This is a genomic window from Shinella sp. R2-11, assembly GCF_055330205.1.
In genome coordinates this window covers 621,164-677,587 of record NZ_JBVAPC010000003.1, presented here as the reverse complement: position 1 = coordinate 677,587, position 56,424 = coordinate 621,164, and the positions used below count along the sequence as shown (strand labels likewise).

At 65.5% G+C, this 56,424-nt stretch carries 51 protein-coding genes (2 of these 51 only partly in view); 42 read left to right on the top strand and 9 right to left on the bottom strand.

Annotated elements, in window-relative coordinates; translation table 11 throughout:
• The 9 genes from ACZ1A1_RS11495 to ACZ1A1_RS11455 all read left to right on the top strand — a co-directional run.
• Positions 1-124, top strand: the 3' end of a protein-coding gene (locus ACZ1A1_RS11495; RefSeq protein ID WP_313192419.1) for an ABC transporter substrate-binding protein. 980 nt of this gene lie to the left of the window's left edge; 124 of the gene's 1,104 nt are visible here — the last part of the coding sequence; its start codon lies off the left edge, out of view; it ends in the stop codon at positions 122-124.
• A gap of 56 nt (positions 125-180) precedes the next feature.
• The gene (locus ACZ1A1_RS11490) at positions 181-1,245 is read left to right on the top strand and encodes an ABC transporter ATP-binding protein (protein ID WP_415214893.1); all 1,065 of its coding nucleotides are present in this window, start codon (positions 181-183) and stop codon (positions 1,243-1,245) included.
• 81 nt (positions 1,246-1,326) lie between these two features.
• Positions 1,327-2,868 (top strand): hydantoinase/oxoprolinase family protein, encoded by a 1,542-nt coding sequence (locus ACZ1A1_RS11485; RefSeq protein ID WP_313192421.1) that lies wholly within the window; start codon positions 1,327-1,329, stop codon positions 2,866-2,868.
• Between the two features lie 6 nt (positions 2,869-2,874).
• Complete coding sequence (locus ACZ1A1_RS11480) at positions 2,875-3,963, top strand: DUF917 domain-containing protein (protein WP_463620045.1); 1,089 nt, start codon at positions 2,875-2,877, stop codon at positions 3,961-3,963.
• Between the two features lie 4 nt (positions 3,964-3,967).
• The gene (locus tag ACZ1A1_RS11475) at positions 3,968-5,053 is read left to right on the top strand and encodes a DUF917 domain-containing protein (protein ID WP_463620044.1); all 1,086 of its coding nucleotides are present in this window, start codon (positions 3,968-3,970) and stop codon (positions 5,051-5,053) included.
• A gap of 98 nt (positions 5,054-5,151) precedes the next feature.
• The gene (locus ACZ1A1_RS11470) at positions 5,152-7,869 is read left to right on the top strand and encodes a LuxR C-terminal-related transcriptional regulator (protein ID WP_463620042.1); all 2,718 of its coding nucleotides are present in this window, start codon (positions 5,152-5,154) and stop codon (positions 7,867-7,869) included.
• A 170-nt stretch (positions 7,870-8,039) separates the two neighbouring features.
• Positions 8,040-9,356 (top strand): MFS transporter, encoded by a 1,317-nt coding sequence (locus tag ACZ1A1_RS11465; RefSeq protein WP_463620040.1) that lies wholly within the window; start codon positions 8,040-8,042, stop codon positions 9,354-9,356.
• Between the two features lie 261 nt (positions 9,357-9,617).
• On the top strand, positions 9,618-10,025 hold the full coding sequence (locus tag ACZ1A1_RS11460) for a response regulator transcription factor (RefSeq protein WP_463620039.1): 408 nt from the start codon (positions 9,618-9,620) through the stop codon (positions 10,023-10,025).
• A gap of 103 nt (positions 10,026-10,128) precedes the next feature.
• Complete coding sequence (locus ACZ1A1_RS11455) at positions 10,129-11,391, top strand: DUF763 domain-containing protein (protein WP_463620113.1); 1,263 nt, start codon at positions 10,129-10,131, stop codon at positions 11,389-11,391.
• A gap of 353 nt (positions 11,392-11,744) precedes the next feature.
• On the opposite strand, the gene ACZ1A1_RS11450 is transcribed toward ACZ1A1_RS11455, so the two are convergent.
• On the bottom strand, positions 11,745-12,581 hold the full coding sequence (locus tag ACZ1A1_RS11450) for a phytanoyl-CoA dioxygenase family protein (RefSeq protein WP_463620037.1): 837 nt from the start codon (positions 12,579-12,581) through the stop codon (positions 11,745-11,747).
• A 136-nt stretch (positions 12,582-12,717) separates the two neighbouring features.
• Between ACZ1A1_RS11450 and ACZ1A1_RS11445 the strand changes: the two genes are divergently transcribed.
• Both ACZ1A1_RS11445 and ACZ1A1_RS11440 read left to right on the top strand, forming a co-directional pair.
• Positions 12,718-13,752 carry a LacI family DNA-binding transcriptional regulator gene (locus tag ACZ1A1_RS11445; RefSeq protein WP_463620112.1) on the top strand — a complete coding sequence of 345 codons (1,035 nt, stop codon included), beginning with the start codon at positions 12,718-12,720 and terminating at the stop codon, positions 13,750-13,752.
• Between the two features lie 79 nt (positions 13,753-13,831).
• On the top strand, positions 13,832-14,686 hold the full coding sequence (locus ACZ1A1_RS11440; protein WP_463620035.1) for an alpha/beta hydrolase: 855 nt from the start codon (positions 13,832-13,834) through the stop codon (positions 14,684-14,686).
• 58 nt (positions 14,687-14,744) lie between these two features.
• On the opposite strand, the gene ACZ1A1_RS11435 is transcribed toward ACZ1A1_RS11440, so the two are convergent.
• On the bottom strand, positions 14,745-16,931 hold the full coding sequence (locus ACZ1A1_RS11435; protein ID WP_463620033.1) for a TonB-dependent siderophore receptor: 2,187 nt from the start codon (positions 16,929-16,931) through the stop codon (positions 14,745-14,747).
• A gap of 171 nt (positions 16,932-17,102) precedes the next feature.
• Between ACZ1A1_RS11435 and ACZ1A1_RS11430 the strand changes: the two genes are divergently transcribed.
• The 4 genes from ACZ1A1_RS11430 to ACZ1A1_RS11415 all read left to right on the top strand — a co-directional run bounded on the left by ACZ1A1_RS11430 (position 17,103) and on the right by ACZ1A1_RS11415 (position 21,334).
• Entirely contained in the window at positions 17,103-18,128 is a 1,026-nt protein-coding gene (locus ACZ1A1_RS11430; protein ID WP_313192432.1) for a helix-turn-helix transcriptional regulator, read from the top strand.
• Positions 18,129-18,276: 148 nt separating this feature from the next.
• Positions 18,277-19,227 carry a Fe2+-enterobactin ABC transporter substrate-binding protein gene (gene fepB, locus ACZ1A1_RS11425; protein WP_463620032.1) on the top strand — a complete coding sequence of 317 codons (951 nt, stop codon included), beginning with the start codon at positions 18,277-18,279 and terminating at the stop codon, positions 19,225-19,227.
• 35 nt (positions 19,228-19,262) lie between these two features.
• Entirely contained in the window at positions 19,263-20,291 is a 1,029-nt protein-coding gene (locus ACZ1A1_RS11420) for a FecCD family ABC transporter permease (RefSeq protein WP_463620031.1), read from the top strand.
• On the top strand, positions 20,288-21,334 hold the full coding sequence (locus ACZ1A1_RS11415) for a FecCD family ABC transporter permease (RefSeq protein WP_463620030.1): 1,047 nt from the start codon (positions 20,288-20,290) through the stop codon (positions 21,332-21,334). Before ACZ1A1_RS11420 ends, ACZ1A1_RS11415 begins: the two co-directional genes overlap by 4 nt.
• 59 nt (positions 21,335-21,393) lie before the next feature.
• Here the strand turns inward: ACZ1A1_RS11415 and ACZ1A1_RS11410 are convergent, their stop codons facing one another.
• A complete protein-coding gene (locus tag ACZ1A1_RS11410; RefSeq protein WP_463620029.1) occupies positions 21,394-22,236 on the bottom strand; it encodes an ABC transporter ATP-binding protein in 843 nt (280 codons plus the stop codon).
• A gap of 195 nt (positions 22,237-22,431) precedes the next feature.
• On the opposite strand from ACZ1A1_RS11410, the gene ACZ1A1_RS11405 reads away from it, so the two are divergent.
• Positions 22,432-22,989 carry a biliverdin-producing heme oxygenase gene (locus ACZ1A1_RS11405; protein ID WP_463620028.1) on the top strand — a complete coding sequence of 186 codons (558 nt, stop codon included), beginning with the start codon at positions 22,432-22,434 and terminating at the stop codon, positions 22,987-22,989.
• Between the two features lie 125 nt (positions 22,990-23,114).
• Here the strand turns inward: ACZ1A1_RS11405 and ACZ1A1_RS11400 are convergent, their stop codons facing one another.
• Positions 23,115-25,355: a histidine kinase dimerization/phosphoacceptor domain -containing protein gene (locus ACZ1A1_RS11400; protein WP_463620027.1), complete on the bottom strand. Its 2,241-nt coding sequence runs from the start codon at positions 25,353-25,355 to the stop codon at positions 23,115-23,117.
• A 182-nt stretch (positions 25,356-25,537) separates the two neighbouring features.
• Here ACZ1A1_RS11400 and ACZ1A1_RS11395 point away from each other — a divergent pair, with 182 nt between their 5' ends.
• The 22 genes from ACZ1A1_RS11395 (at position 25,538) to ACZ1A1_RS11290 (ending at position 46,021) form a co-directional block, all read left to right on the top strand.
• Positions 25,538-25,855, top strand: a complete 318-nt coding sequence (locus ACZ1A1_RS11395; RefSeq protein ID WP_415213080.1) for a PepSY domain-containing protein — start codon at positions 25,538-25,540, stop codon at positions 25,853-25,855.
• 23 nt (positions 25,856-25,878) lie between these two features.
• Positions 25,879-26,475, top strand: a complete 597-nt coding sequence (locus ACZ1A1_RS11390; RefSeq protein ID WP_313192440.1) for a general stress protein — start codon at positions 25,879-25,881, stop codon at positions 26,473-26,475.
• A gap of 427 nt (positions 26,476-26,902) precedes the next feature.
• Positions 26,903-27,703, top strand: coding sequence for an IclR family transcriptional regulator (locus tag ACZ1A1_RS11385; RefSeq protein ID WP_313192441.1), 801 nt, complete (start codon positions 26,903-26,905; stop codon positions 27,701-27,703).
• Positions 27,704-27,892: 189 nt separating this feature from the next.
• A complete protein-coding gene (locus ACZ1A1_RS11380; protein ID WP_313192442.1) occupies positions 27,893-29,101 on the top strand; it encodes an ABC transporter substrate-binding protein in 1,209 nt (402 codons plus the stop codon).
• A 132-nt stretch (positions 29,102-29,233) separates the two neighbouring features.
• Positions 29,234-30,094, top strand: coding sequence for a branched-chain amino acid ABC transporter permease (locus ACZ1A1_RS11375; protein WP_313192443.1), 861 nt, complete (start codon positions 29,234-29,236; stop codon positions 30,092-30,094).
• A gap of 60 nt (positions 30,095-30,154) precedes the next feature.
• Positions 30,155-31,126, top strand: coding sequence for a branched-chain amino acid ABC transporter permease (locus ACZ1A1_RS11370; RefSeq protein WP_463620026.1), 972 nt, complete (start codon positions 30,155-30,157; stop codon positions 31,124-31,126).
• Between the two features lie 4 nt (positions 31,127-31,130).
• Positions 31,131-31,910 (top strand): ABC transporter ATP-binding protein, encoded by a 780-nt coding sequence (locus ACZ1A1_RS11365; RefSeq protein ID WP_463620025.1) that lies wholly within the window; start codon positions 31,131-31,133, stop codon positions 31,908-31,910.
• A 3-nt stretch (positions 31,911-31,913) separates the two neighbouring features.
• The gene (locus tag ACZ1A1_RS11360) at positions 31,914-32,639 is read left to right on the top strand and encodes an ABC transporter ATP-binding protein (protein ID WP_463620024.1); all 726 of its coding nucleotides are present in this window, start codon (positions 31,914-31,916) and stop codon (positions 32,637-32,639) included.
• A gap of 28 nt (positions 32,640-32,667) precedes the next feature.
• Positions 32,668-33,582, top strand: coding sequence for an N-carbamoyl-D-amino-acid hydrolase (locus ACZ1A1_RS11355; RefSeq protein WP_463620023.1), 915 nt, complete (start codon positions 32,668-32,670; stop codon positions 33,580-33,582).
• Between the two features lie 111 nt (positions 33,583-33,693).
• Positions 33,694-34,698, top strand: coding sequence for a quinone oxidoreductase family protein (locus ACZ1A1_RS11350; protein ID WP_463620022.1), 1,005 nt, complete (start codon positions 33,694-33,696; stop codon positions 34,696-34,698).
• 4 nt (positions 34,699-34,702) lie between these two features.
• Positions 34,703-36,160, top strand: coding sequence for a dihydropyrimidinase (gene hydA, locus ACZ1A1_RS11345; protein ID WP_313192449.1), 1,458 nt, complete (start codon positions 34,703-34,705; stop codon positions 36,158-36,160).
• Between the two features lie 18 nt (positions 36,161-36,178).
• Complete coding sequence (locus tag ACZ1A1_RS11340; RefSeq protein ID WP_463620021.1) at positions 36,179-36,910, top strand: aspartate/glutamate racemase family protein; 732 nt, start codon at positions 36,179-36,181, stop codon at positions 36,908-36,910.
• 16 nt (positions 36,911-36,926) lie between these two features.
• A complete protein-coding gene (locus ACZ1A1_RS11335; RefSeq protein WP_463620020.1) occupies positions 36,927-38,255 on the top strand; it encodes an amino acid deaminase in 1,329 nt (442 codons plus the stop codon).
• 16 nt (positions 38,256-38,271) lie between these two features.
• Entirely contained in the window at positions 38,272-38,652 is a 381-nt protein-coding gene (locus ACZ1A1_RS11330; protein ID WP_463620019.1) for a RidA family protein, read from the top strand.
• Positions 38,653-38,661: 9 nt separating this feature from the next.
• Positions 38,662-39,657: an AraD1 family protein gene (gene araD1 / locus ACZ1A1_RS11325; RefSeq protein WP_463620018.1), complete on the top strand. Its 996-nt coding sequence runs from the start codon at positions 38,662-38,664 to the stop codon at positions 39,655-39,657.
• A gap of 410 nt (positions 39,658-40,067) precedes the next feature.
• Positions 40,068-41,027, top strand: a complete 960-nt coding sequence (locus ACZ1A1_RS11320) for an ABC transporter substrate-binding protein (protein ID WP_463620017.1) — start codon at positions 40,068-40,070, stop codon at positions 41,025-41,027.
• A gap of 45 nt (positions 41,028-41,072) precedes the next feature.
• On the top strand, positions 41,073-42,056 hold the full coding sequence (locus ACZ1A1_RS11315; RefSeq protein ID WP_463620016.1) for an ABC transporter permease: 984 nt from the start codon (positions 41,073-41,075) through the stop codon (positions 42,054-42,056).
• Complete coding sequence (locus tag ACZ1A1_RS11310; protein ID WP_463620014.1) at positions 42,056-42,823, top strand: ATP-binding cassette domain-containing protein; 768 nt, start codon at positions 42,056-42,058, stop codon at positions 42,821-42,823. Before ACZ1A1_RS11315 ends, ACZ1A1_RS11310 begins: the two co-directional genes overlap by 1 nt.
• A 4-nt stretch (positions 42,824-42,827) precedes the next feature.
• On the top strand, positions 42,828-43,487 hold the full coding sequence (locus ACZ1A1_RS11305) for an orotidine 5'-phosphate decarboxylase / HUMPS family protein (protein ID WP_463620012.1): 660 nt from the start codon (positions 42,828-42,830) through the stop codon (positions 43,485-43,487).
• Positions 43,472-43,978, top strand: a complete 507-nt coding sequence (locus ACZ1A1_RS11300; RefSeq protein ID WP_463620010.1) for an SIS domain-containing protein — start codon at positions 43,472-43,474, stop codon at positions 43,976-43,978. Before ACZ1A1_RS11305 ends, ACZ1A1_RS11300 begins: the two co-directional genes overlap by 16 nt.
• A gap of 7 nt (positions 43,979-43,985) precedes the next feature.
• Entirely contained in the window at positions 43,986-44,867 is an 882-nt protein-coding gene (locus ACZ1A1_RS11295) for a carbohydrate kinase family protein (protein ID WP_463620009.1), read from the top strand.
• Between the two features lie 86 nt (positions 44,868-44,953).
• Complete coding sequence (locus ACZ1A1_RS11290; RefSeq protein ID WP_463620007.1) at positions 44,954-46,021, top strand: LacI family DNA-binding transcriptional regulator; 1,068 nt, start codon at positions 44,954-44,956, stop codon at positions 46,019-46,021.
• A 42-nt stretch (positions 46,022-46,063) separates the two neighbouring features.
• Here the strand turns inward: ACZ1A1_RS11290 and ACZ1A1_RS11285 are convergent, their stop codons facing one another.
• From ACZ1A1_RS11285 to ACZ1A1_RS11270, 4 genes are read right to left on the bottom strand one after another with little or no spacing between them, the layout of a single operon-like run.
• Positions 46,064-49,306 (bottom strand): efflux RND transporter permease subunit, encoded by a 3,243-nt coding sequence (locus ACZ1A1_RS11285; protein ID WP_463620005.1) that lies wholly within the window; start codon positions 49,304-49,306, stop codon positions 46,064-46,066.
• On the bottom strand, positions 49,303-50,316 hold the full coding sequence (locus ACZ1A1_RS11280; RefSeq protein ID WP_463620003.1) for an efflux RND transporter periplasmic adaptor subunit: 1,014 nt from the start codon (positions 50,314-50,316) through the stop codon (positions 49,303-49,305). The genes ACZ1A1_RS11285 and ACZ1A1_RS11280 overlap by 4 nt, the downstream gene beginning before the upstream one ends.
• A 17-nt stretch (positions 50,317-50,333) precedes the next feature.
• The gene (locus tag ACZ1A1_RS11275; RefSeq protein ID WP_415214825.1) at positions 50,334-50,537 is read right to left on the bottom strand and encodes a YgaP family membrane protein; all 204 of its coding nucleotides are present in this window, start codon (positions 50,535-50,537) and stop codon (positions 50,334-50,336) included.
• 30 nt (positions 50,538-50,567) lie between these two features.
• The gene (locus tag ACZ1A1_RS11270) at positions 50,568-51,860 is read right to left on the bottom strand and encodes an NAD(P)/FAD-dependent oxidoreductase (protein WP_463620001.1); all 1,293 of its coding nucleotides are present in this window, start codon (positions 51,858-51,860) and stop codon (positions 50,568-50,570) included.
• 123 nt (positions 51,861-51,983) lie between these two features.
• On the opposite strand from ACZ1A1_RS11270, the gene ACZ1A1_RS11265 reads away from it, so the two are divergent.
• On the top strand, positions 51,984-52,298 hold the full coding sequence (locus ACZ1A1_RS11265; protein WP_313192465.1) for an ArsR/SmtB family transcription factor: 315 nt from the start codon (positions 51,984-51,986) through the stop codon (positions 52,296-52,298).
• 91 nt (positions 52,299-52,389) lie between these two features.
• Here ACZ1A1_RS11265 and ACZ1A1_RS11260 read toward each other — a convergent pair whose 3' ends face one another.
• Complete coding sequence (locus ACZ1A1_RS11260) at positions 52,390-53,457, bottom strand: LacI family DNA-binding transcriptional regulator (RefSeq protein WP_313192466.1); 1,068 nt, start codon at positions 53,455-53,457, stop codon at positions 52,390-52,392.
• Positions 53,458-53,642: 185 nt separating this feature from the next.
• Here ACZ1A1_RS11260 and ACZ1A1_RS11255 point away from each other — a divergent pair, with 185 nt between their 5' ends.
• The 3 genes in view from ACZ1A1_RS11255 to ACZ1A1_RS11245 are tightly spaced (at most 60 nt apart) and all read left to right on the top strand, a layout consistent with a single transcriptional unit that may run on beyond the window.
• On the top strand, positions 53,643-54,479 hold the full coding sequence (locus tag ACZ1A1_RS11255) for an ABC transporter substrate-binding protein (RefSeq protein WP_463619999.1): 837 nt from the start codon (positions 53,643-53,645) through the stop codon (positions 54,477-54,479).
• Between the two features lie 60 nt (positions 54,480-54,539).
• Complete coding sequence (locus tag ACZ1A1_RS11250) at positions 54,540-56,048, top strand: amino acid ABC transporter permease/ATP-binding protein (RefSeq protein WP_463619997.1); 1,509 nt, start codon at positions 54,540-54,542, stop codon at positions 56,046-56,048.
• A gap of 19 nt (positions 56,049-56,067) precedes the next feature.
• On the top strand, positions 56,068-56,424 hold the start of the coding sequence (locus ACZ1A1_RS11245) for a Gfo/Idh/MocA family protein (protein ID WP_463619995.1). The gene runs 651 nt beyond the window's last position; 357 of the gene's 1,008 nt are visible here — the first part of the coding sequence; its start codon is at positions 56,068-56,070; its stop codon lies beyond the right edge, outside the window.

Sequence of the window (56,424 nt, the reverse complement as noted above, 5' to 3'; positions counted from 1 at the left end):
GGCCAAGGCGGGGATCGTCAACACGGCGGACTCGATCAAGGACTACTGGACGCCCGACTGGAATGCCTACATCGAAAACGAGCAGGACATCGTGGAAACGGTGAACGGCATCTTCGCCGGCTGACGCAATCCGGCGGGCGGCGAAAATGCCGCCCGCCCCCCGGGAACGGAAGGCGATCCATGTCCGATATCCATCTGAAGAAACTGACCAAGTCCTACGGCAGCCACGCGGCTGTCGGCGGCATCGACCTGAAGATCGCGGAAGGAGAATTCTTCTCGCTCCTCGGGCCTTCGGGATGCGGCAAGTCGACCACCCTGCGCATGATCGCAGGTTTCGTGCAGCCGACGGGCGGGCAGATCCTGATCGGGTCCGACGATGTCACGACGCTTCCGCCCGAAAGGCGCGATATCGGCATCGTTTTCCAGAACTATGCGATCTTTCCGCATATGAATGTGGCCGACAATATCGGTTTCGGCCTCAAGCTGAGAAAGCGCCCGAGGGAGGAGATCCGCACCCGTGTGGCGGACGCGCTTCGGCAGGTGGGCCTTTCCGGTTACGAGGAGCGCTATCAGCGCCAGCTTTCGGGCGGCGAACAGCAGCGGGTGGCGCTAGCGCGCGTGCTGGTCACCGAGCCGCGGATCCTGCTTCTCGACGAGCCGCTTTCCGCCCTGGACAAGAGCCTGCGCGAGGAAATGAAATACTGGATCAAGGATCTCCAGAAGCGCCTCGGCATCACCACTGTCTACGTAACCCACGACCAGGACGAGGCGCTGACCATGTCCGACCGCATCGGCGTGATGCAGAAGGGGCGTATCGAGCAGGTCGGCACGCCGGAGGAGATCTACGAGCGGCCCCGGACGCTGTTCGTCACCACGTTCATCGGACATTCGAACGTCATCGACGTCACCGTCGACAAGGGCGGCGGGGCGGACATGACGGTCATGCTCGAAGGCTTTCCGCTTCCAACGCGCGGTCCGGAGAACCTGAATGCGGGACAGCCCGCCAAACTGGTGATCCGGCCGGAGAACATCGTCATCGATCCCGGTGCGGACGTGACGGTCCGTTTTCCGGCCACGGTGCTCGGGGAGAGCTACCAGGGCGCGTTGGTGCGCTACCGTCTGGCGGTCGGCGGCCAGGAAATCGTCGCGGAGCGCCAGAACAGCGTGGGAAATGCGAGATTCCTTCCCGGGGCCAGCGTGACGGTGGGGTGGGATCCCGGACGGTCGGAGGCGCTGGTCGCCTGACAGCGGCAGGATTGCGGAACGAACACAACGCCGGCGCAGCATGTGCCGGCGAACGGAGAATTGTACCTCGAGGAGGCAAGCATGCGTATTGGAATTGATGTGGGCGGCACCAACACGGACGCCGCCCTGATGGACGGCGCTGTCGTAAAGGCGGCCTGCAAGTCTCCCACCACGAGCGACGTGGGCCTCGGCATCGTCACCGTGCTCAGGAAGGTGCTGGAGATGAGCGGGGTACCCGCTTCGGCCATACGGGCCGTCATGATCGGCACGACGCATTTCACCAACGCGGTCGTGGAGCGCCGCCGCCTGCTGGAGGTCGCGGCCGTCCGGCTTGGCCTGCCCGCCACGAAAGCGCTGCCGCCCCTGACGGACTGGCCGAAAGACCTGGCCGATACGCTGGGACGGCACACCTTCATGGTACATGGCGGCAATGAATTCGACGGCCGCGCCATTGCGCCGCTGGACGAAGCCGAGCTCGTCCGCATCGGAGGGGAAATCAGGCGGCGGGGGCTGCGCGCCGCGTCCATTACGTCCGTTTTCTCGCCGGTGACGCCCGAAATGGAATTGCGGGCCGCCGAAATCCTGCGGAACGAGGCGCCGGATGTTGCCTTTTCGCTCAGCCACGAGATCGGGCGCGTCGGCTTTCTGGAGCGCGAGAACGCTTCCGTCATGAACGCCTCCCTCGCCGATCTTTCCCGCAAGGTGGTGTCGTCCTTCCGAAGCGCGCTCAAGGAAATGTCCATCGATGCGCCGTTCTTCATCAGCCAGAACGACGGCACGCTGATGGCGCCGGATTATGTCGAGCGCTACCCGGTGCTCACCTTCGCCTCCGGGCCGACCAACTCCATGCGCGGAGCGGCGATGCTGGCCGGTGAACCGGACGCGATGGTCATCGATATCGGTGGCACGACGTCCGATGTGGGAATGCTCATGCACGGCTTCCCCCGCGAATCGGCGGTGGCCGTCGATATCGGCGGCGTGCGCACGAATTTCCGGATGCCGGACGTCCTCGCCGTCGGGCTCGGCGGTGGCTCGATCGTCCGCGACGACGGCGCGCGCATAGGCCCGGATTCCGTCGGCTACGAGATAACCAGCCGCAGCCTCGTCTTCGGAGGCGACACGCTGACGACGACCGATATCGTCGTCGCCGCCGGTCTGGAGGACATTGGTGACAGGTCGCGTGTGGCGCATCTTCCCGCCCGCACGATCGAGACCGCGCTCGACACCATTCACAGGATCGCCGACGGCGCCGTCGACCGCATGAAGACGAGTGCGGATCCCATGCCCGTCATTCTCGTCGGTGGCGGATCGATCCTGATCTCCCGGGATCTGCCGTCTGCCTCGAAGGTCATCCGGCCGGAGAATGCGTCGGTCGCCAACGCCATCGGCGCGGCGATCGCGCAGGTCGGCGGTGAAATCGATCGCATCTTCTCGCTGGAAGGAACCTCGCGCGACATCGTGCTGGGCGGGGCCAAGGCGGAGGCGAGCGAGCGGGCGCTGGCGGCGGGCGCACGGGAGGGAACGGTGAAGGTGATCGACGTGGAGGAGGTGCCGCTCGCCTATCTTCCGGGCAGCGCCACGCGCATCCGCGTCAAGGCCGTCGGCGACCTGGCGGTGGAGTGAGCTATCATGAAACTGAACAGCGAGCAGTTGCGCGACCTTGCCGTCGGGGCGGCCTTCCTCGGCACTGGCGGCGGTGGAAATCCCTATGTCGGCCGGGTCATGGTCCAGCAATGCCTGGACGAGGGGCTCAGCGTGGAGATCGTCGATCCGAAGGATATCGATGACGACATGCTGGTCATTCCCACCGCGATGATGGGTGCGCCCACGGTCCTTGTGGAGAAGATTCCCAGCGGGCAGGAGGCGATCTTTTCCTTGCAGAGACTGGAGCGGCACCTCGGACGCAAGGCGGGCGCCACGATGCCCATCGAGATCGGCGGGATAAATTCCACCATCCCGCTTCTCGTCGGCGCCCGGCTCGGCCTGCCGATCGTCGACGCGGACGGCATGGGACGCGCATTCCCGTTCCTCGAAATGGAGACATTCGGGGTCTACGGCATTTCCGGCAGCCCGATGGCCATCAGTGACGAATATGGCGATTGCGCCTTGATCGAGGCGGTCGACAACCGGCAGATGGAATGGCTCGCGCGGGCGGTCGCCATCCGAATGGGCGGCTGCGCCTATATCGCCGAATACGCCATGTCCGGCGCGGACGTGAAGCGGACGGCCGTGCCCAACACGCTGACGCTCGCCATCCGCATCGGCGAAGTCCTGCGGCGGGCGCGCGTCGAGCATCGCAATCCCATCGATGCGCTGCTGGGCTTCCTGCCCTCCACGCTCTATCGCTACGGCCGGGTGATCTATGCCGGCAAGATGATAGACGTGCAGCGCGAGACGAAGGCCGGCTTTGCGATGGGGCGCGCGCGGATCGAGGGCCTTGCACCGTTTTCATCGGTCATGGAGATCGAGATCCAGAACGAGAACCTCGTCGCGCGCGTGGACGGTGCCGTCAAGGCCATCGTCCCGGACCTCATCTGCATCATGAACACGGAGACGGCGGAGCCGATCACCAGCGAGGACCTTCGCTACGGTCAACGCGTGACGGTTCTGGCGGTCTCGGTGCCGGAGATCATGCGCACGCCGGAAGCGCTCAAGGTTTTCGGCCCTTCCTGCTTCGGCCTGAAGGAACCGTTCACACCCATAGAAGAGATCGGCTGACACAATGCCTCATATCACGAACCAGGATATCGAAGATCTTTCCGTCGGGGCCGCCTTGCTCGGAACCGGCGGGGGAGGCGACCCGTATATCGGCAAGCTGATGGCACATGCGGCGATCGAGCGTTACGGTCCCGTCGATCTGCTGCCGCTCGACAGGGTGGGGGACGGGATGAACCTCGTCGCTTGCGGCGCGATGGGCGCGCCCACCATCCTCATCGAGAAAATGCCGAGCGGCGACGAGATCGGCCTTGCCTTGCGGGCATATGAACGGCGTGTGGGGAAGAGGATGGATGCCATCATCCCGTTCGAGGCGGGCGGGGTCAATTCGATGGTGCCCATCATCCTTGCCGCCGAGCGCCGGCTTCCCGTCGTCGACGGCGACGGCATGGGCCGCGCGTTTCCGCAGCTCGAAATGGAAACCTTCAATGTCTACGGCGTTCCGGCTTGCCCCGTCGCCGTCGCCGACGAGCAGGGCAATACGGTCATCGTGGAGACGGCGGATGCGGCAAAGGCGGAGTTCATCGCCCGTGGCGTGACGATCCGCATGGGCGGGCAATCCTACATCGTGAACTACGGCATGGACGGTGCGACGGCCCGGAGGGTATCCGTTCCCGGCACGATGTCGCTGGCGATCGGGATCGGCCGCACGATGCGCGAAGCGACGGCCGGACGGCGCGATCCGCTTCGGGCATTGATCGACTTCTTCGCGACCACCCACTACGAGACCGCGCAGGTCCTGACCTCCGGGAAGATCGTCGACGTGTCTCGCCGTGAGCGCAATGGCTGGTCCGTCGGTGTGGTGACGATCGAGCCCTTCGACCATCCCGAGCGTCCGGTCACGATCCAGATCCAGAACGAGAACCTGATCGCCGAGCAGGGAGAGCGTGTTCTCGCCGTCGTGCCCGACCTCATCTGTGTCCTCGAACTGGACACGGCGATGCCGATCACCACGGAGCGCCTGCGTTACGGCCAGCGCGTCAACGTGCTCGGCGTCAAGGTGCCGCCGATCATGCGGACGCCGGAGGCATTGGCCGTGTTCGGGCCGGCGGCCTTCGGGCTCAAGAGCGCCTATACGCCGCTCGGGGGATGAATTCCCGGGCCGGCGGACATTTGCAAACGGGGAAAGGTTGGATACGCTGATATCGAAGAGGTTTCCGGATGCCGCAGCAAGACCGACGCCGAGCCGATATGCCGATCCTCGAAAGCGGGGCGGACAAACCTGTCCAGCCCCGCTTTCGTCCTCCGCGAATGCTGTTCTCCGCGATAGACCGGCCACTCGTGCTCGCCGGCATACGGGAGGGTCTGGCACGCCAGGTCGCGAAGGTCCATTCCCCGCCCGGCTTCGGCAAGACGGCCGCCCTGAAGGCGTGTTACGAGGAGATATGCGCATCTGCGACCGGCGCTGCCGATATCTTCCCCGGCGGTGTCGATCATTGCGGCTGGCTTACGCTTCAGCGATCCTATTCAAATCCGGCCGAACTGTGCGCCGACCTGGCGGTGGCGCTCGGGATGAACCGCCCGTATGCGGATGCTTCGCTCAAGACGCTCCTGGCGCATGTCTGCGGCCGGGCGGGCTGCACGGTCCTTTTCCTCGACGAGGCGGACGGGCCGGAATCGCCGGAGGTGATGGACCTGCTGGCAGAGCTGTTTCTGACGGCACCGGACAATCTCAGGATCGCCGCCGCCTTCCGCCGGCAGACGCAGTTGCCGCTGGCGCGCCTCGGCGTCCGCGGCCTGGTGCGGGAGGTGACGGCAAAGGACTTGGCGTTCACCCGCTCCGAACTGCGCACGCTTTTCGCACGCACGCTCACGACAGCCGAGATCGATGACTTCGCCATCGCGACGGAGGGATGGCCGGCGCTCGCCCAGATCGCTCGCGACCTTGTTCCCAAGGTCCCCCTCGCGGAGGATCGCCGCGCAATTCTGGAAGGCCTGCATCCGGCGTTTCATGCTTATGTGATGGAGATTCTCGGGGCGTTCGTTTCTCCCTCGCTGCGCGGCACGCTGCGGGTCTGTGCGATCCTGGACGACGACTTCTCGCCGGAACTGGCCGAGCATCTTTCGGGCATGCGGATGTCAGCCGCAGACATTCGTCTTCTCGATGCTTCCTCGCCGCTGATCGAGAAGAGCGATGCCGGGGCGGGATGGTACCGCCTGCATCCGGTATTGCGGAAGAGCCTTGCCGCGGAGCTCGCTGCCGATCCGCAGTCCGTCGAAGCGCGGCTGCATAGCGAGGCGGCACACTGGTTCACCGAACGGGGCCTCATCGAGAAAGCGGTGTCCCATGCCGCCCGAGGGGGTAATTTCTCATTGGCTGCGCACACGATCCGCCAGGCGGGCGGCGTCGATCTCTTCATCCGCGCGGGGCATACGGTGCTTGAGGCGCTGATCGGCGACCTGCCTGCCAATGTCATCCATGAATCGCCGAGCCTGATGCTGTGCCATGTGCTGGTACTGGCCAAGAGCGGCAACGTCCAGGCCGCGCGGGAGCGACTGGATGCGTTGAAGTCGAGTGGCGTGATGGACGATCCCGAAGCGTTCAATATCGACCGCTTCGCTTTCGACCACATCGACGGAATGGTCGATATCTATGAAGACTTGCGGCTGGATGGAGAGGCGGTTCGCCGGCTGGAAGCCATGGCGGGCGCCTTGCCCCCGCAGGCGATATGGGATCTCGGCTGGATCAACAACCATCTGTGCATCGCCTATACCAGGATGGGCGAACTCGACCTCGCTCGGCGATGCGCTCTCAAGGGGCTTGCATGCTACCGCGAGGAAAAGACGGTCTATGCCGAGGTCTTCATGCTCGTCCACCTCGGATTGGTGAACACGCTCGCGGGCAATTTTTCCGCCGCGCTCTCCTTCTGCCGCGAGGCGCAGGAGCGGGCGCGGAGCGCGGAGTGGAAGGATTCCAATCTCGAGGCGATTTGCCGGGTCGCGGCGGCGGAAGTCCACTATCAGCACGGCGAGATCGGGCTGGTGGAAAAGAACCTTTCCGAAGCGATGGAATCGACCGTGCGGGGGGAAGGCTGGGTCGAGATTTTTTCCCGTCTGTTCTGGGGGCTGGCGCGCGGTCGTTTGCGGTTGAGCGGCCTGGACATGGCTGTGGCGGCTATCGACAAGGCGGAAGAGGTTTCCGTGGAACGCTCGCTGCCGCGCCTCAAGGTGGCGGCCGATATCATGCGGGTCGATGTCTTTGCCAGGAGCGGGCTCATCGAATCCGCGGCAGCAATCGCCGAGCGCCTCGTGGATGCGGGAAAGGCGCTGCCGCGGCCCGGATGGACATGGCGAGAGGAGAACGACTTCCATCTCGCCCGCGGTCGTCTTTACATGATGCAGGGACGATATACGGAAGCGATGGCCGACCTCGAGGCGGTGATGGCGCATAGCCGGCAGAACGGCGCGGGCTATTACCTCCTGGCCGCGGAGGTGCTGGCAACGAGGGTGGCCTGGAACGATGGCTGCTACAACCAGTCGCTCGAATATCTGCAGGCAGCGATCGCCAGAGCCCGCTCCCATGAGGTAACCCAGTTCTTTGTTGACGAGGGGCTGGAATTCGCCGCGATCCTGCGCGCTGTCGTGCGCCGCTTCGGGTTGAAGGTGTTCAGCGCGGATGGCGTTGATTTCATCAGCCGGGTCATCGGCCAGCGCGCCTTGCTGCCGGGGGAGCGGGCACCCGGCAAAGGCCGGGAAGAAATATCCTCCTGCGGCCAGGGACTGCTGAGCACGCGCGAGCAGGAAGCGCTGCTTCTCCTGAAGAAGGGCAAGAGCAACAAGGAGATCGCGCGCGATCTCGGCCTGTCGGAAGCGACCGTGAAGTTTCATATGAAGAACATATTCTCCAAGCTCGGCGTCAGCCGGCGCTCGATGGCGGTCGCCGTCTCGCAGCATCTGAATCTGGAATAGGCGGCCGGGCTTTCAGGGCGATGCCGCCCGCCCTTTATTTATCAGGCGGTCATCCAGCCCATCTCGTTGAGGACGAACGTGGAATTTTCTCGTTCGCTGATTTCGCCCATGCCGGCATGCGGTTAAGGTGCCCGCGGCATTGCGCAAGGTGACAAAGCGGAGACGGCTGGATGGCGACGACAATCACGGTGGACGACGTGCTCGACCGGGCAGGGGCCGGGACCTATCAGCGGCGGCTCCTCGCGATCTTCGGTCTGGTGTGGACCGCCGATGCGATGCAGGTGCTCGCCGTCGGCTTCACGGCCGCGTCGATCGCCGCGACGTTCGACCTCACGCTCGCGCAGGCCTTGCAGACCGGGACGCTCTTCTTCCTCGGCATGCTGGTCGGCGCGGCGGGCTTCGGCCGGCTTGCGGACCGGGTCGGCCGGCGGCGGGTGCTCATCGTCACGGTTGCGTGCGATGCCGTTTTCGGGGCGCTTTCCGTCTTCGCGCCGAACTTCACGATCCTGCTTGTCCTGAGGTTCCTCACCGGCATGGCCGTGGGCGGCACGCTGCCGGTCGACTATGCGATGATGGCCGAGTTCCTGCCGGCCCGCAACCGCGGCCGCTGGCTGGTCATGCTCGAAGGGTTCTGGGCCGTCGGCACGCTCATCGTCGCGCTCGCCGCCTGGGCCGTCAGCCTCGCGGGCCTTGCCGACGGCTGGCGCTACATCTTCGCGGTGACGGCGATCCCGGCGCTTCTCGGCGTCGGCCTGCGCTTCCTCGTGCCGGAATCGCCGCTCTACCTGCTGCGCCTCGGAAAGGCGGAGGAGGCCAAGGCCGTCCTCGATCGGATCCTTGCCGTCAACGGCAAGGCAGCGCTCGGAACGGACGTGTCGCTGGCACTGCCGGCAGCTTCCGGCGCGGCCGGCATCTTTTCGGCGCCGCTTCGCCAGCGCAGCCTGATGATCCTCGTGATCTGGTTCCTCGTCTCGGTCTCCTACTACGGTGTCTTCACCTGGCTGCCGCCGAAGCTCGCGGGCGACGGCTTCGGCTTCGTGCGGGGCTACGGCTTCCTCGTCTTCCTGGCGCTCGCGCAGATCCCCGGCTATGCGCTCGCCGCCTACGGAGTGGAGAAATGGGGGCGGCGTCCGACGCTCATCGGCTTCTGCCTGCTGTCTGGCCTCGGCTGCCTGCTGTTCGTCGTCGCGGGAACGGTGACGCTGATCGGCGCCTCGCTGCTGATCATGAGCTTCGCCCTGCTCGGCACGTGGGGCGCGCTCTATGCCTTCACGCCCGAACTCTACCCGACCGCGTCCCGTGCGACGGGCATGGGCATGGCGGGGGCCGTTGCCCGGCTCGGCGGCCTCCTCGCGCCCTCGCTCATGGCGCTCGTGGTGGAGCGCAGCTTCGGCCTCGCCATCGGCATCTTCGCCGGCCTTCTCGCCGTCGCCGCCGTCGCGGCCTTCCTCATCGATGCGGAGACGCGGCAGGCATCGCTCGCCTAACTCACCGCGCTGCTGCCACTGTGTGACAGGCCGCCCCCCTTTCACCTCTTACGGATCGAAAGGGGCTGCCTGAAAGCAACGAAAAGCGATCTTGAGAAGGCCGTTCCCGCGCGCTGCGGCATAGCCGTTTCGCCCTGAGGCGTGCCGCGCCGTTGGGCGATCGTTGGCATTTTATTAAGATTGTTTTCAATCGGCGGCCGTACCCTCGGGACAATCCGCCTGGTCGGGCGTTGGTCCTGCATCGATGATGGAGGTGATCACATGACGCGGGAAAAGCAATGCCTGCTCGTTGTAGAGGACGAGCTCCTGATCCGCATGGTGCTGGCGCAAACGCTGGAGGATGCGGGATATGACGTCATCGAGGCGGGCAACGGGCTGGAGGCGATCGCGGCGATTGCCGGCGACGCGCGGATCGACGCGATCATCACGGATGTCGACATGCCGGGCGGCATATCCGGCCTCGACATTGCGCGCATGGCGAAGCTGGCGGGCGGCATCGTCCCGGTCCTCGTCACGTCCGGACGCGAACACGACCTCTCGGCGGCCGGCATCGACGAGGCAGATTTCATCCTGAAGCCCTGCCGGACGGAGGATCTCCTGTCGCGCCTTGCCGACAGGCTGGAAGGCGTGGCGGCACGGGCGGGTGACCCTTCCAGAATGCGCGCCTGACGTTCCATCCCCGATGGCTGGCGGAACCGTGCGCGATATCCGCGATATTGCAAGCCGGACCGCCGCTATCTATCTGTCGTCAGGCATCACAAGGGTCACGATATTGGCGAAACGAGCAGGAAGTGCCGATCTTCCCTTGCATGGCGGCAAGGTTCCCAGATGGCTTGGGGATCGCATGACGCGGCTCGGCGCGGTGATCAGCGAGGCGATCGTTCATCACTATGGACGCGACGAGTATCTTCGCCGGCTGGCCAATCCGTTCTGGTTCCAGTCCTTTGGCGCGGTCATGGGAATGGATTGGCATTCCTCGGGCATCACGACCAGCGTGATCGGCGCCTTGAAGCGCGGCCTGGCGCCGCTTTCCGGCGAGCTGGGGCTTCATGTCTGTGGCGGGCGGGGCGCACAGTCGCGCAAGACACCCGGCGAATTGATGAGCATCGGCGACCGTGTCGGCCTCGACGGAGCGCGGCTGTCGACGACGAGCCGGCTGGTCGCGAAGGTCGACAGCGCCGCGGTGCAGGACGGCTTCGATCTCTATCTGCACGGCTTCGTCGTCGCCGATGACGGCAAGTGGGTCGTCGTGCAGCAGGGCATGAACGGCGACAAGCGACAGGCGCGGCGATATCACTGGCTGTCGGAGGGATTGACCGGCTTCCTCGATTCGCCGCACGCGGCCATAGAGGGCAGGGATCAGGGACGGATCGTCAATCTCGCGGACAGGCGCGCCAGGTCGTCGCGGGAAGGGCAGCTCGACCTCCTGGCGACGCTTGGGCCGGACCGAATCGTTCGCGAGCTTGCATTGCTCGAGAAAAGTCCCGCGGCCGGCGCGAAGGAGAGTGGCGCGCAACTCGCATTGCCGCATCTCGTCATGCCCGCGCATCACGATGTGCGTGAAAGCGACGTCAACATGCGGCGCCTGCACGGCAATCTCGCCGCGGCGGCTGAACGCGGTCCGGCCGACTTCGAGGACCTTCTCCTGACGCCCGGCGTGGGGGCGCGAACCGTACAGGCCCTTGCGATGGTCGCGGAGGTCGTGCACGGCGCACCCTGCCGGTTTTCCGATCCCGCCCGCTTCTCGCTCGCCCATGGCGGAAAGGATCGGCATCCCTTTCCCGTGCCGCTGAAAGTCTATGATGAAACGATCGGCGTGATGAAGTCCGCTGTCCAAAAGGCGAGACTCGGGCTGGACGAGGAATTGCAGGCGCTGAAGCGGCTCGACGAGCAGAGCCGCCGGCTCGAGCGCTATGTCACGGGGCCGGACCTGAAGGAGGTCGTCGCCGGCGAATTCCGCCGGTCGGCCGATTTCGGCGGGCGAAGCGTATTCGGCTGGGAACGCGATGTCACCCGCCCGCAATCGGACGACTAGCCTTCAGGCGCTGCGGCGGAAAGGCGTCGTCCGAAGCTTCAGGCGGACATCTGCATTTTCGTCTTGAGGGTGCAGTTGAGCGCCAGCGCGGTCAGGGTCACGTTCGCCTCGCTATTTTGGGGTCGGGTGTCGAACCGCTTCACCCGCCGATTGTTCCCGCATCCTGAAGGCCGCACGAGTGAGCCTGCTTCAATCCGAACTGCCAGACCGGGGCAAGCTGAAGGCGCCCTTCCTTCGGGCGTCTCCTGCGACCTTGAAATTATGGCGGAAGTCCGGCTCCCTTCCGGGCAATCATGGAAGTGAGATCGTATCGAACGGATGCGGCGTTGCCGCCCTATGGGCAACGGGCGCCGCTAGGCTGGATCGGCGCCCATCACCAGGCCTTCGATGTCGTGCTTCTGGGTAATCGGCACAAGTTCGTCGACGACGCGGCAGACGAGATGTTTCCTGGCGATTTCGGGGAGCGCGTCGTACCAGTCGCGCGTGACCATCATGTCGTGCAGTTCGGCATGTCCTGCGCCGGGCCGGTCCACGCCCAACACCATGACGGGCCGTGCGATGGGGGAGCGATGTTCGGTGCCGCGGTGGACCGTGAGGGCCGAGCGGCAGGAAATGTCGCCGCGCTGCGGATACTTGCGCGTCGCGCGGTCCTGAAAGCGGCCCCAGAGCGTCTTGTCCGGGAACATTTCATGTTTCCAGTCCCGGCCGTCGTCATATTGCGTTCCGGGTGCCACCTCGAATGGCCCCATGTCCTCCGTGACGTCGACGCCGGTCAGGTTGAAGGCGAGCGACGTGATCCGGCGATCGCGATAGGTATCGACGGGCGAGGGGAAGTCGCGGTGCCAGGGCTGGTATCTTGCGCCCTGGAAGGGGACGTCGAAGCCGATCTCCACGATCTGGTAGTCCGGGCCGAGGACATTGGTGCATACATCCACGACCCAGGGATGGGTAACGAGATCGACGAAGCCGCGAAATGCCTGCGGATGGATCTCGACATACCAGCGGCGCGGACCGCGACCGACCGCTCCGCCCGGCCTTTGAATGGCTGACCAGAAGGCCGTCATCATGTCCTCCCGCATCTCGTCGGCCCAGTCCGGGCTGAAGGCGCCCTTCAGTCCTATGATGCCGTCCGCGACGAGCTGCGCCGCCTGCGCGGTAATGTCGTATTCGAATGCCGGCTTCGTGTTCATCCTGTTTTCCTCCCGATCTTCGGCAAGGCTACCGCTGCTAATAATTATTAGTCAATGGCCGATTTTTATTAGGCGGTGTAGAAAGGGCATTACGAGGACAAGCATGAGCCGCCGACAGACGACAAAACGTGTGACAATGATGGATGTTGCCAGGGCGGCGGGATGTTCGCAGGCGACGGTTTCGGTCGTGCTCAACAACGTCACGGATATCAAGATTTCTCCCGATCTTCGCGCGCGGGTTCTGGAGGCCGCGCGGACGCTCGGCTACGGGCTTGCAAGCCCCATCCGCCGTGCGGGCCTCGAGGATTTCAGGGGAAGCTGCATCGGCTTTATCGTCGACCAGCTCGCGACGACCCCCGAGGCGGTCAACGCCATCGAGGGCGCACGGCACGCCTCGTGGGAAAACGACGTGACCATTCTCGTCGCGCAGACGCAGGGGCGCGCCGAGCATGAGCGCAAGGCGGTGGCGCACCTTCTCCAGGCCGGCGCGCAGGGCATCGTCTACATGTCGATCTTTACCCGCCGTGTATCGCTCGACGCGGTCTTCGAGAACCTTCCGGTGCCGCTGGTCCTCTTGAACTGCTATACCGGCGACAACCGCTTTCCCGCTGTCGTTCCGGACGAGGTGACCGGCGGACGGATGGCGACGGCCCATCTCCTCAGGAAGGGACATAGACGCATCGGCACGATCGTCGGCGAGAGCTTTATGGAAGCCGCGCAGGACCGGCTGGCCGGCTATCGCGAGGCGCTGGCGCAGGCGGGCCTCGCCTATGACGACCGTCTGGTGGTCGAGGGAAACTGGACGCCGACGTCCGGCTTCGAGGCTACCTGCAAGCTCCTGTCGCTTCGCGAGCCGCCGACGGCCATCTTCTGCCAGAACGACAAGATGGCGATGGGTTGTTTCAATGCGGTCGGCGAGGCGGGTCTGCGCATCCCCGGCGATATCTCGATCGTTGGCTACGATGACGACGAGCTGTCACGCCATCTGCGGCCGCAACTGACCACGCTGGAGCTTCCGCACCGCCCCATGGGAGCTTGGGCGATCGAACAGCTCGCAAGGAAGCCCCGGCCCGAGTCCCATGCCGTTCACAAGGTCGGATGCACGCTGGTAGCCAGAGGCTCCGTCGGCCGGATACCCGCCGACCATCAATCGGAGAAACCGTCGCCTTGACGTCTGCCCTTCGGATCGACTTGTTAAACGGGATCGCGCTGCCTATCGGTAGCGCGATGTCGGGGAGGATGGGAGCGTGATGAGTCGAGGCGCGGGGAATTGGCAGCCGGTGGTCATGCCGGGGGCGGAGACGTTCGAGATCGCTTCCGCCCGCACGGGTGAGACCTATCGCATCCTCGTCCGCGTGCCGGCGGAGCCGGCGCCCGCGCGCGGCTGGCCGGTCCTGTGGATGCTCGATGGCGACGCCAGCTTTCCGCTCGTCTTCACCCAGCCTGCCCATGGCCTGTTTCCGCCGGCGAGCGGCGTCTCGGGGGGAGCGGGGGTCGTGGTCGCCATCGGCTTTCCCGGCGGTGCGCCGTTCGATGCGCCGGCCCGCTCGCGCAACTATACGCCGACGCCCGACAGCGAGACGGGCGATAGCGTATCCAGCGAGTTCGGCGGCGCCTCGGATTTTCTGTACTTCCTGACGCAGGAGCTGCGGCCGGCGCTCGCCGCCCGCCTGCCGCTCGATCCCGGCCGCAACACGCTGTTCGGCTTTTCCTATGGCGGGCTCTTCACGCTCCATACGCTGATTGCCCATCCCGGCCAATTCCAGCGTTACTGGGCCGCAAGCCCGTCTCTCTGGTTCAGCAAGGGGTTGATGATGCGCCGCATGCGGGACACGCCTCCCGTCACCGACGCGCAGTGTCTGGTCGTCACCGTCGGGCGCGACGAACAGTTTCCCACCCGGCCGCTGCCGTCCGCAAGAATGGCGCATCTTGCCCGGCGCGCCATGGTGGACAACATCCGCGAGGTCGCCGGGCTGATCGCCCGCGCCAATCCGGGCTTGCGGGCGGAGCTGATCGTCGCGGCCGACCACGACCATTTCGACATGCTGATGCATGGGGCAAGGCGCGTGCAGGCCATGGCCTTCGGCGGCGACGAAGCGGAATGATCAAAGAAAAACGGCCCGGAGCGAACCCCGGGCCGTTTTCGTTTCGATGCTTCGGCGATCAGAATGTCGTGCCGAGCTTGAAGACGATGCTGCGCGGCTCGCCGTAGAAGTTAAAGACGGAAGTGCCGCCAACGCGCTCGTAGTACTTCTTGTCGAACAGGTTATTGACCGTCAGGCTCGCCGTCACGTTCTCGTTGAACTTGTAGCCGGCCTGCAGGTCGACCACGGCATAGCCGGGCGCATTGATGGTGGTCGCTCCGCCCGCCGCCGTGCGCGAGATGTTCTTGAACGAACTGAACACTTTGACGCCGCCGCCGACGAAGAGCCCGTCGGTCCAGTCGCCGCGCCCGTCGAAGGTGTATTTGGTGAAGAGCTGCACCATGTGCTCCGGCGTATAGAATTCCGAGCCGGCCGCGCGGGTCGTGTTCTTGAACTCCGTATCCGTATAGGTGTAGCCGAGCATTGCTTCCCAGTTTGGCAGGATCTCTCCGTTGATCTCGAATTCGATGCCCCGCATGTGGGCCTCGCCGAGCGCCAGATAGGAGCCTGTATTGCCGGGATCAGAGACCGCGCGGTTCTTGTCCTTGAGGTCGAACCAGGCGAGCGAGGCGTTGATGCTGTCGCTCAGCTCGGCCTTCAGGCCGATCTCGTACTGCTCGCCGGTTCGCGGATCGAGGAGGTTGCCGCTGGCATCCAGCACGCTTTGCGGCTGGAAGATCTGCGTGTAGCTGGCATAGGCCGACAGCCAGTCCGTCAGGTCGTAGACCGCGCCGGCATAGGGCGTGAACTCGCCGTTGATGTCCACCGTGCTCGTGCCCGACTTGCCCTCGTACCAGCTGAAGCGGCCGCCGGCGATGAGCGTCAGCGGATCGAACGGTTTGATGCGCCACTGGCCGTAGATGCCGTACTGGTCCGATTCGGTCTTGGTGGGGCTGCCGTAGGACACGACCGGCATCGGGATGGCGGAGTTCCAGTTGTGGATGTTCTGCGTGCCCGGAATAATATCCGTCGCGGTAAACATGGTATCATTACTGCCGCGATAGTCGGCGCCGGCAATGATATTGTTTTCAAGGCCGAACAAGTCGAATGGACGGCTTATATGGGCGTCGAGGGATATCGAATCTTGTTCGTAATCCCGTGCAAGCCATCGCGTGCCGCCGGTGTTGCCGCTCGTTCTGTCCGTTGCACTGATCGATCCGTCCGCAGCAGCATAGTTGGACGCATAGGCATAGAGGAAATTGACGTCCACATGCGAATAGAGCGCCGAGACCTTGGCATGGCCGCCGTCGTCGAACTTGTGCTCAATCTCGGCGATGTACTGCGTCACGCTGTTTTCGAACCTGTTCCAGTCGGCGCCGGTATAGGTCGAGCGGTCGAGGTCGAGGAGCGTGCCGTCCTGAAGCGTCGGCAGGCCGTTGAACGGCGTGATGTCGCGCTCTGTGTGGTTGATGCTGAGCCGCGCCGTGGTGTTCTCGGTGATGTCGGCCTCGACCGTGCCGTAGAGCACGGCCACCTTGTTGTCGACCGTGTCCACCCAGCTATCCTTGGTGGAAAGCACGCCGACGAGGCGGCCGCGAACGCGGCCGGACTTGACGAGCGGTCCGGTGACGTCCCCTTCGATCCGCTTGCCGTCCCAGGAGCCGATGGTGGTGTTGACGCTCGCCTTGTATTCGTCGGAAGGCTGCTTGAGGCGCATGTTGACGGCGCCCGCCGGCTCGCCCGCGCCGCCGAACAGGCCGGAAGGGCCGCGCAGGATTTCGACATGGTCGACCACCGCCATGTCCGGCTGGGTGCCGTAGATGGAGGATACCGGCGTCGACAGGCCGTTCATGTAGAGCGTGTCGTATTCGAAGCCGCGCGAATAGAGGCTGGAGCGGCCGTCGTCATTGGTCAGGACCACGACGCCCGGCGTCTTGCGCATGGCCGTGTCGAGCGAGGTGAAGTTGCCGTCGTCGAGGCGCTCGCGGGTGAGGACGGTGGTGGACTGCGGCACCTCGCGCAACGGGCGGGTGTCCTTGTCGCCGACGCTGATCAGCTTGGTGGCGTAGCTGCCGGTGCCCTCGGTCTCGTAGGTCGAGCCTTCGACCACGATGGGCTCCAGCACCGTGTCGCCATCCTCGTTCTTCCCGGCGGCATCCTGCGCGTGGGCGCCGAAGGCGGCGCCGGCCAGCATGGTGGTTCCCAGCAGGACGCGTGCGAGGCGGGAAAAGCCCTGTCGCTTCACGATGATCTCAGTTCCGTTCATTCCAATCGACCCCCAAGCGGCGGGACATTCCGGCGGCCCGGCCCCCCGGGCCGAACCGTCGCGAATACCCCGTCGCGGCTATTCTTGAGTAAAAATTTCATGTATCCCTATACGCGGTCTTGAAAGCCTCTGCTTTCGTGCATCGCGCATAAACTTATGCAGGAGACCTTCGTGAACAGCTCCGACCTTCCCCTTCCGCCGCCACCGCCCGAGGGTCATCCGATCCTCACGCGGCGCGCACTGCGCAAGAACGGCGTGCGCGTGCTCGACGGCGGCGACCAGAGCGACGCGGTGGTGGCGCTCGGGGTGGCCGGCCGGGTTCGCATGGAGGGCATCCACGCCAATTTCGGCCGCCGCATGCAACTCAGCGACCTGGAAATGGAGGTGGCGCTCGACGCACAGGTCTGCATCAAGATCTTCCTGGAAGGCTTCGTGGAGGCCTCGCTGAACGGCGTGCCCATGCCGATGCCGCAGCGAAGCGATCAGGGGCGCTGGCAGTCCTCGGCGATCATCGTCTCGCATGAAAGCGGCGCGCGCCTGCGCCGGCGGGCCCGCAAGGGGCAGTATCTCGACAAGATGGTCATCGGCCTTTCGCGCGACTGGCTGCGCCGCTTCGCCGAGACCGCCGATGCGCCGGAGAATTTCGGCGCGCTGATCGACGGCAAGCCGGGTTTCTGGCACTGGCGGCCGAATCGCAAGGTCGAGTTCCTGGCGCGGCAGATGTTCGACATCGCCGCCCGCAAGCCGCCCTTCTCGAACCTGCTTCTCGAAAGCCACACGCTGGCCATCGTCTACGAGGCGCTGGCGGCGACCTTCGCCGCCGACGCGGACGCGGCGGCGCTGCCGGCCAACCTCACCGCCGCCGAGCAGCAGCGGCTCTATGCGCTCGTGCAATATGTCGACCGGCATTCGGTCCACGACCTTGCCATCCCCGACATGGCGAGCGAGCTGGGGGCGAGCCAGGCGACCCTGCAGCGGCTGATTCGCAAGGCGCATCACTGCTCGCTCAACGAGTTCATCCGCAATCACTGGCTGGAAGAGGCGCGCCAAGCGCTGCTCTTCTCGAACAGCACCATTTCCGACATCGCCTTCGAGGCGGGCTATGTGCACCTTTCCAACTTCACCGCCGCCTTCCGCAAGCGCTTCGGCTATCCGCCGTCCTCCTTGCGCAAACAGGCCGCGATGGGACGGGGCTGAGGCCACCGCGGCATCTTATCCTTACATCTGCACTCATGTTTCGATGGCGGGCGCGGGCGAGCGGTGCTAATGCTCGCCCCGCCCGGGCGCCGCTCACGAGCGGCGGTCCCGCGCGCTTTTGCTTGCGCCGTCAGCGGAGAAGACAGCCATGAGGATTGCGAAAACCGGCCTCCGGGATTTGAGGATCGTCCTTGCGGCGCTCTTCGCCCTCCTGTCCTGGAGCGTGGCGATTGCCGGCGACGGGTGGCCGCGGACCTTCGTCAATGTCGATGGCAGCCGGACCGAGATTCCCGCCAAGCCGCAGCGTATCCTCTCGACCTCCGTCAGCACCACGGGCACGCTGCTCGCCATCGGCGCGCCGGTCGTCGCCAGCGGCTCGGCGGCCAATGGCAAGTTCTTCGCCCAATGGGCGAGCGTCGCGAAGGAGCGCGGCGTGGAGAACGCATGGCCTGCCGGCAAGGTGGACCTCGAGGCGGTCTATGCCACGCGGCCCGACCTCATCGTGGTGACGGCGAGCGGCGCCGGCTCGGCGAGGGACATGCTCGACGCCTTCCGCCAGGTCGCGCCCACCGTCCTGATCGACGATGGCGGCGTCTCCTGGCAGGCGCTCGCCACGCAGCTCGGCACCGCGACCGGCCGGGAGGCCGAGGCCGCCGCCGCGATTGCCGATTTCGACGCCTATGCCGCCGCCGCGCGGGCAAAGCTCAGGATTCCGGCCGGCAAGGCGAACATCATCAGCTTCAACGGCGCCGGCCAGAGCAATCCGATCGCCCGCACGGGCGGCCCGCACGCCGCCCTTCTCACGGCGCTCGGCTTTACCCTCGAAGACCCGGATCCGGCCTGGCATACGCAGGCGAGCCCCCGCGAGGATTTCGTCTGGGCCGATTACGAGCGCCTCGTCGACCTCACGGCGGAAACGACCTTCCTGTTGCGGGTCGACGACAGCAAGGCCGCCGCCTTCCTGAACGATCCGGTCCTTGCCAACCTGCCGTCGGTGAAGAAGGGCCAGATCTACGGCCTCGGCGTCGATTCCTTCCGCATCGACTATTTTAGCGGCAAGGAGATCATCAACGGCATCATGAAGAAGTTCGGGACGTAGCCTTGTCGCGGCAGGCCGTTCCGATATCCCGCGAAGTGGGCCGCGCATTTCCTTCGGGCCGCGCAGCGGCCCGGCGGCGCGTCGCGGGCCTCCTGGCGCTCGGCCTCCTGCTTCTTGGCTGCATGCTCTTCGGCGTGGTGGCGGGCGCCCGGCCCATTCCGATCGCCACGACCTGGCAGGCCATCGTGCATTTCGATCCGGCAAACAGCGATCATCTCCTCGTGCGCCACCTGCGCATTCCCCGCACGCTGCTGGCCGTCGTCGTCGGGGCGGCGCTCGGCACGGCCGGTGCGATCCTTCAGGCGCTCACGCGCAACCCGCTTGCCGATCCCGGCATCCTCGGCATCAATGCCGGGGCGGCGGTCGCCATCGCCGCCGCCATCGCGCTCGTCGGCGTGACCGACGTCACGGCCTACATGGCCTTCGGCCTTCTCGGCGCGGCGCTTGCCGGCGCGGGCGTCTACCTCCTCGGCAACCTCAGCCGCAACGGCGCGGAGGTGCGCATCGTGCTGGCGGGCGCGGCGCTCACGGTCGTGCTGCTGTCGCTGGCGCAGATCGTGCTCGTCAACAGCGACGAGCATGTCTTCGACCAGTTCCGCCACTGGTCGGTCGGCTCGCTGCAGGGTCGCGGCTACGGCGTGCTCTATCCCGTTCTGGCGCTCACCGTCCTCGGGCTTGCCATCGCCCTGTCGCTGGCAAAGGCGCTCGACACGGCCGCGCTCGGCGCGGACCTCACCAAGGCGCTCGGCGGCAATCCGCTGCGCATCTGGGGCATGTCGGCGCTCGCGGTCATCGTGCTTTCGGGCGCGGCCACCGCCGCGGCCGGGCCGATCGGCTTCGTCGGCCTCACCGCACCGCACATCGCCCGCCTCGTCACCGGGCCCGGCCACCGCTGGCTGCTGCCCTATGCGATCGCCATCGCCGCGCTCCTGACGGTCGCCGCCGATGCGCTGGGCCGCATCGTCGCGCCGCCGGGAGAGGTGGGGGTCGGCATCATGGTGGCGCTGATGGGCGGGCCGTTCTTCATCGCCCTCGTCCGACGGCACCGGATTTCCAAGCTATGAGCGCGCGGCCCGCTGCCCGCCGCTGGCTGTGGCGCAGCCGCCATGCCTCCTTCCGCGTGGATGCGCGGCTCGCGACGGTCACGCTCGGCCTTGCCGGGCTCACCGTGCTCGCCGCCCTTTACGCCCTCACCCTCGGGCGGATCGCCATGCCGCTCGGCGAGGTGCTCGCGACGCTCACGGGCCACGGCGAGGGCGGCATGCAGCGGGAGATCGTCCTCAACCTCCGTCTTCCGCGCATCCTGGTCGCCGTCTTCGCCGGCGCCGCGCTCGGCGTTTCGGGCGCGGTGTTCCAGTCGGTGTCGCGCAACACGCTCGGCTCGCCGGACGTCATCGGCTTCACCACCGGCGCGGCGACCGGCGCGCTGGCGCAGATCGTGCTGTTCGGCGGCGGGCCGCTCGCCGTCTCGCTGTCCGCCGTGCTCGGCGGCATGCTGACGGTGGGCCTCGTCTATCTCCTGTCCTTCAAGCATGGCGCCACCGGCGGCTACCGGCTCGTGCTGATGGGCATCGGCGCGGGCGCGACGCTGAATGCCCTCAACGGTCTGATGCTGGTGCGAGGCGATCTCGACAATGCCGTTGCCGCCAATCTGTGGCTGGCCGGTTCGCTGAACGCCCGCACCTGGGAGCATGTCCTTCCCGTGACGGCCGGCTGTCTTCTCCTCGTCCCGGCGGTCGGGCTTGCCGTGGCGCGGCTCGGGCTTATCGAGATGGGCGACGACGTCGCCCGCCAGCTCGGCGTGAATGTCGAGCGCACGCGCTTCGGCATGGTCGCCTGCGCGGTGCTGCTCGCGGGGCTTGCGACCGGTTCGGCCGGCCCCATCGCCTTCGTGGCGCTCGCCGCGCCGCAGCTCGCCATGCGGCTGACGGGCGCGCGCGGTGTGCCGGTGGCGAGCGCCGCGGCGATGGGCGCCTTCCTGCTCGTCCTTGCCGATCTCCTGACCCAGCTTGCCGGCGTCGATCTCGTGCTGCCGATCGGCCGCGTCACAGGCCTTGTCGGCGGGCTCTATCTTCTCTGGCTGCTCACCCGTTCGCGCCGCCGCTAGAGCATTTCCAGCAGAAGCGGGATCGCTTCGGCGTCGGATAATGCGGCTGAAACAAAAAGCTAAAGCATTTCCGGCGGCGGTGCGGCCGGCTCGTCCAGCGGCACGATCAGGGGATCGCCCGTCACCGGATCCGCGATGACGACGGAGGCGAGGCCGAACACCTCCTGCACGCGTTCGGCGGTCATGACGCTGCGCGGATCGCCTTCGGCGAGGATTCGCCCGTCACGCATGGCCACGATGTGGTCGGCATAGCGGCAGGCCTGGTTGAGATCGTGCAGCACCGCGACGACGGTGTGGCCCTGCCGCCGGTTGAGGTCGCGCAGGAGGTTCAGGAGCTCGATCTGGTGGGCGATGTCGAGGAAGGTGGTCGGCTCGTCGAGCAGGAGCAGCGGGGTTTCCTGCGCCAGAACCATGGCGATCCACACCCGCTGGCGCTGGCCGCCGGACAGTTCGTCGACGGCGCGGCCGGAAAGGTCCTCGACGCGCGCGGTGCGCATCGCCCAGGCGACCGCCGTCTCGTCCGCCTCGCTCCAGCGCTGCAGGAAGGTCTGGTGCGGATAGCGCCCGCGCGCCACGAGATCGGCCACCGTGATCCCGTCCGGCGCCACGGAGCTCTGCGGCAGCAGGCCCAGCGTGCGGGCCACGTCGCGGGCGGGAATGCGGTCGATCTGCTTGCCGTCGAGCACCACCTGGCCGGCGCCCGGCCGGAGAATGCGGGCGAGGGCCCTGAGGAGCGTGGATTTTCCGCAGGCATTCGGGCCGACGATGACGGTGAAGAGCCGGTCCGGGACCTTGAAGGTCAGGTCGCGGGAAATCGTCCGCTCGCCATAGAGCAGCGTGACGCCGCGGGCCTCGAGCCGTGTGGTGGTCTCCTGCGGCGTATCCGAAACTGTCCCGGACATGGTTTCTCCTGCTTGGATCAGGCCAGATAATAGGCGCGCCATGCACGGTCAAGGAAGAGCCGGAAGAGGAGGCTTTCCGGATATTTCGGGCGGAGCCTGGAGAGAACCTTGCGGATGGGCCCGAGCCTGGTTTAGAGGTCGTGGCGGGGCAGCCTTCGACGACGACAAAGCCAACCGTGCCGGGAACGCAGGAAAATGAGCATCAGCGAACGGCGTTTCGAGCTTCGGAACCGGACCCGCGAAGGGCATCAAAGACTTGACGCCGCTGTCGGGACGTTCGCCACGCGAATGGAATATCGCCGCTATGTGGCGTTCCTGAGCTCGTTCCGCGCCGCCATGGATCTGATGCTTCGGGACGTCGCCTGGCCACGGGATTGGAAATGGCAGCCGACATTCGTGTCCGAAGCCCTTTCCAAGGACGCGGCCGATCTCGATCTCGAACCGGCTTCTCCTGAAAATGCGAGCGTAAAGCTTGGCGACGAGAGTTCGCTGCTAGGCGCCCTTTATGTCCTGGAGGGCTCCACATTGGGCGCCCGTGTCCTGAAATCGAGGGCCGCGGCCCTCGGGCTGGACGATGCTTTCGGGGCACGGCATCTCGCGCTCATGGCGAATGCCGCATCCCGTTGGCAATCCTTCCTCTCGCTGCTGGATGACGCGCAGGACTTCGACATCGACCATGCGGCGCAATCGGCAAACGCGGTTTTCGAGCTCGCGATGCGATGCCTCGACAGGGAAACCGCCGTCTATTCCTGAACCGGTCCGGGCTGACGGAAGCCCCTGGAGCATTTCCAGCAAAAGTGCGAAGCGGTTTTGCGTTCGGAAATGCGGGACAACAAGGAGCTGGAGCGTTTTCGCGATTCGGAGAAAGCGGAAATGCTCTAGCGCTGGGCGGCCTGTATCGGAGCCGTCAGAACCACCCTCAGACCCGGCATGTTATCCTCCTCGTCGAGATTGCCGCCGAGGCTGTCGACGATGGCGTGCAGCATCCTGGAGCCGAAACCGGTCGTACCGGCCTTCTGCTTGCCGCGGCCGCGATCGGAGACGATGAGGCGGAGGGTGTCGCGGTGCTGTTCCAGCTTGAGCGCCAGCGGCCCGGGATTGCCGTCATAGGCATATTTCTGGGCGTTGATCACCAGTTCCGTCAGCACCAGGCCGACATTGACCGCCTTGTCCGTGGCAATGAGCACGGGAGAGAGGTCGAGCGTTAGTTGCTCCGTCCAGGCCGGGTCCATGCCCTGCAGCATGTCCGCCAGCAGCGTCTCGATGTAGCGCGAGAGGTCGATGATCTCGACGCTGTCATCCTGATAAAGCCGGCGGTGGACGAGGGCCACGGCGTTCAATCGTTTCTGGGCCTCGTCGAGGCTTGCCGTGACGTCGTCGGACTTCGCATACCGCGATTGAAGCCGCAGGAAGGCCGACACGAGCTGCAGGGAATTCTGCACACGATGGTTGACTTCCCTGAGCAGGAAATCCTTCTGCGCCAGAAGGCTTTCGTTTTCGCGCAGGCTGGTCGAGAGCTCGCGGTTCAGATCCCGCATGCGCTGGTTGTTTCTCTGCTCCAGCATGAGACGCATGATGCGGCTGGCGGCCTCCACCTCGGCATGGGTCCAGGGCGGCGCGGTTCCACGGACGCTTTCGGACCAGGCGGCGAAGGATGTGCGCGGCCGCAAGGTCGCGCCGGGCTCGAGCGGTACGTCCTTGTGCGGTTCTCCCGCCCATTTCAGCACCTCGATATGCTCGGCGCGGAACCAGATCAGGATCGTCGGCACCTCCGTCGACATCGTCACTCCGAGCAGCCCGCTCGCCTGCTCGCGAAATGCCTCCGCTTCCTTCCACTGCCGCGACAGGCTGCTGGTGACGAAGGGCTGGCGCGCCGCCGGAAGCCGGATGTAGTCGGCAATCTTTCGAACGTCGATCTTGTCCGGCAACCGCCCATAGACAAAGAGATCCTTGCCCTGCACGGCCGCGAAGCCATCGGCGGCCAGGAGCGCCGCAAGCTCGGGGCCGGATACTTCGAAGAATTCCTCCAGGGACCGGTCGCTGCCGAGCTTCGAAAGCACCGTGTCTTCCTGGGAGCGAAGGCGGATACGCTCACGATAGAGCTCGCCTTCCTCCTTCGACCGAATCTGCCGGGACAAGGCATTCGCCAGGGCCTGGCATCCCATGCGCACGGCAAGCGGAATCGTCCGCGGCGAATTGTGATGGCATGCCACCATCCCCCAAAGCACACCGTCCTTGATGATGGAGAACGAGGCCGAGGCACCCACGCCCATGTTTTTGAGGTACTGGATGTGGATCGGGGACACGCTTCTGAGCGTGGAATCGCTGAGGTCGAGCCGCTGGAGATCGCGTTCGGAGCGGATCGGCTGGGGCACGTAATCGACGTCGGGAATGACCCTCGCCCTGTTCCTGAGATAGAGCGCTCTTGCCTGCTTCGGGATATCGGAGGCCGGGAAGTGATGGTTCATGAAGCCGGACGTATCCGCCTCGACGCTTTCCCCGACGACCACGCCGGCATCGTCGTCCAGGAACTGGTAGATCATCACCCGGTCATAGCCGATCAACTGCCGGAAGATACTGGCCGCTTCCTGGCAGAGTTCCCTGGCGCTGCTGGCGCGCTCGAAACGGGAGCTCGCCGCATCGAGCGTGACGAGGAAGGGCACCGCTTCGATGGTCTGCTCCTCGGCCTGATCGATTTCCACGACGAGATAGGCCCCGGACCGGTAGGCAACCGCATTGAGCATGGCCGAAGCGCCTTCGATGCGCCCGAGGAAGGTAATCCTGCCCGTCGTCGCATCCGCGAGGCGATCGGCACACGCCTCTCCGAGAATATCCGGCAACCGGAGGCCTTGCGCTGGCCTGCCCAGGAAACGGATAACATCCCCGGCTTCACCGACACAAATCATTGTCGCTGCATCCGCAACGAGCATGATCCCATGCGGCTGGATGGAGCCCGGGATGTGAATAGGCTCGACATCACATGACGTGACGTCGATCGTCGTGGCGCTTGCTTCCATACGGGCCCTCCTGATGCAGGGAATGCGGCGAATGTAGAACGCAGCCTTATGCCGGGCCAAGACCCCTGACGGGCCGGAGTGCTGTTTTCTCAACGAGGGCATCGCACTCAATGTTGGCTAAAAACAGAGATCAAATTCTCGACGAGAAAATAAGTTCTCGGCGCAAACCTGCAAAGCTGGGAAAACGAAGCGGAAATCTGTCGTTGTTTCGTGTTTTCGAGGAACCAAACGCCGCCCGTTCGGTTTCTGCGTTGCCTTTAACGGCCTGAAACGAGGACGACATCATGAACAAGCTACTGCTCGCCGCCGCGTTCGTCGGCGCATCGACCTTTGCTGCTCTTGCGCAGACTTCGACCGCTCCGGCCACCGATGGCGATACCCCCGCCATTGCGACCCCCGACGACAAGAACGCCACCGCGCCGGTAGAGGGCGCCAACAGCTTCACCGAGGACCAGGCGAAAGAGCGGATCGTCGAGGCAGGCTATGCCGACGTCACGGGCCTCAAGCTCGACGACAAGGGCGTCTGGCGTGGCACGGCCACGAAAGATGGCAAGTCCGTCAATGTCGCGCTCGACTATCAGGGCAACATCGTCGCCGAATAACACCCCAATTCGAGGAGTTTCCCATGACCAAGACCGTAACCGGACTTTATGACGATTACACGGATGCCCGCGCCGCCGTCAGCGCGCTGGAAGCGCGTGGCGTTCCCTCCGACGATATCAGTATCGTCTCGAACAATGCCGACGACCGTTACACGAAGGAAACGAACGCTGCCGAGGGCGCTGGCGCCGGCGCAGGTATCGGTGCCGCCGTGGGCGGTGTCGGCGGTCTCCTGACCGGCCTCGGCATCATGGCCATTCCGGGCGTCGGGCCGGTGGTCGCGGCCGGCTGGCTCGCGGCAACGGCGGCAGGGGCCGCGGCCGGCGCGGTTGCCGGCGGTGCGGCGGGTGGCCTGATCGGGGCGATGACGGAATCGGGTGTTCCCGAGGAGCATGCCCATGTTTATGCCGAAGGCGTCCGGCGCGGCGGCACGCTCGTCACGGCGCGGGTCGATGAAAGCCTCTATCCGGAAGCCGAAGCGATCCTGCGCCAGTCGAACTGGGTCGATCCTGTCGAACGCCGTGCCGCCTATGGCGAGCAGGGTTGGACGCGCTTCGACGACACGCTCGACCCTTACGGCCCCGCCGAAATCGAGCAGGAGCGCCTGCGCTATCGGCGCTGACCTCCAGGAACCATGAGCACCGAGAGCGGCCATTCGGCCGCTCTTTGTCGTTCAGGCACTGGCATAACTCTTCGCGCTTTGGATTTCTGCACCGGACATTTTCGAGGATGACGCGTGGGCAATCGTATCGCGCATTCTATGGGCCGGAGGAAAGTCAGGGACGGGCTGCCGGCGTGATGGGAGACGACTCCGAAATCGCCCTTCGCAACGAGAAGAGAATTCTTGTAGAGAAACCGCGTTCTGTATAAAGGATTTTGGCTTGCAACCAAGCGGCGCAATCGGGGGAGTCATGAAAAGAATCACACGCAAGACGTCCAGTCCGCGCGCGAAGGACGCAGCGGACGTAAATCCTTCTGCTACCGGTGCCTATACATCCGAATTGCGCCAAAGCGGTTCGCGATGGCTCCTGACGGCCCAGGACGACGATTTGCATCCCCAGCTTCCCGCGCCGGGGCTCGTTCCCGCCGTCGAGAACGCGGTCGGCATCGTCAATTTCATAAACCGCGCACCGGGGCATATGGCGTCGCTGACGGAGATCCTGACGGCGCTTTCCATATCGAAGAGCCACTGTCACTCGATCCTCAAGACGCTGACCTATTTCGGCTGGTTGAAATTCGATCCGCGGACGAAGGCCTATCACCTCAATTCGGGGCTTCTGGCCAGTGCGTCCTCCCTGCTCGGCTCGCCCGTGCTCGACACGATCCGTCACGAACTGCAGCAACTCGTGCGGCGCACGGAAATTCCGGCCGTGCTCACGCAGCCGCAGGTCGACGACACGTTCATCGTTATCGACAAGTTCAACGGTGCGCAGTCGATGGAGGTCTCGTTTCCGATCGGCCATCATTTCCCGCGCGACGCGACGGCGAACATGCGCGCCTATCTCGCATGGCAGCCGGAAAGCGTCGTCGACCGCTGGATGAAGAACTGGCGGCCGGTGCGCTATACCTCCGCCACCCTCATGACCGAGGAGGACATGCGTGCGGAAATCGTTGCGACGCGAAAGCGTGGCTATGCGCGTAGCGTCGGGGAGCTCACGGAAGGCCTGATGGCGCTCGGCATGCCGATCTTCGACAGGCAGGGCGAGGTCATCTATATTTTCACCTGCTCCGGTTTGCTCTCGGCGCTGGCGCCTCGCGAGGAGCAATTGGCACGGGAGATCGTGCGAACGGCGATTTCGATCAACCGGGCGCTTCTCGCCCGCGTTCCGGGCGATTTCCCAACGGCCTGACCGAAAATTCCGAAGCGACGGGCGGCAATAGCCGCCCGTTGTCGTTTTACCGAATCCGCGTTGACAAACGTTCGGAGCATGCTACACCTTTTGTGCTCCATGAAGAACAATGTTCTGTATAAAGAACAATCACTCATTGAGGTGCAGGCTGAGGGGCCTAAACATCGTTATGGACAGAGGGAGAATGGCATGAAAACTTCGACATATCGGCGCATGCTGCTCAAGATGGCGGGGACCGTTGCGCTCGCTGCCGTCATCGGCCAGCCATTCGCGGCATCGGCACAGGAAAAGACGCTGAAAATCGGCCAGCTCGGCGTGATGAGCGGTGCGGAGGCCTCCTGGGGCCTCGTGAACAAATATGCCGCCCAGGCGACGGCGGCCATGTGGAACGAAAAGGGCGGCGTCGAGATCGGCGGCGAGAAATACAGGATCGAGATCGTCTCGGTCGACGATCGCAACGATCCCAAGCTCACCGTTTCCGGCGCCGAGCGCCTGATGGGCGAGGAGGGCATCCGCTACGTCATCGGGCCGAACACCGACGTCACCGCGACCAGCGTCCGTCCGATCGCCGAGAAGTACAATGCGATCTATTTCCCCTATGCCTCCAGCCGTTCGCTGTTCACCCAGCCGGCGGAAAACGCGGTCATGGGCATGGTGGCGAGCTATCAGGTCGCCCCGGCGATCCTTGAGCTCCTGAAGAACGAGCGCGGCGTCAAGAAGGTCGCCTTCGTCGCCCGCAACGACAGCGACGGGCTCAGCAACCGGGACGACGGTGTCGCCGCCGCCAAGAAGCTCGGTCTCGACGTGGTCGTGGCCGACGCCACGTATGAGCCGAACGTCACCGACTTCTTCCCGGTGATGTCCAATGTGGTCGACAAGGCGCCGGACCTCATCTTCCTGCCCGCGTCGGCGCCGTCGAACACGCCGCTTCTCATGCGCGCTGCCCGCGAGCTCGGCTATACCGGCCTATTCGCCAGCGATTCCGGCCAGGATATCAAGGTGATCAAGGAGATGGCCGGCGACTATGGCGATGGCCTCATCTCCATCGGTGGCGCTTCCGCGCCGGAAATCCGCAGCGCCTACATGGACGATTTCATCAAGCAATATACCAAGGTTGCCGGCGAGTGGAACGACGAGGCCGGTACCAAGGTCTATGCGCTCGAAGTCATCCTTGCCACGTTGCAGGCCGCGGGCCCGGCCGCGATCGAGGATGCCGGCCTTTTCAAGAAGGCCATTCCCGATTTCTCGATGCGCAATCCTTTCCTGAAGGAAGAGAGCGCGCTCGCCTATACGGGTGAGACCGACTACGGCCAGAAACGGCAGATCGGCGTTCCGCTGGTGCTGACCGAAACCAAGGGCGGCGAGTTCGTGACCGTCTCGATCGGCGCGGTGAAGTAGCAAAGGGCCGCATTGCCGGCCAATGGTGCAGTTGGCGCGAAGATCGTTCACGCCAACTGCCGGTCATCACCGCCATAAGACAATGACAGCGAGCGCGCCGGTGAAACGGCGACGCAATCGACGAGAGACGGCATGGAACAAGTCATCATCAATGGCGCGATCCTATCGGCCAACTATGCGCTGATTGCGCTCGGCCTCACGCTCATCTTCGGCATCATGAACGTGCTGAATTTCGCGCACGGACAGATGTTCATGATCGGCGGCCTCGTGGTCTACTGGGTCTGCGCGGTCTATGGAATGCCCTATGGGGTGGGACTGGCGGCCGCGGCCGTCAGCGTCGGCGTGATCGGCATGGCCATGGAGAAGGGGCTTTTCCAGCGGGTCATGGGGTCGGCGGGCCGCGAGGAAAATTCGATGCTGCTCGCCGTCGGCACGGCGTTCCTCCTGGAGAATGCCGCGCTCTATCTCTTCGGGGAAAAGCAGCGCGGCATTCCTCCGATGGTGCAGGGCGTCTACCGCATCGGCAGCGCCTTCCTGCCGGCAAACCGCCTCGTCGTCTTCGTGGTGTCGCTCCTGCTGATCGCGGCGGTCCTTTCCTTCGTCTACTACACCCGCACCGGCCGGGCGATGCGGGCATTGGCGCAGGACCGCACGGCCACCACGCTCATGGGTGTCGAGGTGGGGCGGATCAGCATGTTCGGCTTCGGCCTCGGTGCCGCCCTCGCGGCAACCGCCGGCGCGCTGCTCATCTCCGTTTCCGGCGTCAATGCGGGTATCGGCACGGCCATCTCCACCAAGGCCTTCATCATGATCATGATCGGCGGGGCCGGCGTGATCGGGGGAGCCCTGCTCGGGGCGATCGTCCTCGGCTTTGCGGAAGCCATCGGCTATGCGCTCTTTCCGGGCTCCGTCACCTATCTCATCATCTTCGTCGCCCTCATCGCCTTTCTTCTGGTGCGGCCGCAAGGGATCATGGGCAAGCCATGGGGTTGACCTCCTCGCTCCGCCGCACGCCTTCGCGCCCCCGAACCGAACCCGGCAAGGACGGATAACATGGCAAAATCAATTCCCGCAGTCTCGCTTCCGGGGTCCGGACGTCTCCTCGACGGCACGCGCGGCCTGCTGGCGATCGTGCTTCTCGCGGTCTTTCTCTATGCGGTCATTCCGCTGGTCTTTTCCGGGCGGGCCTACTGGTTCAACGTGATGACGAATGCCGCGTTGCTGTCGTTCGCGAGCCTCGGCGTCTGGATCACCTTCGCCATCGGCCGCGTCAATATCGGCCAGGGCGCTTTCGCGCTGCTCGGCGGGTACACCTCGGCGATCCTGTCGACGACCTATGGCCTCTCGTTCTGGCTGTGCCTGCCGATTTCGGCGCTGGCGGCCGGATTGGCCGGGTTCCTCATCGGCTGGCCGCTGCTGCGCCTGCGCGGCATCTATTTCGCCATGGTCACGCTCAGCCTGACGGAAGCGGTGCGCCTGCTGTTCCTCAACACGCTCGGCGCCAGCGGCGGCGGCATCCTCAATATCCCGCGTCCCGCCGGCCTTTCCACGCCGCTCGCCTTCTATCTCTTCGCCGCAACCTTGCTGCTCGCGGGATATCTGGCGGTCTGGCGGCTCGCCAACAGCCGGATCGGCTGGGTTTTTCGCTCCATGCGCGAGAACGAGGAACTGACCATGTCCATCGGCATCGACATCGCGCGTTACCGGGTGCTGGCCTTCGTGCTGTGCTCGGCGATGGGCGGCGTCGCCGGCGCCTGCTTCGCGGCCCTGCAGCAGAACATCTATCCGGCGACCTATACCGTCTCGGATTCCATCAACTTCATGCTCTACTGCTTCCTCGGCGGGCTGGACTACGCCCTCGGGCCCATCGTCGGCGCCTTCGGCCTCGTCATGGCCTTCGAGCTCCTGCGGTCGATCCAGGAATACCAGGCGTTGCTCTACGGCGTGCTGATGATCGTCGTCATGCTGTTCCTGCCGAACGGGCTGCTCAGCATCGGCACCCTCCTGCGCCGCGGAGCGAGGTGAACCCATGAGCTTCCTTGCCATCGAGAACCTGACCAAGCGCTTCGGCGGCCTGACGGCGGTCAACGACATCTCCTTCTCCGTCTCGCACGGGGAAATCCTGTCCGTCATCGGGCCGAACGGCGCGGGCAAGTCCACGCTGTTCAAGCTGATCGGCTCTTTCCTCAAGCCGAGCTCCGGGCGCGTCCTGCTGGACGGCGCGGTCGTCAGCGGCCGGCAGCCGCATCAGGTGGCGCAGGCCGGCATCGTGCGCACCTTCCAGGAAACCACCGTGTTCAAGGAGATGACGGCCCTTCAGAACGTCGTCGTCTCCCACCAGCTCGGCCTGAAGGCGACGCCCTTCGGCGCGTATTTCTCCACCGCGACGGCCCGCGCCGATGCCAGGACCGCCGCCGAGAGCGCGGCGGAAATCCTCGATTATCTGGGTCTTGGCCATGTGAAGGGGGAACTCGCCCGCAACCTGCCGCATGGGCACCTGCGCGCACTCGGCATCGCCATCGCGCTTGCCGCCAAGCCGCGCGTGCTGCTGCTCGACGAACCCTTCGCCGGCATGAACCCGGAGGAGACCGACCGGGCGGTGGAGATGGTCGAGGGCATCCGCAAGCGCGGCATCACGGTGCTGCTCGTCGAGCACGACATGCGCGCCGTCATGCGCATCAGCGACCGCATCGTCGTGGTGAGCTTCGGCTCGAAGATCGCGGAAGGCCTGCCGGCGGAAATCCGCGCCAATCCGGCGGTCATCGAGGCCTATCTCGGCCAGGACGACGAGACGATCGGGAGCTATTGAGGCATGACGGTGAGCAGCATGAAATATTTCGAGGCGCGCCGCATGACCGTGCGCTACGACCGGGTGCGGGCGATCTCGGATGTCAGCATCGGCTTCGATGCGGGGGAGGTCGTTTCCCTCATCGGCGCCAATGGCGCCGGCAAGAGCACCAGCCTCAGGGCGATCACCGGGCTCGTGAACCTTGCCGAAGGCGAGATCTGGTTCGACGGGCAGCGCATCGACAAGCTGCCGGCTGCCCGGCGCGTGGCGATGGGCATCGCCATGGTGCCGGAAGGCCGCCGCGTCTTCCCGCTGATGTCGATCCGCGACAATCTCCTGATGGGCGCCTATACGCGCCGCGACGGCGCGGTGAAGCGCGATCTCGACCGCATCCTCGACCGTTTCCCCCGGCTGCGCGAGCGCTTCCGGCAGCAGGCGGGCACGCTTTCGGGTGGCGAGCAGGAAATGCTGGTGATCGGCCGCGCGCTGATGTCGAAGCCGCGCCTTCTGCTTCTCGACGAACCCTCGCTGGGACTGGCGCCGCTCATCGTGCGCGACATCGCCCGTCTCGTCACGGAGATCAACCGGGAGGAGGGCACCAGCATCGTGCTGGTCGAGCAGAATTCGCGCATGGCGCTGCGCATCAGCCGATACGCCTATGTGCTCGAAACCGGGCGCATCGGTCTCGAAGGAGCCTCGCAGAGCCTCCTCGACGACGACAAGGTCAAGCAACTCTATCTCGGCGGTTGAGGCTCCGGGAAAGGAAAAGGAGAGGAATATGCCAGGAAAGATCATTCTCGCGGTGGGCCAGCTTGGACCCATCGCCCGCAGCGACAGCCGCGAACAGGTGGTGAAGCGGCTCGTCGACATGCTGGAGGAGGCCGCGGCCCGCAATTCGGATTTCATCGTCTTTCCCGAGCTGGCGCTGACCACCTTCTTCCCCCGCTGGTATTTCACCGACGAGGCGGAACTGGACGCGTTCTACGAGACGGAAATGCCGAGCCCGGTGACACGCCCGCTGTTCGAGGCCGCCGCGAAACACGGCGTCGGGTTCAATCTCGGCTTCGCGGAACTCGTGTCGGAAGGCGGCAGGAAGCATCGCTTCAACACGTCCATCGCCGTCGACAGGACCGGCAGGATCATCGGCAAGTACCGCAAGATCCACCTGCCGGGCCACAAGGACTATGAGGACTATCGCCCGTTCCAGCATCTGGAGAAGCGGTACTTCGAGACCGGCAATCTCGGATTCCCGGTCTATGAGGTCGATGGTTTCAAGATGGGCATGTTCATCTGCAACGACCGGCGCTGGCCGGAGACCTGGCGCGTGATGGGTCTCAAGGGCGCGGAGCTGATCTGCGGCGGCTACAACACGCCGCTGCACAATCCGCCGGTGCCGCAGCACGACCAGCTCAGCTCCTTCCACCATCTCCTGTCGATGCAGGCGGGCGCCTACCAGAACGGTGCGTGGACCGCCGGAGCGGGCAAGGTCGGGGTGGAGGAAGGCTGCATGCTGCTCGGCCATTCTTGCATCGTCGCGCCCACCGGGGAGCTTGCCGCGCTCACCAACACGCTGGAGGACGAGGTGATAACGGCCGCCGCCGATTTCGCCCGCTGCCGGGAAATCCGCGAGAACATCTTCAATTTCGAGCAGCATCGCGAGCCGCAGGAATACGGGTTGATCGCCGCCGTCTGAGCGGCGCGGCTGCGCACAATCATGATACCCGAGCCGCCTTCCTGTGGGAGGCGGAACGGGCAAGGCATGCCCGCCGGACATGCGGCGGGCGGAGGAGAAAGGAGGGAGACCATGCGCGCGATCCTGCTGGATCAGCCCGGCGAAGCCGCCGGCCTGCTGCGCGTCGCCGAGCTGCCCGCGCCTGTCGCGGGGCGGGGAGAACTCGTCGTCGCGGTCGCCTGCTGCGGCTGCAACTTCGCCGACACGATGATGCGGCGCGGTACCTATCCGCATCCGAAGCAATACCCGCTCGTTCCCGGTTTCGAGATTGCGGGCCGGGTGACGGCGGTCGGCGCGGGCGTCGATGGTTTTGCCGTCGGCGACCGGGTGGCGGGCTATGCCGAGTCGGGCGGCGGCTTTGCCGCGCTCTGCGCCGTTGCGGCGAACGGTGCCGTTCGCCTTCCCGATTCCGTTCCCTTCGAGACGGCAGCAGCCTTCCTCATCCAGGCGCAGACGGCCTGGCATCTGCTGCACACCGTCTCGGCGGTGCGGCCGGGCGAGGTCGTCCTGATCCACGCCATCGGCGGCGGTGTCGGGCTCTATCTCACCCAGCTCGCCGTGCAGGCCGGAGCCGTCGTTGTCGGTACCGTCGGCACGGCTGGCAAGGAAAGGCGGGCGCTCGATTATGGCGCAAGCCTCGTCGTCAACCGCGCGGAGGCCGATTTCGTGGAGGAGATCGGCCGCTTCCTGAACGGGCGCGGCGTCGACAGGATTTACGATTCCACCGGGGCCACGATCCTCGACCGCAGCTTTACGCTCCTGCGCCCGCTCGGCCAGATCGTCAGCTTCGGCGAGGCCGAGGGCCGCCCGCTCGCCAATCTCTGGGCGCGGCTGGTGGAGAAATCGGCGACCTTCACGCGCTTCCATCTCGGCCATCTCGATTTCTCTTCCGAGGCCTGGCGCGACGGGCTGCGCCTTACCCTTGCCGCCGTCGCGGACGGCACGCTTCGCGTGCCGCTCGAACGCGTCTTTTCCTTCGAACAGGCAGAGCAGATGTATGAATGCCTCGAATCCCGCACGGTGTCGGGAAAGCTCCTGCTTGCCGTCAACCCTACCGCAACCGATAGCCGGAGCTGATACCATGACCCATTACGATCTCGTCATTCGCGGAGGAACCGTCGCCACGGCGAGCGATTGCTTCCGGGCGGATATTGCGGTCACCGACGGCAGGATCGTCGCCATCGGCGAGAATCTCGGGCCCGCCGCCCGCGAGATCTCGGCGGAAGGCCGTCTCGTCCTGCCCGGCGGCGTCGATTCCCATTGCCATATCGAGGAGCCGCAGGTCGGCGAGGTGCGCAACGCGGAAACCTTCGCCTCCGCCACCTCCTCGGCGGCCGCGGGCGGCACGACGACGGTGATTTCCTTCTCGCAGCAGGTGAAGGGCAGCGGCATCACCGAGGCCCTGCGCGACTATCACGAGAAGGCGACCCGCGCGCTGATCGACTATTCCTTCCATCTCGTCGTGACCGATCCCACGGATGCGGTGCTGGAGGAACTGGTGCCGCTGATCGAGGAAGGGCACCGGTCGCTGAAGATATTCATGACCTACACCAATGTCGTGCTCGATGACGAGCAGACGCTGCGCGTGCTGGCGCTCGCCCGCAAGACGGGCGCTCTCGTCACGGTGCATGCCGAGAACCACGCTGCTATCATGTATCTCACGCGTGCCTTGGAAAAGGCCGGGCTCACCGCGCCGAAATACCACGCCTGGGCCAAGCCCATGCCGGTGGAACGGGAGGCCTGCCACCGCATCATCATGCTCTCCGAACTGCTGGATGTCCCGATCCAGATCTTCCACGTTTCCGGTGCGGAGGCGGCCGAGGAAATCCGCCGCGCGCAGAATCGCGGCCTCAAGGTCTTCGGCGAGACCTGCCCGCAATATCTGATGCTGACGGCGGCGGATCTCGACCGGCCGGATTTCGAGGGTGCGAAATTCCTGTGCAGCCCCGCGCCGCGCACGACGGCCGATCAGGAAGCCCTGTGGGACTATATCCGCACGGGCACGATCGGGGTCGTGTCGTCCGACCACGCGCCGAACCGCTTCGATGATCCGCACGGCAAGAAGGTCGGCGGGGTGGATGCGCCCTTCAGCGCCATTCCGAACGGGGTGCCGGGGCTGGCGACGCGCCTGCCGATCCTGTTTTCCGAAGGGGTCGTCAAGGGCCGTATCGACCTCAACACCTTCGTCGCGCTGACGGCGGCCAATCCGGCGAAGCTCTTCGGCCTGCATCCTAGAAAGGGCACCATCGCCGTTGGAGCCGATGCGGATATCGCGATCTGGGATCCCGAGCGCAAGGTGACGATCCGCAACGACATGCTGCATCACGGCGTCGACTACACGGTCTACGAGGGCGTCGAGGTGACGGGATGGCCGGTGATGACGCTCTCGCGCGGCGAAGTGGTCTATGATGACGGCGCGGTGGTCGGCAAGCCGGGTCACGGGCGCTTCCTTGCCCGCGGTCCCTATGACGCGATCAAGCCGCGCGGCAGGCATGTGACGCCTTTCGACCCGGTGACGGGCGAAGTGGAAACGGCCTGAGGCGGAAAGGACAGGACGATGAAGATCAAGGTGATCAATCCGAACACGACATTGACCATGACCGCCAAGATCGGCGAGGCGGCGGCCGCCGTCGCCTCGGCGGGAACCGAGGTCGTCGCCGTCAGCCCGACCATGGGGCCGGCCTCCATCGAGGGGCATTATGACGAGGCGGTCAGCGCGCTCGGCGTGCTCGACGAAGTGCGCAAGGGAAAGGCGGAAGGGTGCGACGGCTATCTCATCGCCTGCTTCGACGATCCCGGCCTGCAGGCTGCCCGCGAGATTGCCGACGGCCCGGTGGTCGGCATCGCCGAGGCAGCCATGCATATGGCCTCGTTCGTCTCGGAAGGCTTTTCGGTCGTCGCGACCGGGCACCGCAGCCGCATCATCCTCGAACATCTGGCGCGCTCCTACGGCATGGAGCACAAGTGCCGCAAGGTGCGCACCACGGAACTGGCAGTGCTCGATCTGGAGGTGGAGGGATCGGACGCGCGCAGCGTCATCCTGGAGGAATGCCGCCGGGCCATCGTCGAGGACCATTCCGACTGCATCGTGCTCGGTTGCGCCGGCATGGCCGACCTTGTCGATTACATTTCGAAGGAGCTCGGCGTGCCGGTCGTCGATGGTGTCGCAGCCGGCGTGAAGGTCCTCGAGGGGCTGATAGGCCTGCGCCTGTCAACGAGCCGTGCCTGCGGCTATGCCTATCCCAATCCCAAGACCTATTCCGGCGAGATGGCTCGCTTCCAGCCCTGATGCAAGGAATGTTCCCGTGACCGATACAAATACCGAAACGAGGCCGACGGTCTTTTCCGAGCTGCCGGATGTGCGCGTCGACGGCCGCACAAAGGGAATGCCGGGCAACCTGCCGGAGATGCCGCTGGCCGGGATCGGCCGTCAGGGCTGGAACCTTTTGCGGCGCGACATGCCCACCCCGCTCGCGGTGCTGGATCGCGCGGCGATCGAGCAGAACAGCCGCTGGATCGCGGCGGTGACGTCGCGTTACGGCGTGTCGCTCTGCCCGCATGGAAAAACGACCATGGCGCCGCAGCTTTTCCATAAGCAGCTTGGCGATGGCTGCTGGGGCATCACCCTGTCCACGCAGCACCAGGTGCAGGTCGCGCGTCATTACGGCGTGTCGCGGATTTTCCTCGCCAACCAGATTCTCGATCCGGGCTTCCTCGGCTATGTCGCGCAGGCGCAGATCGACGATCCGGATTTCGACTTCTATTTCCTCGTGGATTCGCCGGAGGGCGTGGAGCTTCTGGGAGAGGTCGCCGCCCGGCATCCCGGGCACCGGCCATTTCAGGTTCTGATCGAGCTCGGCTCGCCCTTCGCGCGCACCGGCTGCCGCACAGAGGCGGAAGCGCGCAGCATTGCCGAGCGACTGGCGGGCATGCGCCACGCGGCGATCCTCGCCGGTATCGAGGGCTTCGAGGGAAGCATTCGCGGCGCCGAGCGCGCTGAGATCGAGCGCCGGATCGGCGAGTTCCTTGCCTTCATGACGCGCACCGCCGAGGATTTCGCCGCAGCCGGCCTGTTCGGCGGCAGGGAGATCCTGTTGACGGCGGGCGGCTCGGCCTATTTCGATCTGGTCGCCAAGGCGCTGAGCCGGCCCGTCTTCGACCGGCCGTCGCGTGTGGTGCTGCGTAGCGGCTGCTACATCTCGCACGATGCCGGCATGTATGAGCGCGAGATCGCTCGGGCGCTTGAGCGCTCGCCGGAACTGGCGGCGCTGGATGCCCGCCCGCGCCAGGCGCTCACCGTCTGGGCGACGGTGCAGTCACGGCCGGAGCCGGGCCTTGCCTTCCTCAACGCTGGCCGCCGCGACGTCTCCTACGATGCGCATCTGCCCCGGCCATTGCGCCTTGCCTCCGGAACGGCGGCCCTGACCGTACAGGATCTGCCGGAGGGCTACGAGATCACCATGCTCAACGACCAGCATGCCTATCTCAAATGCCCAGAGGACAGCGCGCTTCGTCCCGGCGATCTGGTGGAACTGGGCATATCGCATCCCTGCACCACCTTCGACAAATGGGACGTGCTCTGCGTGCTCGACGAGCGCTTCCAGGTGGTCGAAGCGATCAAGACCTTTTTCTGAAGACGAGGATGGTAGAATGCCGACACAGCGTCTGGTGATCGAGAACGCCCCTGGACGGGCCGGGCCCTATTCCCATGCGGTGCTTGCCAACGGTTTCGTTTTCGTGTCGGGGCAGGGGCCGGTCGATCCGCAAACGGGCAGGATGCCGGACGATTTCAGCGGCCAGGTCCGCCGGGCGCTCCTCAACATGGAGACGATCCTGAAGGGGGCGGGGAGCAGCCTGTCCGAGGTGGTCAAGGTCAATGCCTATCTTGCCGACCTCGCCGATTTCGATCGCTTCAATGCGGTCTATTCGACCTTTTTCAAGGACGAACTTCCGGTCAGAACCACCATCGGCTGTGCTCTCAACGGCATCCTGTTCGAGGTGGACTGCATCGCCACGCTGGCAGAACGATAGGAAACGAAGATGCTGATATCGCAGGTTGGAAATGCCGATGGCTCGATCACCGTGGTCGTGCGCGAGGAGGGCGGCAGGGGCCGTGCGGTGAAGGGTGCGGAGAGCGTGCACGCGCTGGCGATGGAAGCGGCCAATGGCGGACAATCGCTGAAGGCCGTCATCGACGCGAAAGGCCTCGGCGAGGAAGTCGATCTCGAAGCGGCCTATGCCGAGGGCCGGCTGCTGCCGCCGATCACCCATCCCGATGCCGCGCACCTCCACCTGACCGGCACGGGCCTGACCCATCTCGGCTCGGCCGCCACGCGCGATTCCATGCACAAGAAGACGGCGGAAGCGGCCGAGGAGACGCTGACGGACTCGATGAAGATGTTCCGCATGGGCCTTGAAAACGGCAAGCCGAAGGCCGGCGAGAAGGGCGTGCAGCCCGAATGGTTCTACAAGGGCAACGGCACGCAGGCCATCGCCCCCGGCGCGGCGCTGACCTCGCCCTCCTTCGCGCTCGACGGCGGCGAGGAGCCGGAAATGGCCGGCATCTACGTCATCGCCGGGGACGGCTCGCCCTTCCGCATCGGCTTTGCCGTGTCGAACGAATTCTCCGACCATGTGACGGAGCGGATCAACTATCTCTATCTCGCCCATTCCAAGCTGCGGCAGGCGAGCTTCGGCCCGGAAATCCGCGTCGGCGCGGCGCCGGAGGATATCCGTGGCTTCTCGCGCATCCTGCGCGCCGGCAAGGTGCTGTGGGAAAAGCCGTTCGTGTCTGGCGAGGCGAACATGTCGCATAGCTTCGCCAATCTCGAATACCATCATTTCAAATATGGCCTGTTCCGTTCGCCGGGTGACGTGCATGTGCACATGTTCGGCACGGCGACGCTGTCCTTCGGCGACGGCATCCGCACGGAAGAGGGCGACGTGTTCGAGATCGGCGCGGAAGGCTTCGGTCTGCCGCTGCGCAATCCGCTGGCGGTCGCCGCGGAAGAAGATGTCGTCGTCCTTCAACTCTGATCTGGTCGAACCGGATACTTCATTTCCGTCACTTGAGTCGGGCCTTCCTCTCCGGGGTGGGCACGACGTTTTTGAGAAGCCATCGACGAGTGACGACGGCACGCGGATTGCGAATGGCGTCGTCGCGCGTGATGATAAAGAGCGAATTGGCTGTGCGGACGGCGTTGACGACCGGGCGAACCAATTCCCCCGCACTTAAAAAGTGCGGCGGTGATATTGCCGCATAGCGTGATCCCGAAGCCGTACCGGCGGCGTCGGTGGTATCAACGCGTTTCCCAGAAAATGCCTTTAACCTATAAGCCGGGTCCCGTTTCGGCATTTAATGAGATCGATCTCTTTTTCAATTGACAGCATGAAGTAACCTGTTATCTCTAAATGAGATCGATCTCATTTTCACGGAGGAGAGAAAAATGAGCCGCATCCGCCGCATGATGATTGCTGCCACCGTTTCCATGCTCGCCATCGGCGCGCATGCCGCAAATGCCGAGGACAAGCTGAAGGTCGCCTTCATTCCCGGTATCGCTTCCGACCCGTTCTTCCTGGCAATGGAGAAGGGCGCGCGGGCGGCGGCCGGCAAGCTCGGCGTCGAGCTCGTCTGGCAGGGCAGCGCCTCGGAATATTCGCCGCAATCCCAGATGCCGTTCGTCGATGCAGCGCTTGCCGACGATATCGATGCGCTGATCCTGGTGCCGACCGATCCGGACTCGCTCCAGCCGGCCGTCGTGCGGGCGGAGGCCGCAGGCATTCCGGTCATCACCGTCGACACGACCGTCACCGACCAGGCCTACCTGACCTCTCACATCACCGGCGACAATGTCGACGGAGGACGGCAGGCGGCCAGGACGCTGGCCGGGCAGATCGGCGGCGAGGGCAAGGTCTTCATCATGTCCGGCTCGCCGGGCGCGACGACCAACACCTTGCGCGAACAGGGCTTCCGCGAGGAGCTGGCGGCGAACTTCCCGAAGATCGAGATCGTCGGCCGTGAATATGCCAACAGCCAGCCGGCCACCGCGACATCCGCGGTCAACACGGTGCTTCTGAACCATCCCGATCTTGCCGGCATCTTCGCGATCGACGGCACGAGCGGCACGGGCACGATCGCCGCTTTGCGCAACAGCAATGCGGTCGGCAAGGTCAAGCTGGTCGGCTACGACGCCTACAAGGCGCAGGTCGATGCGCTGCAGGAAGGCGTCTTCACCGCGCTGGTCGCCCAGCAGCCGGCCAAGGAGGCGGAACTGGCCCTCGAATACGCCAAGGCGAAGGTCACGGGCGAGGGCGCCGACAAGATCGAGAAATCCGTGGTCATTCCGAACGTGGTCATGACCAGGGAGAATTTCGCGGAGACTGGCTCCTCCATGTATTCGGAGTGAGCCGGCGGCTCTCCCTTTCCCGCGCGGAGATCTACGATAATGGAAATGCAAGGCAAGTTGGCCCGCCTGAAGGCGTCCGGCCTCAGGCAGGATGTCGTCCTGTTGCTGCTGTTCTGCGTGATGGTGCTGGCGTTCTCGCTCGCCAATCCCCGGTTCTTCTCGGTCCGGGCCATGGCGAACATCCTTCAGGACTTCTCGCCCGTCGTCCTGATGGCGATCGGCCAGACCTTCGTCATCGCCTCCAGGGGCATCGATCTCTCCGTGGGCTCCGTTCTCGGGCTGGCGGGCGTCTCCATGGCGCTCGTCATCCGCGCGGCGAACGAGGCCGGGATCGATCCGTGGCTGGCGATTACGCTCGGCCTTCTGGCGGCGGTCGGCGTCGGCGTCGTGGTCGGCCTGATCAACGGGTTTCTGATCACCTATTGCCGGCTCGTGCCTTTCGTCGCGACGCTGGCGACCATGGGCGCGGCCGCCGGCATGAGCCTCGTGCTGACCGGCGGCACGCAGATCGCCGGCGCGCCGAAGGAGGTCATCCTGCTCGGCAACGCTACCTATTTCGGCGCGCTGACCGTGCCCGTCATCGCCGTGTTCGTCATCATCGCCGTTTCCTGGGCCTTCATGTCCCGGGCGCGGTTCGGCCGCTGGACCTATGCGATCGGCTCCAATCCCTTCGCGGCGCGCGGCGCGGGCATCGATGTCGAGCGACACCTCATCAAGCTCTACCTGCTGTCCGGCGTCCTTGCGGCCCTTGCCGGAGCGTTCGTCTATTTCCGGCTCGGCTCCGGCTCGCCGCTCTCCGGGCGCGGCGGCGAACTGAACGCCATCGCCGCGACGGTCATCGGCGGCGTCAGCCTGCTCGGCGGCACGGGCAAGCTGTCGGGCGTCGTGGTCGGCGCGCTCATCACGACGGCGGTGCTGAGCGGCCTCATCCTGATCGGCGTCCAGCCCAACTGGCAGCAGATCGTCGTGGCGGCGCTTATCGCGCTTGCCGTCGGCATCCAGGGACTTGGCGCAAAGGGAGGCCGCTGATGGAAAATGCTTCCGTTCTTTACGAGGTCCGTGGCGTGGGCAAGCGCTATGGCGGTGTCGTGGCGCTCGACGATGTCGACTTCGCCCTGCGCGCCGGAGAAGTGGTCGGCCTCGTCGGCGACAATGGCGCGGGCAAGTCGACGCTGGTCAAGGTGCTCTCCGGGGCGCACGAGCCGGACAGCGGCGAGATCTATCTCGACGGCGTGCGCCGGGTCTGGAAATCCCCGCATGATGCGCTGGAAGCCGGCGTCGAGACGCTCTACCAGGATTCGGGCGTCGCGCCGGACCTGACGGTGGCGGCCAATGTCTTCCTCGGCCGCGAGATCGTGCGCAAGGGCCTTCTCGGCAAGCTCGGCTTTCTCGACGAGAAGGCCATGCGGCGCCAGGCCCATGCCGGGCTCGAGCAGGTCGGCATCGCCGTGCCGGCCAGCGATCGCCCGGTGGCGCGCCTTTCCGGCGGCCAGCGCCAGGCCGTCGCCATCGGCCGGGCCGTGGCCTGGGCGAACAAGGTGATCCTTCTGGACGAGCCCACCAACCATCTCGGCGCGCGCCAGGCGGGGGAGGTGCTGGAGATCATCCGCAATGCCCGCGCCAAGGGCTTCGGCGTCATCTTCATCTCCCACACGCTGCCGCATGTTCTAGAGGTGACGGATCGCATCGTCGTCCTGCGCCTCGGCCGGGTGGTCGCAGACGCGCCGTCCTCGGCATTCACACCCGACAGCCTCTTGAAGGCGATCACCGGCCTCGGTCAACCTGAAGGAAAATAGCCCCATGCTGCTGCAAGTCGCGCTCGACAAGCCCGAGCATCTTGGAATCCTGCCCGCTCTCACCGGCCTTGCCGATATCATCGAAGTGGGAACCCCGCTTCTCAAGCGGTTCGGCGTCGCCGCCATCACGACGGTGCGCGAGATCTGCCCCGACGTGCCCGTCCTCGCCGATACGAAGACGGTTGATGGCGGCGCGCTCGAAGCCAACATGGTGTTCGGCGCGGGCGCCTCCTTCATGACCGTGCTGTCCTGCGCCTCCAGGGCGACGCACGAGACGGTCGGCAAATGCGCCGTCGCCTTCGGCGCTTCCGTCATCGTCGACACGATCACGGAATCCGGCAAGCCGCTCCTGCTGCCGCAGGACTTCGCCCTGCCGGAGGGCTTTGCCTATGTCGCGGTGCATTCGCCGACGGATGCGCGCCTCGCCGGCGACAATTCGACCGGCCACATCGACGCCGTCGCCGCCATGCATGCGCGCGGCTTCCGCGTGTCGCTCGCCGGCGGCATCGGCCCGGCGACGCTGGATTCGGTCATCGCCGTCAAACCCGAGATTCTCGTCGTCGGCAGCGCCATCACGGAATCGGAAACCCCAGGAAAGGTAGCATCATGGATCAAGGAACGGCTCCCGGAACAAGGCCTTGGCTGGCCGTGGGACAAGAAATAGGCGAGCTGCTGGAGCGCATCGATCCGCAGGCCTTCGCCGCCGTCGTGGAGGCTTTCCGCGATGGCGACCGCCGGTGGTTCTTCTCCGGGCAGGGACGCTCGGGGCTTGCGGCCCAGATGTCGGCGATGCGCTTCATGCATCTCGGCAGGTCCGTGCATTTCGTCGGCGAGGTGACGGCGCCGTCCGTCCGCAAGGGCGATGGCCTTTTGATCATCTCCGGTTCCGGCGAGACGCCCGTCAGCCTCAGCTACGCGAAGATCGCCAGGGCCGAGGGCGCGAAGGTGATCACGCTGACGCACAAGCCGAAGGGCACGCTTGCCGGCATCGCCGACATCGTGCTGCCGGTTCCGGTGATCGAGACGAAGCAGTTCGGCGGCAGCCTGTTCGAGCAGACGTGCCTCCTTCTCCTCGATGCGGTCGTGCTGCAGCTTGCCTCCGGCATCGCCGATGCCCATGGCACGATGGCCTATCGGCACACCAACCTGCAGTGAGCCGCCGATGCATGGTGTCGTAACCATCGGCGATTGCATCGTCGACGAAATCAGGGTCGAGGGGAAAGACCCCGAGCGGTTCGCCGGCGGGGCAGGGCTCAACCTTGCCGCCGGCATCGCCCGGCTCGGCCTGCCTTCGACGCTCGTCACGCGCGTCGGGCAGGACCGGGACGGATACTATCTCCTGCGCTATGCGCGCGAACGCGGCATCCGGGTCGTCAACACGCCGACGGTGGACCCGACGGGCGTCGTCAGCTCGACGCGACTGAACGGCGAGCCGAGCTATGCCTTCGCGCCGGCCATGTACCGCCGCCGGATCGCCTTCGGGGCGGAGGCACTGCATGTGCTGTCGAATGCCGCCGCCGCGATCGTCAACTCGTATCCGCTGGACAATCCTTCACATGCCGACGATCTGGTGCAGGCCTTTTCCGCCGCGCCCTGCTTGCGGATCGTCGATCCCAATCCCCGTCCGCGCCTGATCTCCCCCCTCCCGGCCTACCGGCAGGGATTTGAGAAGGTCCTGCCCGTCGCGAGCCTCGTGAAGCTCAGCGACGAGGATGTCCAGCTCCTCTACGGAACGGACTGGCGGTCGGTGGCGGAACATCTGTTCGGCATGGGGGTCGAAACCGTCCTGTTTTCCCATGGTGCAGGCGGAGCGACCCTGGTCGAACGATCGGGTCTTCAGGTCGCGGTTCCGATTGCCGACAGGCCGGAGCCGATCGTCGATACGATGGGAGCCGGCGATGCGACGCTGGCAAGCCTCGTCGCCTCCCTGCTGCGCGGCGGGCGGCCCGGCACGGCCGACGTCTGGCGACACTATCTCGCGGAGGCGATGGCGGTCGCCGCCGCGACCTGCCGCCGGGCTGGCGCCGAGCTCGTCCTGCCGTAGCGCCTCGCCTCGGGGCCACCCGGTTCCCATCCCGGGAGGAACCCAATATGTGATATCGACATGCGGTCGAAAAATCGGGACGGAACATGACGCAGGCACCGAATGACAAGGCAGCGAGATTGATCGACGTGGCGCGGCGCGCCGAGGTGTCGCGCGCCACCGCCGCGCGCGCGCTCGGCGGCTACGGCCTCGTCACGGAGGCGACCCGCGAGCGTGTCATGGCGGCGGCAGCGGAGCTGAACTACCGGGTGAACGAACTGGCCCGGTCGATGCGCTCCGGCCGGTCGCTGACGATCGGCGTCGTGGTCGCCGACATCTCCAACTCGTTCTTCACCAGCGCCATCCGCGCCATCATCGAAACCGCCTCCAGGGCCGGCTACCAGATCCTTGTCCTCAACACGGACGACGATATCGAAAAGGAGCGGAACGCGGTCAGGGTTCTCATCGAAAAGCGGGTCGATGGTCTCATCGTCGTGCCGGCTTCGCAGAACGAGATCGAGCACCTGATCGTCCAGAGCGAGCCGGAAGTGCCGGTCGTGCTGCTCGACCGGCGGGTCGATTCGGACGAGATCGACTTCGTCACGACGGATGATCGCGCCGCTGCCGGCGAGGCCATCCGGCATTTTGCCGCCGCAGGCCATGTGCGGGTCGGCCTGCTGGTGGCGACGGCGAGCGTCGAGAAATACAGCCCGACCATGCCCGACCATGTGGTTGGCACGGTCCGCGACCGTGTCGAAGGCGCGATGGCTGCCTTCGCCGAACTGGGGCTTGCGGCCAGTCCGCAATGGACGCGTTTCTGTCACAGCAGCGTGGAGATCGCCCACGAGGCGATGATCGAGATTCTCAAGAGCCCCGAGCCGCCGACCGCGATCCTCGCGACAAACGAGGAGATGGCTCTGGGCGCATTGGGCGCGGCCCAGGAACTCGGATTTGAGATCGGCGAGGATCTTTCCATCATCGCCTTTGACGAGGCGCCATGGACCCTCGTGTTCCGGCCGCCGCTTTCCGTCGTGAAACGCCCGGTCGCCAAGCTCGGCGCGACGGCGGTGGAGCTGCTGCTCAAGAAGATCGAGGATAACTCATACCGAAGCTCCCAAATCCTGAACGCCCAGCTGGTGGTTCGACAATCAGTGACAGCGCCCCGCGCAAGATAAAATCCGGAGCGCAATGGTGGAACGAGCCTCTATCGGGCGCTTTCAGGGTGGCCGGGTGCCAGCGGGGCTTCCGCCGCGCCGCGTGCCCCGCAGCGCCACATAGATCGCCGGAATGACGAGCACGGTGAGCAGGGTCGAGGAGGCGAGGCCGAAGAGCAGGGAGATGGCGAGGCCCTGGAAGATCGGGTCGGTGAGGATGACCGCTGCTCCGATCATCGCGGCGAGCGCCGTCAGCAGGATCGGCTTGAAGCGGATCGCGCCGGCTTCGAGCAGCACGTCGACCAGCGGCCTGTCCGCTCCTCCGGAATGACGGATGAAGTCGACCAGCAGGATGGAGTTGCGCACGATGATGCCGGCGAGCGCGATGAAGCCGATCATCGAGGTCGCCGTGAAGAGCGCGGCGAACAGCCAGTGGCCGAGCATGATGCCGATGAAGGTGAGCGGTATGGGCGTGAGGATGACCAGCGGCAGCCGGAACGACCCGAACTGCGCCACCACGAGAATGTAGATGCCGAGGATCGCCACGATGAAGGCCCCGCCCATGTCGCGGAAGGTGACCCATGTCACCTCCCATTCGCCGTCCCACAACAGCGTCGGGCGGGTCTCGTCGTCCGGCTGGCCGTGCAGCGCGATCTCCGGCTTCGGCAGGTCGCCCCAGTCGGCCCCGGCGATGGCGTCGTTCACGGCGAGCATGCCGTAGATCGGCGCCTCGTAGGCGCCGGCAAGCTCGGCCATGACCATCTCGGCCGATCGGCCGTTGTGCCGGAAGATCGGATAGGATGCCGGCTGCGGGGAGACGGATACCACATCGCCGAGCTCGACGACGCCGCGCCCGCCGGGCAGCGCGTTGGCCGGGACCGGCGTGGTGAGGGCGCGTTCGCCGAGCACGTTTCCGTTCTTCGGCAAGGCGATGCGGATCGGGATCGGCTGGCGCCCGCCGCCGCGGTGCGAATAGCCGACTGTCGCGCCGCCATAGAGATAGCGCAGCGTGTCGTAGACGTCGGATTGCTCGACCCGGTAATAGTCGAGATTGTCCTGATCGATGGAAACGCGCATGCGCTGCGGCCGGTTATGATAGCTGTCGTCGACGTCGACGATGAAGGGCACGCTCTCGAAGGCCTCGCGCACCTTGCCGGCGACGGCGTGGCGCGTCTCGGCGTCCGGCCCGTAGATCTCGGCGAGAAGCGTGCCGAGCACCGGCGGTCCCGGCGGCGGCTCGACCACTTTCGTCACCGTGCCCTGCGGCAGGTCCAGCCCTTCGAGGCGCTTGCGGATGTCGAGCGCGATGGCGTGGCTTGCGCGCGTGCGTTCGCCCTTGGCGAGGAGGTTGACGACGATGTCGCCCTGCTGCGGTTCGGCGCGCAGGGCGTAGTGCCGCACCAGCCCGTTGAAATCGAAGGGGGCGGCGGTGCCCGCATAAGTCTGGAAGGAGACGATCTCCGGCAGGTCGCGCAGCCGCTCGACCATCTGCTGCAACGTCCGGTCCGTGTCCTCGACCGAGGAGCCCCTGGGCAGGTCGAGCACGACCTGAAGGTTCGCCTTGTTGTCGAATGGCAGGAGCTTCACCGTGACGTGCCGGGTGTAGAGCAGCGTGAGGGAGGCGAGCGTGGCGATGCCGACGACCAGCAGGAAGGACCAGGCGCGCGCCCGGCTTTTCAGGACGGGGCGGGCGATGGCGCCGTAAAGGCGGCCGAGACGCCCGCCGTCCGCCGCCTCGTGGGCATGCCCGCCCGCGGCGTCCTTGCGCCCGAGCTTCGTCATCAGCCAGGGCGTCAGCATGACGGCGACGAAGAAGGAGAACAGCATGGCGGCGGAGGCATTGGCCGGGATCGGGCTCATATAGGGGCCCATCATGCCCGACACGAACAGCATAGGCAGGAGCGCCGCCACGACCGTCAGCGTCGCCACGATGGTCGGGTTACCGACTTCGGCGACGGCGTCGACGGCAGCCTCGGCCCGCGAGCGGCCGTCATGCATGGCCCAGTGCCGGGCGATGTTCTCGATGACCACGATGGCGTCGTCGACGAGGATGCCGATCGAGAAGATGAGTGCGAACAGGCTGACGCGGTTCAGCGTGTAGCCCATGATCCAGGACGAAAAGAGCGTGAGCAGGATGGTGATGGGGATGACGACGGCCACCACCATCGCCTCGCGCCAGCCTATGGCGAAGGCCACCAGCGCGACGATCGAGACGGTGGCGAGGGCGAGATGGAAGAGAAGCTCGTTGGCCTTCTCGTTCGCGGTCTCGCCGTAGTCGCGCGTCACCGTCATCTCGACGTCCTTCGGGAAGACCTGGCCGCGGACCTGCTCCAGGCGCCGGACGATGTCGTCGGCGATGACGACGGCGTTGGTGCCCGGGCGCTTTGCGACCGCCAGCGACACCGCCGGAGCGCGCTGCAATCCGTCCGGCGTGCGGCGGATATCGGTGACCCGGCTTTCGGCGGGCGATGTCGCAAGCACCGTCTTCGCCACGTCGCGCACATAGACGGGCCTGCCGTCGCGCGCGGTGAGGAGGATGTTGCCGATCTCGGAGAGTTCCTGCAGCGTCTGGCCGGCGACGACCGCGCGCTGCTCGCCCGCTTCGCGTACCGTGCCGACACGGAAGGAGCGGTTCGCGCCCTCGATCCTGGCGGCAAGCTGCTGGAGGGTGATGCCGTAGAGCGAAAGCCGCTCCGGATCCGGCTCGACCTCGAATTGCTCGGGCTGCTCGCCGACGAGATAGGTGAGGCCGATATCGGGAAGCTTGGCGACCTCGACCTGAAGCTCGCGCGCCAGCCGCGTCAGGCCGTTGGCCGTCCACCGCTCGGCGCTCTCCGGCGTCGGCCTGAGCGTGACGACGACGATCGCCACGTCGTCGATCCCGCGCCCGACGATCAGCGGTTCGGGAATGCCGACCGGGATGCGATCCATATTGGCGCGGATCTTCTCGTGAACCCTCAGGATGGCGGCGTCGGCATCCGTGCCGACCTCGAACCGCGCCGTCACCAGCGTGCCGTCGTCCTCGGTCTGGGAATAGACGTGCTCGACACCGTCGATGCCCTTGACGATGGTCTCCAGCGGCTCGGTGACAAGTTTGACGGCGTCCTCCGCCCTCAGGCCGTTGGTCTCCACCCGAATGTCCACCATCGGCACGGAGATCTGCGGCTCTTCCTCGCGCGGCAGGGAGACGAGCGCGATGAGGCCGAGCGCGAGGGCGGCGAGGAGGAAGAGCGGTGTCAGCGCGGAGGCGATGAAGGCGCGGGTCAGGCGACCGGCGATGCCGGGATCGGGAATTGGCGGTTTCATGGCAGCACGATCCGGTCGCCGTCGTGAAGGCCGGTCAGGATCTCGATGCGCGGCTGGCCGCCTTCGTCGAAGCGCTCACCGAGGATGACGGCCACATCTGCTTCGCCCGAGGCGGTGGCAAGGCGCACGTAATCGATGCCGTGCAGCGTGCGCACCGCCGCCGGCGGCACGGCGAGCACCGAGCGCCTGCCGACCGGGATCGACACGAGGGTGCGCTCGTTGACGAAGTAGTCGCCGATGCCCGCGACCTCGACATCGGCGATGACGCGCCCGTCGACGATCTCGGGATAGACCTTGGCGATGCGGCCGCGATGCGCCGGGGTGGACCGGTCCGCCGACGCCGTCAGGCCGCGCGCGGCGACCATGACGTCCGCGCCTTCCGCGATCTCGGCGGCGTGGCGCTCGGGCAGCGACAGGCGCAGGTAATAGGGGCCGGGCGCGATGCGGGCGATCTCCTCGCCCGCCAGCACCACCGAGCCGGGCGTCACCGGCACCGTCAGCACGCGGCCGGTGGCGGGCGCGACGACCGTGCCCTCGCGGGCGCTCTGCTCGATGACGGTCCTTTCGGCCTTGGCCGCCGCGACCTGGTTGGTGGCGACCTCGAACTGCATTCTCGCCTGGTCGAGGTTCGCCTGCGTGCCCGAGCCGCTCGATCTCAACTGCTGTGCCCGGTCGAGCTGGAGCCGGGCATTGTCGAGCTGGGAGCCGAGCGCGGCTATCTTGGCCTGCGCGGCATCGAGCTGGAGCGCAAGCTTGTCGTCGACGATGACCGCGATGGCGTCGCCTTCCCTGACCTCGTCGCCCTGGCTGACGCGCAGCTCGCGTACCGTGCCGCCGATCCGCACGCGCGCCGGCACCACGATGCGGCTTTCCACCTGGCCGAACACGGCCTTCATCTCCGGGACGGTCGTCGCCCTGACGAGGAATTCGGCGGCACTGGCGCCGTGGCCCGGCAAGGCCAGCAGCAAGGCGAGGATCGCCATGGAAGGACGCGGGATCGGACGGTGCATGAAGGAATGCTCTCTTGCTACTTGAATGCGACGCCTGCCGGACAGCCGAGCTTCCGGAACACGATTGCAGCCGGGCAGAAGCCGGTGAACGAGGCCTGGATCAGGTTGAGGCCGACGAAGACGTTCAGCAGATACCACCAGGGCGAGACATAAAAGCCGAGCGCCAGGGAGAGCAGAACCATGAAGCCGGCAAACAGCAGCACGGCGCGATCGATCGTCATGTTGAATACTCCTTCGGTTGGAGACCCGGTTCAACCGGTGGTCTCGATGTGGATGTCCTTCAGCTTCCTGATGCCGAGCATGTCGAGCACGAGGTTCTCGTAGAAGGTCTCGGACTTGCCCTGCCGCACCTTGCGCAGGAAGTATTTCTCGAAACCGACCTTGGCGGCGTGGACCCATTTGCCCTGTGCGGACCAGTTGACGTTGCGCGGCGGGATCTGCGGCTGGGCGACGAAGGCGATGCCGTCATCGCCGAAATCGGCAAGGCAGACCGCGTTCCAGCTCGCCACCGCCCGCGGCTCCTCGCCTTTCAGGAGAGCGGCGATGTTCTCGGCCGCCGCCGTCACCATGGATTCGATCATGAAGCCGGTCTTCGGCACGCCGACTGCCAGCGGCGTCTTGCCGACGGGCGGAATGGCGACGCCGACGCCGATGCCGAAGACATTGGGGAAGGCCGGATTGCGCTGGTGCCGGTCGATGACGACAAAGCCGCGCGGATTGGTGAGCCCCTCGATGCCGGCGACCGCGGGCACGCCGCGGAAAGCCGGCAGCAGCATCGAGAAGGCGAAGGGCAGCTCGTGCGTCGCCTTGAGCGCGCCGGCCTCGTCGACCTCCTCGGCAATCAGCATGCCGGGCTCGACCCTTGTCGTCCTGGCATTGGTGATCCACTTGATGTGGCGCTCGCGCAGCGCGCTTTCGAGCAGACCCTTGGTGTCGCCGACGCCGTCGAGACCCAGATGGCCGATATAGGGCTCGGGCGTGACGAAGGTCATCGGCACGCGGTCGCGTATCCTGGCATTGCGAAGGGCGGTGTCGAGGATGAAGGCGAATTCGTAGGCCGGGCCGTAGCAGGAGGCGCCCTGCACCGCGCCGACGACGATCGGCCCCGGCGCCTTCACGAGCACATCGAAGGCGGCCTTCGCCCGGACGGCGTGGTCGACATGGCAGATGGATTGCGTGTGGCCGCCGGGCCCGAGGCCCGGCACTTCGTCGAAGGCGAGCTCGGGGCCGGTGGCGATGACGAGGTAATCGTAGTCGAGGACGGAGCCATCATTGAGCTTGACGCGGCTCTCCCCGGGATGCACGCGGCGCGCGCCTTCGGGCCTGAGCGCGATGCCATGTGCCTTCAGGACCGGGACGAGATCGACGGTGATATCCTGCGGCTGCCGCCAGCCGACCGCGACCCAGGGATTGGACGGAACGAAGGAATAGGTCGAGCCGAGATTGACGACGGTGAGGCGATCGTCACGCTGGAGCTTGCGTTTCATCTCGTAGGCCATGATGATTCCGCCGAGGCCTGCACCGAGAACGACGATATGGGTCATGGCTTTCGCTCCGTTGTGATGGTGGCAATCCGCCCCATTGCGGGGGAAGGAAGGCCACTCAGTTCAAGTGTTCAGAGGCTGCATGACTTGCACATAACATTCAAGGATTATAAATTCAAGAATATGAATGTAGAAGAGATGATCCCGGCGGCGGAAAAGGCCGCAGACCTGATGCGCAGCCTCTCGCACCCGCAGCGGTTGCTCGTCCTGTGCGCCCTTGTCGACGGCGAGCGGTCGGTCGCCGACCTGCGGCAGATGCTCGCCATCGAGCAGGTGCCGATGTCGCAGCAGCTCATGCGTTTGCGGGGGGATGGATTGGTCGAGGCCCGCCGTGAGGGGACGACCGTCTATTATTCGATCGCCCGGCCGGAGGTGCGCGCCGTCGTCCAGGCGCTCCACGACGCGTTCTGCCCGCCGGGTGGTGGCAAACGGCCGTGACCTGCGGGATGAAAATCACGGGCTTCCACGGTTCGATTCCGGCCGGCAATTCGGACCGGTTCAACGCCTGGAAGCGGAATCTGAATACGGCTCAGGAAAGACCCTTGACCGACGCGCGCTCGACGATCTCGGTTTTCAGGACCACCTTGCGGGCCTCCGCGCTTTTGCCGTTCAACCGTTCCACGAGCAGCCTGGCCGCCGTTTCGCCAAGCTGATAGACGGGCTGGCGCACGACGGTGACGGGCGGAGACGTGACGGCCGTCCAGTCGGCATCGTGGAACGAGACGAGCGACAGGTCGTCCGGGATCGCAACGCCGACCGAACGGCAGGTCTTGAACACTTCAAGCCCGATGACGCTGTCCGAGGCGATGATGGCCGTTGGCCGCTCTTCCGCCCGCAGCAGGGTGGTGACGATGCCGTGCGTTGCTTCCGGGGTCGTCGCGCCGACGCGCACCCAGTCGCTCATCGCCGGTAATCCGGCTTCCTTGCCGGCGCGAAGGAAGCCCTCGATGCGCCGCCGCACCGAACCGGTATTGATGTCGGTCAGGGTATGAAAGACGTGGTCCGCCGTATCGCATGCGGTGAGATAGGCGATGCGGTTGTGGCCGAGCGCGATGAGTTGCCGGGTGATGCGCTCGGCGGCGTGCCGGTCGTCGGCGATCACGGTATCGACATCGAGAGCCTGGCCGCCGCGGTCGAGCAGCGCGAGCGGCACGCCCGAACGGGTTGCCTGCCCGAGGTGCTCGACATCGCTTTCCTTCGAGGGCGAAACGATCAGGCCGTCCACGCGCTTGGCCAGCAGGGTACGGATCGCCGCCTTCTCCGCCGTCACGTCCTCACCCGAATTGATCAGGATGACCGTGAAGCCCGCCTGACGGGCGACATCCGTAATGCCGCGGACGGCAAGGCTGAAGAACGGATTCTCGATATCGCCCACCACCACGCCGATCGTGCCGGAACGGCCCGTCGTCATGCTGCGGGCGAGTTCGTTCGGCCGGTAGTCGAGGCTGCGCGCGGCGGCGATGACGAGCGCGCGCACCCGCTCGCTGACCGTTCCATAGCCGCCCAGCACGCGGGCGGCGGTCGCCTTCGAGACGCCCGCCTCATGCGCGACGTCGGCCACTGTGACGGAGGTGGTTCGGGGCGGGCTCTGGTCCATGAGCCGTAGCCTTACAAGAGATATTGACGACTGGCAAATGCGAAGATAACAATTGCCAAAAGTCAAAGAGACCGGTCTCAATGTAGAAAGAGACCGGTCTCAAATAAGAAACGTGGAATTCCGGCATTTCGGGTGGCGCCCGTGTGCCCGGAGAAATCTCGGACACCACCAGAGGAGACGAACAGATGCGCTTTACCGAAACCTTCACTTCCCCCTTTGCCCGGCTGCGCGCCGGTGCTCTCGCTGTGGCCCTCGGCGTTCTGGCGGGCGCCGCGACGCCGACGCTGGCCGAGGACAACCCGCTCGGGCTCATCGATCCCGCCGTCATCAGCGTCGGCACGATGGGCGATGCCAAGCCCTATGCCTTCACGACCGCCGATGGCAGCTTCACCGGCTTCGATATCGAGCTCTTCCTCGACGTCGCCGAGCGTCTGGGCTTCAGGAAGGACCAGGTGATCTTCACCGGCCAGGAATTCTCCGCCCTGATGCCCTCGGTCGCCAACAGCCGCTTCGACGTCGCCGCGGCCGCCATCGGCACGACCGACAAGCGCAAGGAAACCGTGGATTTCTCCGACGGTTACCTCGCGGGCTTCCTGACCGTGATGACGCCGGATGCGGGCATCACCGATGCGGCCGGCCTCAAGGGCAAGCGCCTCGGCGTCGTGCAGGGCACCCTGCAGGAAATCTATGCCGAGAAGAATTTCACCGGCGCGGACCTGGTGAAGTTCCCGGACAACAATTCCGCCGTCTCGGCGCTCAACAACGGCACGGTCGATGCGCATTTCCTCGATTACGAGGCGGCGAAGGACTACGCGGCCCGCTATTCGGAGCTGAAGATCGCCGTCAATATCCCGAGCTTCGACGCACCGGCAGGTTTCGTGGTCCGCAAGGGTAACGATGCGCTGCGCGAGGCGCTGAACAAGGGCCTGCACGACGCCATGCAGGACGGCACCTGGAAGACGCTGCACGAAAAGTGGTTCCCGGGCACGCCGATGCCGGACGCCTATCTTCCCAAGCAGTGATGCCGCCTTGCCGGTCCGGCCCCGCCGGTCGGACCGGTCCTTCTTTCAAGGGACCTCCTGATGAACTGGCTTGAAAACCTGCGCCGCAGCTTCCTCGACTGGAACGCCATGGCCGAAGTGCTGCCGACCATGATCACGGTCGGCCTCAAGAATACGCTGATCCTTGCGGCGGCCTCGACGGTGCTCGGCGTCGTCATCGGCATGGTGCTGGCCATCATGGGCATTTCCCGCTCGCCGTGGCTGCGCATTCCCGCCCGTGTCTATACGGATGTCTTTCGCGGCCTGCCGGCCATCGTGACCATCCTCCTGATCGGGCAGGGCTTCGCACGGATCGGCCGGGAGCTGTTCGGCCCGTCGCCCTATCCGCTCGGCATCCTGGCGCTCAGCCTGATCGCCGGCGCCTATATCGGAGAAATCTTCCGCTCGGGGATCCAGAGCGTCGATCGCGGCCAGATGGAGGCATGCCGGGCGCTGTCGATGAGCTACGGGCAGGGCATGCGGCTCATCGTGGTGCCGCAGGGCGTGCGCCGCGTGCTGCCGGCGCTCGTCAACCAGTTCATCGGCAACGTCAAGGATTCGAGCCTCGTCTATTTCCTCGGCCTGCTTGCAAGCGAGCGCGAGATCTTCCGCGTCGGGCAGGACCAGGCTGTCGTCACGGGCAATCTCTCGCCGCTCCTGCTGGCCGGTGTCTTCTACCTCGTCGTCACCGTGCCGCTCACGCATGTCGTCAATGCGATCGACAACCGCCTGCGGATCGGCAAGCAGCGCCCGGCATTCGTTACCAGCGGGCTGGAGGAGGTCAGCGAGCTCGACAGTGCCTCCCGCGCCTCCGGCGCCGCCTTCAAGGGCGGAAGCCTCGACGTGCGCCATCTCGGCATGGCCTATGGCGAGCTCGACGTGCTGAAGGGCGTCGACCTTTCGGTGAAGCCGGGCAGCGTCACCTGCATCATCGGCCCGTCCGGCTCGGGCAAGTCGACGCTTCTGCGCTGCCTCAACCGACTAGTCGAGCCGAAGAGCGGGGACATCCTGCTCGACGGCGAGAGCATCCTCGCCATGAAGCCCGAAACGCTGCGCCGCCGGGTCGGCATGGTGTTCCAGCACTTCAACCTGTTCCCCGATCATACGGCCCTGGAAAACGTCATGCTGTCGCTGACGAAGATCAAGGGCCTGCCGAAGGCCGAGGCCGAGCGCATCGCCAAGGCGCGGCTTGCCGATGTCGGCCTCGCGAGCCGCCAGCATCATCGCCCGGGCGGCCTTTCGGGCGGCCAGCAGCAGCGTGTCGCCATCGCCCGCGCGCTCGCCATGGAGCCGGAGGTCATCCTCTTCGACGAGGTGACGAGCGCGCTCGATCCCGAACTGGTCAAGGGCGTGCTCAACCTCATGGCAGACCTCGGCAAGGGCGGCATGACCATGGTCGTCGTCACCCATGAAATGGGCTTCGCCCGCCGGGTCGCCGATCAGGTCGTCTTCATGGACGAGGGACGCGTGGTGGAGGCCGGCACGCCCGAGGCGATCTTCGACAACCCGCAGAGCCCGCGTCTCCAGCGCTTTCTTGCGGAAGTGCTCTGAGCCGGGGCAGGAGAGAAAGATGACACGAACGATACGATGGGGCGTTCTCGGCTGCGCCGGGATCGCCGCCAAGGCGGTCATTCCCGCCATCCAGTCCAGCCGGCTGGGGCGGGTCGCCGCCATTGCCTCGCGCGATGCCGGCAGGGCGGAGGAGATGGCGGCGCGGTTCGGCATCGCCAGGGCCTATGGCAGCTACGAAGACCTGCTTGCCGATCCCGCGATCGATGCGATCTACAACCCGCTGCCCAACCATCTGCATGTCCCCCTGACCATCAGGGCGCTGGAACACGGCAAGCCGGTGCTCTGCGAAAAGCCGATCGCGCTCGATGCGGGCGAGGCGACGGCGCTGGCGGCTGCACAAGAGGCAACGGGCCTG

Excerpts from the sequence above, each read along its gene's own strand:
- ACZ1A1_RS11490 (WP_415214893.1), top strand. The coding sequence starts at position 181 with ATGTCCGATATCCATCTGAAGAAACTGACCAAGTCCTACGGCAGCCAC.
- ACZ1A1_RS11485 (WP_313192421.1), top strand. The coding sequence starts at position 1,327 with ATGCGTATTGGAATTGATGTGGGCGGCACCAACACGGACGCCGCCCTG.
- ACZ1A1_RS11480 (WP_463620045.1), top strand. The coding sequence starts at position 2,875 with ATGAAACTGAACAGCGAGCAGTTGCGCGACCTTGCCGTCGGGGCGGCC.
- ACZ1A1_RS11475 (WP_463620044.1), top strand. The coding sequence starts at position 3,968 with ATGCCTCATATCACGAACCAGGATATCGAAGATCTTTCCGTCGGGGCC.
- ACZ1A1_RS11470 (WP_463620042.1), top strand. The coding sequence starts at position 5,152 with ATGCCGATCCTCGAAAGCGGGGCGGACAAACCTGTCCAGCCCCGCTTT.
- ACZ1A1_RS11465 (WP_463620040.1), top strand. The coding sequence starts at position 8,040 with ATGGCGACGACAATCACGGTGGACGACGTGCTCGACCGGGCAGGGGCC.
- ACZ1A1_RS11460 (WP_463620039.1), top strand. The coding sequence starts at position 9,618 with ATGACGCGGGAAAAGCAATGCCTGCTCGTTGTAGAGGACGAGCTCCTG.
- ACZ1A1_RS11450 (WP_463620037.1), bottom strand. The coding sequence starts at position 12,581 with ATGAACACGAAGCCGGCATTCGAATACGACATTACCGCGCAGGCGGCG.
- ACZ1A1_RS11445 (WP_463620112.1), top strand. The coding sequence starts at position 12,718 with ATGATGGATGTTGCCAGGGCGGCGGGATGTTCGCAGGCGACGGTTTCG.
- ACZ1A1_RS11440 (WP_463620035.1), top strand. The coding sequence starts at position 13,832 with ATGAGTCGAGGCGCGGGGAATTGGCAGCCGGTGGTCATGCCGGGGGCG.
- ACZ1A1_RS11435 (WP_463620033.1), bottom strand. The coding sequence starts at position 16,931 with ATGAACGGAACTGAGATCATCGTGAAGCGACAGGGCTTTTCCCGCCTC.
- fepB (WP_463620032.1), top strand. The coding sequence starts at position 18,277 with ATGAGGATTGCGAAAACCGGCCTCCGGGATTTGAGGATCGTCCTTGCG.
- ACZ1A1_RS11415 (WP_463620030.1), top strand. The coding sequence starts at position 20,288 with ATGAGCGCGCGGCCCGCTGCCCGCCGCTGGCTGTGGCGCAGCCGCCAT.
- ACZ1A1_RS11410 (WP_463620029.1), bottom strand. The coding sequence starts at position 22,236 with ATGTCCGGGACAGTTTCGGATACGCCGCAGGAGACCACCACACGGCTC.
- ACZ1A1_RS11405 (WP_463620028.1), top strand. The coding sequence starts at position 22,432 with ATGAGCATCAGCGAACGGCGTTTCGAGCTTCGGAACCGGACCCGCGAA.
- ACZ1A1_RS11400 (WP_463620027.1), bottom strand. The coding sequence starts at position 25,355 with ATGCCCTCGTTGAGAAAACAGCACTCCGGCCCGTCAGGGGTCTTGGCC.
- ACZ1A1_RS11395 (WP_415213080.1), top strand. The coding sequence starts at position 25,538 with ATGAACAAGCTACTGCTCGCCGCCGCGTTCGTCGGCGCATCGACCTTT.
- ACZ1A1_RS11390 (WP_313192440.1), top strand. The coding sequence starts at position 25,879 with ATGACCAAGACCGTAACCGGACTTTATGACGATTACACGGATGCCCGC.
- ACZ1A1_RS11380 (WP_313192442.1), top strand. The coding sequence starts at position 27,893 with ATGAAAACTTCGACATATCGGCGCATGCTGCTCAAGATGGCGGGGACC.
- ACZ1A1_RS11375 (WP_313192443.1), top strand. The coding sequence starts at position 29,234 with ATGGAACAAGTCATCATCAATGGCGCGATCCTATCGGCCAACTATGCG.
- ACZ1A1_RS11370 (WP_463620026.1), top strand. The coding sequence starts at position 30,155 with ATGGCAAAATCAATTCCCGCAGTCTCGCTTCCGGGGTCCGGACGTCTC.
- ACZ1A1_RS11365 (WP_463620025.1), top strand. The coding sequence starts at position 31,131 with ATGAGCTTCCTTGCCATCGAGAACCTGACCAAGCGCTTCGGCGGCCTG.
- ACZ1A1_RS11360 (WP_463620024.1), top strand. The coding sequence starts at position 31,914 with ATGACGGTGAGCAGCATGAAATATTTCGAGGCGCGCCGCATGACCGTG.
- ACZ1A1_RS11355 (WP_463620023.1), top strand. The coding sequence starts at position 32,668 with ATGCCAGGAAAGATCATTCTCGCGGTGGGCCAGCTTGGACCCATCGCC.
- ACZ1A1_RS11350 (WP_463620022.1), top strand. The coding sequence starts at position 33,694 with ATGCGCGCGATCCTGCTGGATCAGCCCGGCGAAGCCGCCGGCCTGCTG.
- hydA (WP_313192449.1), top strand. The coding sequence starts at position 34,703 with ATGACCCATTACGATCTCGTCATTCGCGGAGGAACCGTCGCCACGGCG.
- ACZ1A1_RS11340 (WP_463620021.1), top strand. The coding sequence starts at position 36,179 with ATGAAGATCAAGGTGATCAATCCGAACACGACATTGACCATGACCGCC.
- ACZ1A1_RS11330 (WP_463620019.1), top strand. The coding sequence starts at position 38,272 with ATGCCGACACAGCGTCTGGTGATCGAGAACGCCCCTGGACGGGCCGGG.
- araD1 (WP_463620018.1), top strand. The coding sequence starts at position 38,662 with ATGCTGATATCGCAGGTTGGAAATGCCGATGGCTCGATCACCGTGGTC.
- ACZ1A1_RS11320 (WP_463620017.1), top strand. The coding sequence starts at position 40,068 with ATGAGCCGCATCCGCCGCATGATGATTGCTGCCACCGTTTCCATGCTC.
- ACZ1A1_RS11315 (WP_463620016.1), top strand. The coding sequence starts at position 41,073 with ATGCAAGGCAAGTTGGCCCGCCTGAAGGCGTCCGGCCTCAGGCAGGAT.
- ACZ1A1_RS11310 (WP_463620014.1), top strand. The coding sequence starts at position 42,056 with ATGGAAAATGCTTCCGTTCTTTACGAGGTCCGTGGCGTGGGCAAGCGC.
- ACZ1A1_RS11305 (WP_463620012.1), top strand. The coding sequence starts at position 42,828 with ATGCTGCTGCAAGTCGCGCTCGACAAGCCCGAGCATCTTGGAATCCTG.
- ACZ1A1_RS11295 (WP_463620009.1), top strand. The coding sequence starts at position 43,986 with ATGCATGGTGTCGTAACCATCGGCGATTGCATCGTCGACGAAATCAGG.
- ACZ1A1_RS11290 (WP_463620007.1), top strand. The coding sequence starts at position 44,954 with ATGACGCAGGCACCGAATGACAAGGCAGCGAGATTGATCGACGTGGCG.
- ACZ1A1_RS11285 (WP_463620005.1), bottom strand. The coding sequence starts at position 49,306 with ATGAAACCGCCAATTCCCGATCCCGGCATCGCCGGTCGCCTGACCCGC.
- ACZ1A1_RS11280 (WP_463620003.1), bottom strand. The coding sequence starts at position 50,316 with ATGCACCGTCCGATCCCGCGTCCTTCCATGGCGATCCTCGCCTTGCTG.
- ACZ1A1_RS11275 (WP_415214825.1), bottom strand. The coding sequence starts at position 50,537 with ATGACGATCGATCGCGCCGTGCTGCTGTTTGCCGGCTTCATGGTTCTG.
- ACZ1A1_RS11270 (WP_463620001.1), bottom strand. The coding sequence starts at position 51,860 with ATGACCCATATCGTCGTTCTCGGTGCAGGCCTCGGCGGAATCATCATG.
- ACZ1A1_RS11265 (WP_313192465.1), top strand. The coding sequence starts at position 51,984 with ATGAATGTAGAAGAGATGATCCCGGCGGCGGAAAAGGCCGCAGACCTG.
- ACZ1A1_RS11260 (WP_313192466.1), bottom strand. The coding sequence starts at position 53,457 with ATGGACCAGAGCCCGCCCCGAACCACCTCCGTCACAGTGGCCGACGTC.
- ACZ1A1_RS11255 (WP_463619999.1), top strand. The coding sequence starts at position 53,643 with ATGCGCTTTACCGAAACCTTCACTTCCCCCTTTGCCCGGCTGCGCGCC.
- ACZ1A1_RS11250 (WP_463619997.1), top strand. The coding sequence starts at position 54,540 with ATGAACTGGCTTGAAAACCTGCGCCGCAGCTTCCTCGACTGGAACGCC.